At 56.5% G+C, this 57671-nt stretch carries 52 protein-coding genes (2 of these 52 running past the window's edge); 27 read left to right on the top strand and 25 right to left on the bottom strand.

The window, feature by feature from the left end:
- The 3 genes in view from xdhB to RMR21_RS10765 are tightly spaced (at most 23 nt apart) and all read right to left on the bottom strand, a layout consistent with a single transcriptional unit that may run on beyond the window.
- A protein-coding gene (gene xdhB, locus RMR21_RS10775) for a xanthine dehydrogenase molybdopterin binding subunit (RefSeq protein ID WP_498668016.1) crosses the window boundary here: on the bottom strand, positions 1-297 show its start. It extends 2043 nt beyond the left edge of the window; the window shows 297 of its 2340 coding nt (coding positions 1-297); the start codon lies at positions 295-297; its stop codon lies beyond the left edge, outside the window.
- A gap of 3 nt (positions 298-300) precedes the next feature.
- On the bottom strand, positions 301-1770 hold the full coding sequence (gene xdhA, locus RMR21_RS10770; RefSeq protein ID WP_498668015.1) for a xanthine dehydrogenase small subunit: 1470 nt from the start codon (positions 1768-1770) through the stop codon (positions 301-303).
- A 23-nt stretch (positions 1771-1793) separates the two neighbouring features.
- Positions 1794-2570, bottom strand: a complete 777-nt coding sequence (locus RMR21_RS10765) for a 3-hydroxybutyrate dehydrogenase (RefSeq protein ID WP_498668014.1) — start codon at positions 2568-2570, stop codon at positions 1794-1796.
- A gap of 159 nt (positions 2571-2729) precedes the next feature.
- Here RMR21_RS10765 and glpK point away from each other — a divergent pair, with 159 nt between their 5' ends.
- The 5 genes from glpK (at position 2730) to bacA (ending at position 8227) form a co-directional block, all read left to right on the top strand.
- Positions 2730-4223: a glycerol kinase GlpK gene (glpK, locus tag RMR21_RS10760; protein WP_498668013.1), complete on the top strand. Its 1494-nt coding sequence runs from the start codon at positions 2730-2732 to the stop codon at positions 4221-4223.
- A 67-nt stretch (positions 4224-4290) separates the two neighbouring features.
- Positions 4291-4758, top strand: a complete 468-nt coding sequence (locus tag RMR21_RS10755; RefSeq protein WP_498668012.1) for an SRPBCC family protein — start codon at positions 4291-4293, stop codon at positions 4756-4758.
- 173 nt (positions 4759-4931) lie between these two features.
- Entirely contained in the window at positions 4932-5993 is a 1062-nt protein-coding gene (locus RMR21_RS10750) for an LLM class flavin-dependent oxidoreductase (RefSeq protein WP_498668011.1), read from the top strand.
- 17 nt (positions 5994-6010) lie between these two features.
- Positions 6011-6763, top strand: a complete 753-nt coding sequence (map, locus tag RMR21_RS10745; protein WP_498668010.1) for a type I methionyl aminopeptidase — start codon at positions 6011-6013, stop codon at positions 6761-6763.
- Positions 6764-6949: 186 nt separating this feature from the next.
- On the top strand, positions 6950-8227 hold the full coding sequence (gene bacA / locus RMR21_RS10740) for a bacteroid development protein BacA (protein ID WP_498668009.1): 1278 nt from the start codon (positions 6950-6952) through the stop codon (positions 8225-8227).
- A gap of 55 nt (positions 8228-8282) precedes the next feature.
- Here bacA and RMR21_RS10735 read toward each other — a convergent pair whose 3' ends face one another.
- Entirely contained in the window at positions 8283-9263 is a 981-nt protein-coding gene (locus tag RMR21_RS10735; protein ID WP_498668008.1) for a polysaccharide deacetylase family protein, read from the bottom strand.
- Between the two features lie 211 nt (positions 9264-9474).
- Here RMR21_RS10735 and RMR21_RS10730 point away from each other — a divergent pair, with 211 nt between their 5' ends.
- The 4 genes from RMR21_RS10730 (at position 9475) to RMR21_RS10715 (ending at position 13269) form a co-directional block, all read left to right on the top strand.
- Positions 9475-10059, top strand: coding sequence for an NnrU family protein (locus RMR21_RS10730; RefSeq protein ID WP_498668007.1), 585 nt, complete (start codon positions 9475-9477; stop codon positions 10057-10059).
- A gap of 155 nt (positions 10060-10214) precedes the next feature.
- Positions 10215-10886, top strand: a complete 672-nt coding sequence (locus tag RMR21_RS10725; RefSeq protein ID WP_498668006.1) for a tetratricopeptide repeat protein — start codon at positions 10215-10217, stop codon at positions 10884-10886.
- A 175-nt stretch (positions 10887-11061) separates the two neighbouring features.
- Complete coding sequence (der, locus tag RMR21_RS10720) at positions 11062-12495, top strand: ribosome biogenesis GTPase Der (RefSeq protein WP_498668005.1); 1434 nt, start codon at positions 11062-11064, stop codon at positions 12493-12495.
- Between the two features lie 165 nt (positions 12496-12660).
- Positions 12661-13269, top strand: coding sequence for a DUF2026 family protein (locus RMR21_RS10715; RefSeq protein ID WP_498668004.1), 609 nt, complete (start codon positions 12661-12663; stop codon positions 13267-13269).
- Positions 13270-13439: 170 nt separating this feature from the next.
- Here the strand turns inward: RMR21_RS10715 and RMR21_RS10710 are convergent, their stop codons facing one another.
- Both RMR21_RS10710 and RMR21_RS10705 read right to left on the bottom strand, forming a co-directional pair.
- The gene (locus RMR21_RS10710) at positions 13440-14489 is read right to left on the bottom strand and encodes a bifunctional monoglucosyl/glucuronosyl diacylglycerol synthase (protein ID WP_498668003.1); all 1050 of its coding nucleotides are present in this window, start codon (positions 14487-14489) and stop codon (positions 13440-13442) included.
- Positions 14490-14571: 82 nt separating this feature from the next.
- Positions 14572-15489 carry a sugar kinase gene (locus RMR21_RS10705; protein ID WP_498668002.1) on the bottom strand — a complete coding sequence of 306 codons (918 nt, stop codon included), beginning with the start codon at positions 15487-15489 and terminating at the stop codon, positions 14572-14574.
- Positions 15490-15644: 155 nt separating this feature from the next.
- Between RMR21_RS10705 and bglA the strand changes: the two genes are divergently transcribed.
- Positions 15645-17318 (top strand): beta-galactosidase BglA, encoded by a 1674-nt coding sequence (bglA, locus tag RMR21_RS10700; RefSeq protein WP_498668001.1) that lies wholly within the window; start codon positions 15645-15647, stop codon positions 17316-17318.
- 9 nt (positions 17319-17327) lie between these two features.
- Here the strand turns inward: bglA and RMR21_RS10695 are convergent, their stop codons facing one another.
- The 3 genes from RMR21_RS10695 to RMR21_RS10685 all read right to left on the bottom strand — a co-directional run bounded on the left by RMR21_RS10695 (position 17328) and on the right by RMR21_RS10685 (position 21353).
- Complete coding sequence (locus tag RMR21_RS10695) at positions 17328-18233, bottom strand: HD-GYP domain-containing protein (RefSeq protein WP_498668000.1); 906 nt, start codon at positions 18231-18233, stop codon at positions 17328-17330.
- A 142-nt stretch (positions 18234-18375) separates the two neighbouring features.
- Positions 18376-20085 carry an adenine deaminase gene (gene ade / locus RMR21_RS10690; protein WP_498667999.1) on the bottom strand — a complete coding sequence of 570 codons (1710 nt, stop codon included), beginning with the start codon at positions 20083-20085 and terminating at the stop codon, positions 18376-18378.
- A gap of 161 nt (positions 20086-20246) precedes the next feature.
- Positions 20247-21353 carry a branched-chain amino acid ABC transporter substrate-binding protein gene (locus tag RMR21_RS10685; protein ID WP_498667998.1) on the bottom strand — a complete coding sequence of 369 codons (1107 nt, stop codon included), beginning with the start codon at positions 21351-21353 and terminating at the stop codon, positions 20247-20249.
- Between the two features lie 308 nt (positions 21354-21661).
- Between RMR21_RS10685 and RMR21_RS10680 the strand changes: the two genes are divergently transcribed.
- Positions 21662-22831: a DUF3095 domain-containing protein gene (locus tag RMR21_RS10680; protein WP_498667997.1), complete on the top strand. Its 1170-nt coding sequence runs from the start codon at positions 21662-21664 to the stop codon at positions 22829-22831.
- 100 nt (positions 22832-22931) lie between these two features.
- Here RMR21_RS10680 and RMR21_RS10675 read toward each other — a convergent pair whose 3' ends face one another.
- The 4 genes from RMR21_RS10675 to RMR21_RS10660 form a co-directional block, all read right to left on the bottom strand.
- Positions 22932-23252, bottom strand: coding sequence for an ArsR/SmtB family transcription factor (locus tag RMR21_RS10675; protein ID WP_174153684.1), 321 nt, complete (start codon positions 23250-23252; stop codon positions 22932-22934).
- A 520-nt stretch (positions 23253-23772) separates the two neighbouring features.
- Positions 23773-24819, bottom strand: coding sequence for a choline ABC transporter ATP-binding protein (choV, locus tag RMR21_RS10670; RefSeq protein WP_498667996.1), 1047 nt, complete (start codon positions 24817-24819; stop codon positions 23773-23775).
- Positions 24816-25667, bottom strand: a complete 852-nt coding sequence (gene choW / locus RMR21_RS10665) for a choline ABC transporter permease subunit (RefSeq protein ID WP_498667995.1) — start codon at positions 25665-25667, stop codon at positions 24816-24818. Before choW ends, choV begins: the two co-directional genes overlap by 4 nt.
- A gap of 89 nt (positions 25668-25756) precedes the next feature.
- A complete protein-coding gene (locus RMR21_RS10660; RefSeq protein WP_498670137.1) occupies positions 25757-26665 on the bottom strand; it encodes a choline ABC transporter substrate-binding protein in 909 nt (302 codons plus the stop codon).
- A 274-nt stretch (positions 26666-26939) separates the two neighbouring features.
- Here RMR21_RS10660 and RMR21_RS10655 point away from each other — a divergent pair, with 274 nt between their 5' ends.
- The 3 genes from RMR21_RS10655 (at position 26940) to RMR21_RS10645 (ending at position 30018) form a co-directional block, all read left to right on the top strand.
- Positions 26940-27521, top strand: a complete 582-nt coding sequence (locus RMR21_RS10655; RefSeq protein ID WP_498667994.1) for a thymidine kinase — start codon at positions 26940-26942, stop codon at positions 27519-27521.
- Positions 27522-27623: 102 nt separating this feature from the next.
- Entirely contained in the window at positions 27624-28640 is a 1017-nt protein-coding gene (locus RMR21_RS10650; RefSeq protein WP_498667993.1) for a hypothetical protein, read from the top strand.
- Between the two features lie 223 nt (positions 28641-28863).
- Positions 28864-30018, top strand: a complete 1155-nt coding sequence (locus RMR21_RS10645) for a DUF2333 family protein (RefSeq protein ID WP_498667992.1) — start codon at positions 28864-28866, stop codon at positions 30016-30018.
- Between the two features lie 44 nt (positions 30019-30062).
- On the opposite strand, the gene RMR21_RS10640 is transcribed toward RMR21_RS10645, so the two are convergent.
- Positions 30063-30779 (bottom strand): helix-turn-helix transcriptional regulator, encoded by a 717-nt coding sequence (locus RMR21_RS10640; RefSeq protein ID WP_498667991.1) that lies wholly within the window; start codon positions 30777-30779, stop codon positions 30063-30065.
- Positions 30780-31288: 509 nt separating this feature from the next.
- On the opposite strand from RMR21_RS10640, the gene RMR21_RS10635 reads away from it, so the two are divergent.
- On the top strand, positions 31289-33535 hold the full coding sequence (locus RMR21_RS10635; RefSeq protein WP_498667990.1) for a TonB-dependent hemoglobin/transferrin/lactoferrin family receptor: 2247 nt from the start codon (positions 31289-31291) through the stop codon (positions 33533-33535).
- A 54-nt stretch (positions 33536-33589) separates the two neighbouring features.
- Here the strand turns inward: RMR21_RS10635 and RMR21_RS10630 are convergent, their stop codons facing one another.
- On the bottom strand, positions 33590-34438 hold the full coding sequence (locus RMR21_RS10630; RefSeq protein WP_498667989.1) for an extensin-like domain-containing protein: 849 nt from the start codon (positions 34436-34438) through the stop codon (positions 33590-33592).
- A 265-nt stretch (positions 34439-34703) separates the two neighbouring features.
- On the opposite strand from RMR21_RS10630, the gene RMR21_RS10625 reads away from it, so the two are divergent.
- The 5 genes from RMR21_RS10625 to queF all read left to right on the top strand — a co-directional run bounded on the left by RMR21_RS10625 (position 34704) and on the right by queF (position 39909).
- Entirely contained in the window at positions 34704-36893 is a 2190-nt protein-coding gene (locus tag RMR21_RS10625) for an anthranilate synthase (RefSeq protein WP_498667988.1), read from the top strand.
- A 60-nt stretch (positions 36894-36953) separates the two neighbouring features.
- The gene (locus tag RMR21_RS10620; RefSeq protein ID WP_498670136.1) at positions 36954-37664 is read left to right on the top strand and encodes a TIGR02117 family protein; all 711 of its coding nucleotides are present in this window, start codon (positions 36954-36956) and stop codon (positions 37662-37664) included.
- A gap of 89 nt (positions 37665-37753) precedes the next feature.
- The gene (locus RMR21_RS10615) at positions 37754-38389 is read left to right on the top strand and encodes a LysE family translocator (protein ID WP_498667987.1); all 636 of its coding nucleotides are present in this window, start codon (positions 37754-37756) and stop codon (positions 38387-38389) included.
- A 134-nt stretch (positions 38390-38523) separates the two neighbouring features.
- Positions 38524-39441: a cation diffusion facilitator family transporter gene (locus tag RMR21_RS10610; protein WP_498667986.1), complete on the top strand. Its 918-nt coding sequence runs from the start codon at positions 38524-38526 to the stop codon at positions 39439-39441.
- A gap of 3 nt (positions 39442-39444) precedes the next feature.
- Positions 39445-39909, top strand: coding sequence for a preQ(1) synthase (gene queF, locus RMR21_RS10605; RefSeq protein WP_498667985.1), 465 nt, complete (start codon positions 39445-39447; stop codon positions 39907-39909).
- 17 nt (positions 39910-39926) lie between these two features.
- On the opposite strand, the gene RMR21_RS10600 is transcribed toward queF, so the two are convergent.
- Together RMR21_RS10600 and RMR21_RS10595 are read right to left on the bottom strand one after the other, a co-directional pair.
- Complete coding sequence (locus RMR21_RS10600) at positions 39927-40688, bottom strand: DUF2076 domain-containing protein (protein WP_498667984.1); 762 nt, start codon at positions 40686-40688, stop codon at positions 39927-39929.
- A gap of 107 nt (positions 40689-40795) precedes the next feature.
- Complete coding sequence (locus RMR21_RS10595) at positions 40796-41386, bottom strand: HupE/UreJ family protein (protein ID WP_498667983.1); 591 nt, start codon at positions 41384-41386, stop codon at positions 40796-40798.
- A gap of 220 nt (positions 41387-41606) precedes the next feature.
- Here RMR21_RS10595 and RMR21_RS10590 point away from each other — a divergent pair, with 220 nt between their 5' ends.
- Entirely contained in the window at positions 41607-42188 is a 582-nt protein-coding gene (locus tag RMR21_RS10590; protein ID WP_498667982.1) for an ATP-dependent Clp protease proteolytic subunit, read from the top strand.
- 60 nt (positions 42189-42248) lie between these two features.
- Here RMR21_RS10590 and RMR21_RS10585 read toward each other — a convergent pair whose 3' ends face one another.
- Entirely contained in the window at positions 42249-43808 is a 1560-nt protein-coding gene (locus RMR21_RS10585) for a B12-binding domain-containing radical SAM protein (RefSeq protein ID WP_498667981.1), read from the bottom strand.
- Positions 43809-43984: 176 nt separating this feature from the next.
- Positions 43985-45046: an SDR family oxidoreductase gene (locus RMR21_RS10580; protein ID WP_498667980.1), complete on the bottom strand. Its 1062-nt coding sequence runs from the start codon at positions 45044-45046 to the stop codon at positions 43985-43987.
- A 97-nt stretch (positions 45047-45143) separates the two neighbouring features.
- On the opposite strand from RMR21_RS10580, the gene RMR21_RS10575 reads away from it, so the two are divergent.
- Positions 45144-45521: a winged helix-turn-helix transcriptional regulator gene (locus tag RMR21_RS10575; protein ID WP_498667979.1), complete on the top strand. Its 378-nt coding sequence runs from the start codon at positions 45144-45146 to the stop codon at positions 45519-45521.
- A gap of 8 nt (positions 45522-45529) precedes the next feature.
- Here the strand turns inward: RMR21_RS10575 and RMR21_RS10570 are convergent, their stop codons facing one another.
- A complete protein-coding gene (locus tag RMR21_RS10570) occupies positions 45530-46204 on the bottom strand; it encodes a spermine/spermidine synthase domain-containing protein (RefSeq protein WP_498667978.1) in 675 nt (224 codons plus the stop codon).
- 218 nt (positions 46205-46422) lie between these two features.
- Here RMR21_RS10570 and RMR21_RS10565 point away from each other — a divergent pair, with 218 nt between their 5' ends.
- The 3 genes from RMR21_RS10565 to RMR21_RS10555 all read left to right on the top strand — a co-directional run bounded on the left by RMR21_RS10565 (position 46423) and on the right by RMR21_RS10555 (position 50054).
- Positions 46423-47607, top strand: coding sequence for a benzoate/H(+) symporter BenE family transporter (locus tag RMR21_RS10565; RefSeq protein ID WP_498670135.1), 1185 nt, complete (start codon positions 46423-46425; stop codon positions 47605-47607).
- 301 nt (positions 47608-47908) lie between these two features.
- The gene (leuA, locus tag RMR21_RS10560; protein ID WP_498667977.1) at positions 47909-49624 is read left to right on the top strand and encodes a 2-isopropylmalate synthase; all 1716 of its coding nucleotides are present in this window, start codon (positions 47909-47911) and stop codon (positions 49622-49624) included.
- A gap of 139 nt (positions 49625-49763) precedes the next feature.
- The gene (locus RMR21_RS10555) at positions 49764-50054 is read left to right on the top strand and encodes a GIY-YIG nuclease family protein (RefSeq protein WP_498670134.1); all 291 of its coding nucleotides are present in this window, start codon (positions 49764-49766) and stop codon (positions 50052-50054) included.
- A 136-nt stretch (positions 50055-50190) separates the two neighbouring features.
- On the opposite strand, the gene RMR21_RS10550 is transcribed toward RMR21_RS10555, so the two are convergent.
- Positions 50191-51156, bottom strand: coding sequence for a metallophosphoesterase family protein (locus tag RMR21_RS10550; RefSeq protein WP_498670133.1), 966 nt, complete (start codon positions 51154-51156; stop codon positions 50191-50193).
- Positions 51157-51384: 228 nt separating this feature from the next.
- Between RMR21_RS10550 and RMR21_RS10545 the strand changes: the two genes are divergently transcribed.
- Positions 51385-51783 (top strand): NUDIX domain-containing protein, encoded by a 399-nt coding sequence (locus RMR21_RS10545; RefSeq protein ID WP_498667976.1) that lies wholly within the window; start codon positions 51385-51387, stop codon positions 51781-51783.
- A 1-nt stretch (position 51784) separates the two neighbouring features.
- Here the strand turns inward: RMR21_RS10545 and RMR21_RS10540 are convergent, their stop codons facing one another.
- Positions 51785-52777, bottom strand: coding sequence for a glutathione S-transferase family protein (locus RMR21_RS10540; RefSeq protein ID WP_498667975.1), 993 nt, complete (start codon positions 52775-52777; stop codon positions 51785-51787).
- A gap of 294 nt (positions 52778-53071) precedes the next feature.
- Between RMR21_RS10540 and RMR21_RS10535 the strand changes: the two genes are divergently transcribed.
- The gene (locus RMR21_RS10535; protein WP_498667974.1) at positions 53072-53629 is read left to right on the top strand and encodes a GNAT family N-acetyltransferase; all 558 of its coding nucleotides are present in this window, start codon (positions 53072-53074) and stop codon (positions 53627-53629) included.
- Positions 53630-53787: 158 nt separating this feature from the next.
- On the opposite strand, the gene RMR21_RS10530 is transcribed toward RMR21_RS10535, so the two are convergent.
- The 3 genes in view from RMR21_RS10530 to RMR21_RS10520 are tightly spaced (at most 1 nt apart) and all read right to left on the bottom strand, a layout consistent with a single transcriptional unit that may run on beyond the window.
- Entirely contained in the window at positions 53788-54210 is a 423-nt protein-coding gene (locus tag RMR21_RS10530) for a GNAT family N-acetyltransferase (protein WP_498667973.1), read from the bottom strand.
- Complete coding sequence (locus RMR21_RS10525) at positions 54210-56291, bottom strand: hypothetical protein (RefSeq protein ID WP_498667972.1); 2082 nt, start codon at positions 56289-56291, stop codon at positions 54210-54212. Before RMR21_RS10525 ends, RMR21_RS10530 begins: the two co-directional genes overlap by 1 nt.
- Before the next feature lies 1 nt (position 56292).
- Positions 56293-57671 carry the final stretch of a DUF4159 domain-containing protein gene (locus RMR21_RS10520; RefSeq protein ID WP_498667971.1) on the bottom strand. 1435 nt of this gene lie beyond the right edge of the window, so only the last 1379 of its 2814 coding nucleotides appear in the window; its start codon lies beyond the right edge, outside the window — the gene reads right to left on this strand; its stop codon occupies positions 56293-56295.

Genomic DNA, 57671 nt, shown 5'->3' with positions numbered 1-57671 from the left:
CGGCTCATCGTGACGCCCGCCGGAGGAGACATCGTTCTCGCCGGGCACATCCTTGCCCGTCATCACCCAGAGAACGCCGGGCGTGGCTTCCACCTCGGACAGATCCATGGCGATGATTTCGGCGTGCGCTCGCTCCGCCATGCCTATGGCGCCATGGATCATGCCCGCTGGTTCGGGAATATCATCGATATATTCGGCACTTCCCGTGACATGCTTGTGCGCTGAATCATGTCGCAGCGATCCATGCATCTTGCCCTCGATGACGGTTTTGGTGCGTTCGAACGTGTTGGTGTCCATGACTCAGGCCTCCGCCAGCTCGAAGCGCTGCAATTCCTGGCGCTCGCCGGATGTTTCGAGGAAAAACCGCGTCAGCAGGTTCTTCGCCGTCAGTGTTCGATACTCTGCGGTCGCGCGCCAATCCGTCAGCGGTTGGAAATCCTCATCGATCGCATCACGCGCGGCGTCTATGGTTTCCATGTTCCAAGGCTTGCCCCGCAGCGCTTCTTCCAGCTTTGCCGCCCGCTTCGGTGTTGCCGCCATGCCGCCGAAGGCGATGCGGATGTCTTCGATTGCGCCTGTGGGGTCGAGCTTCAGATGATAGGCCGCACACAGTGCCGAGATGTCCTCGTCGCGGCGCTTGGAAATTTTGTAAATCGCATAATGTGTATCTGGCGCCGGGACGGGCACGAAAACTTTCTCCACGAATTCGCCCGCGAAACGGTCCTGCTTGCCGTAGTCGATGAAGTATTTTTCGAGTGGTATCGTCCGGCTGCCAGAGGAGGATCGCAGGGTGAGTGTCGCGTTCAGCGCAATCAGTGCCGGCGGCGTGTCGCCGATAGGAGAGCCGTTGGCGATGTTGCCACCGATCGTTCCCATGTTGCGCACCTGCTGGCCGCCGATACGGTCGATCAGCCGGGCGAAGGGCGGAATATGCTTCGCCAGAACGGTAAAGGCATGGGCGTAAGTCACACCAGCGCCTATCGAAATTCCGTCATTCTCAATCTGGATAGATTGCAGCTCGCTCAAGTGATTGATGAAGATGACTGGGGTCAAAGACCGCATCTGCTTCGTCACCCACAGGCCGACATCGGTCGAACCCGCCACGATGGTGGCCTTGGGTTCGGTGGCATAAGTGGTCGCAAATTCTGAGAGGTTTGAGGGAATGATCGCGCGACAGTCCCCTTTACTGACGGTGATCGTCTCGTTCATCGGAATAGCCCAGAGGCGGGACATGATGCTGGACCGGTCCCGCTCTATCGGGTCGAACAGCGTGCTGGGCTTGGCAGCCGTCACGCTTTCGGCAGCGCGAATGATCGGCTCGTAACCGGTGCAGCGACAGAGATTGCCCTGCAAGGCTTTCTCGATGTCTCCACGCGATGGCTTGTCGCTGGTCAGCCACAGGCCATAAAGCGACATGACGAAACCGGGTGTGCAAAAGCCGCATTGCGAGCCATGATAATCCACCATCGCTTGTTGTACGGGGTGGAGCACGCCATCTTTGCCGGACAGGTGCTCGATGGTCACGATATGGGTGCCGTGCAGGGAACCCATGAAGCGAATGCAGGCATTGACGGTCTCATAGCGCAACGATCCGTCCATCAGCCGTCCGACCAGCACTGTGCATGCGCCGCAATCGCCTTCGGCGCAGCCTTCCTTTGTGCCGGTCAGCCGTTTTTGCAGCCTCAGATAATCGAGCAGCGTTTCCGTTGGTCCGAAATCTCCAAGGGAAACGGTCTCGTTGTTGAGGATGAAGCTGATTGCGTCTTTCATGCGATGCCTTCGTATGCTTGTCGTTATTGGGCGGTCCAGCCGCCATCGATGGATATGTGCGTACCGTTGATCTGCTTGGCTGCGTCGCTGGCCAGGAAAATCGCCGTTGCGGCGACATCCGCTGCTTTGACGAACTCCTTGGTCGCTTGCAGCCGCAACAGAACGTCGTTCTTGACTTCGTCTTCGCTGATGCCGCGTGCCTTGGCCGTATCGGGTATTTGCTTTTCCACCAACGACGTCAGCACGTAGCCGGGACATATGGCGTTTACGGTAATGCCGGTTTCTGCAAGCTCCAACGCTGCGGATTTCGTCAGGCCGATAATACCGTGTTTCGCCGCCACATAGGCAGATTTATAGGGCGACGCGACCAGACCATGAACTGAGGCGATGTTGATGATGCGGCCTTTTCCCGCCGCTTTCATCAAAGGAATGACAGCGCGCATCGTGTGGAAGGAACTCGTCAGATTGATGGCAATGATCTGGTCCCATTGCTCCGGCGGAAAATCCTCTACCTGCGCGACGTGCTGGACACCGGCATTGTTGATGAGGATGTCCACGGAGCCGAGTTTCTCATTCGCCGTCTTTATCAGATCGGCAATTTCATCCGGCTTGGTCATGTCGGCCGGGTGGTAGAGAACACGCGTACCGCTCTCTGCCTCCATGAGAAGGCGGGTGTCTTCAATCTCATGCTCAAGGCCAAAGCCGTTCAGCATGATGTTGCAGCCATCATTGGCGAAGGCGCGTGCTATGGCCAGGCCAATGCCACTGGTCGAGCCTGTTACGATCACGGTCCGATGCATGCGTTCCCCTTTTTATCCAACGTTGCAACGATTTACATCAGGTTATGCTTAAAGCGGGGGAGCTGGCAATCGGATTTCACATGGGGATGCGCAGACCGTGGCTTGACATTGGGGGCTGCGCATATTGTGTTGCGCCACATTGATTTCCGGGAGGCATGCATGGGCGGTTATATCCTCGCCATCGACCAAGGTACGACATCCACACGCGCCATCGTTTTCGATGGCTCCATGCAGGTAGCTGGAACGGGGCAAAAGGAGTTTCGGCAGATATTTCCTGATTCCGGCTGGGTGGAGCATGACCCGGAAGAAATTTGGGAAAGCGTCGTCTGGTCGATCAGGCAAGCGCTTGAAAAAGCCAAGCTGAAAGCCTCCGACATTGCCGCTATCGGCATCACCAACCAGCGCGAAACCACGCTGCTGTGGGAGCGAGACACTGGCAAACCGTTGCACAACGCCATCGTCTGGCAGGACCGGCGGACTGCGAAGCTGTGCGAAAAGCTGAAAAAGGAAGGACACGAGAAGGTTTTCGTCAAGAAAACCGGCTTGCTGCTCGATCCATATTTCTCCGGCACCAAGCTGTCATGGCTGCTGTCCAAGATCAAAGGCGCGCGCAAGCGGGCCGAAAAGGGTGAGCTTTGCTTCGGCACTGTCGACACCTTCCTGATCTGGCGGCTGACCGGTGGCAAGTCCTTTGTGACGGATGCCACCAACGCGTCGCGCACGCTGATGTTCAATATCGAGAAGAATGTGTGGGACAAGCAACTCCTCGACATTCTCGATGTGCCGCCGTCTGTTTTGCCTGAGGTCCTGGATTGTGCCGCGGAGTTCGGCGTGGCGGATGAAGAGCTCTTCGGTGCGCCGATTCCCATCCTTGGTGTGGCGGGCGACCAGCATGCTGCCGTCATAGGGCAGGCGTGTTTCGAACCCGGCATGCTGAAATCCACTTATGGCACTGGCTGCTTTGCGCTTCTCAACACCGGGAAGGATATGGTTCGTTCCAAGAACCGGCTGTTGACGACGATTGCCTACCGTCTGGATGGCAAAACGACCTATGCACTGGAAGGCTCGATCTTCGTGGCCGGTGCCGCCGTGCAATGGCTGCGCGACGGGTTGAAGGTCATTGGCTCGGCATCGGAAACCGGTGCACTTGCCGAGAAGGCCGATCCCTCGCAGGATGTGTATCTGGTTCCGGCCTTCGTTGGCCTTGGCGCGCCTTGGTGGGATGCCGACGCTCGTGGAGCCATGTTCGGGTTGACGCGTGGAACCGGTCCTGCCGAATTTGCGCGTGCCGCGCTCGAGGCCGTCTGCTATCAAACCGGCGATCTCCTGGATGCCATGCACAAGGACTGGAAGAATGCCAATGGCGACACGGTTTTGCGTGTCGATGGCGGCATGGTGGCCTCGGACTGGACGATGCAGCGTTTGTCCGACCTCATCGATGCGCCGGTGGACCGCCCGGTTATTCTGGAAACAACGGCACTTGGTGCCGCATGGCTCGCGGGCAGCAAAGCGGGCGTATGGCCCGACATGAAAGCGTTTTCCGACGCCTGGTCACGGGACAGACGCTTCGAGCCGAAGATGGAAGATGAGACCCGCGAGCGCAAGATCAAGGGCTGGCGCAGTGCCGTTCGACGCACGCTTAACCAGGGTTGATCATCTCAGTTATAGTTATTGCTAAAATGCGCTATGGTATTCGCGTTTCAAGGGAGAGGGACAGCGGATGTCAAACACATCACAGCATGAATTGTCACTGAGCCGCATTATCAAAGCACCGGCGGAGCGGGTTTTTCAGGCATGGACGGACCCGGAATTGCTCGTTCAATGGTGGGCACCGGTGCCATACCGCACCTCGCAGGCCGTGATAGACCTGCGGCCGGGCGGCGCCTTCAACACCACCATGCATGCACCGACGGGAGAGGTGTATGAGAATTTCGGCGTTTTTCTGGATATCGTTGCCAACAAGCGGCTGATTTTTACCGATGCGTTTCGCGAGGGCTGGGTGCCGGGAGACCGTCCCTTCATGACGGGCCACATCACATTCGAGGACGCCGGTGGCGGGACGACCAAATACACGGCGCGCGCGCTGCACTGGACAGCGGAAGACAAGAAAACGCATGAGGAGATGGGTTTCAACGAAGGTTGGAACGCGGCTGCTGAGCAAATGGAAGCCCTGTTGCAGCGCTCGTAAAATCCATCAGATCGCTCTGCATTGAAATCAACCGTTGCCGCCAAACGGTTGATTTCTGATTCTCTTTCGAGGCCGTTCATAGCGATTTTATCGAACGGTTCGTTCCAGATTTTAGATTTGCCTCTGTGCTGTTCTGACCCTATCTCTCAACAAACATCATTGAGGGATATTGCATGGAGCTGGGGCTTTACACATTCGCGGATGTCGATCCGAACGCCGTTGGCGGCAAGGGTGCGGAAGGTGCGCGCCGGTTGAAAGACCTTCTGGAAGAGATCGAGCTTGCCGATCAGGTGGGGCTGGATGTCTTCGGACTTGGCGAACATCACCGCCCGGATTACGCGATTTCCTCACCCTCCACAGTGCTGGCTGCTGCTGCCGTTAAAACCAAAAACATCCGGCTGACCAGCGCGGTTTCCGTGCTGAGCTCCGATGATCCGATCCGCGTCTTTCAGCAATTTGCGACCGTCGATCTTCTGTCCAATGGTCGCGCCGAAATCATGGCGGGTCGTGGCTCCTTCATCGAGTCCTATCCTTTGTTCGGCTATAACCTTGAGGACTACGACGAACTGTTCAGCGAAAAACTGGATCTGCTTCTAGCGCTTCGGGAAAAGGAAATCGTTACGTGGTCTGGCACAAAGCACCCGCCCATCAATGGACGTGGCGTTTACCCGCGGCCTTTGCAGGAGCACCTGCCGGTCTGGATCGCCGTTGGCGGCACCCCGCAATCGGTTGCGAGGGCAGGGGCGATGGGCTTGCCCGTTGCTCTGGCGATCATCGGCGGCGAATACAGGCGTTACGCGCCGCTGTTCGATCTCTACCGCGAAGCCGCCCGGCGCGCAGGTCAGGATGCCGCGAAACAAAAAACCAGCATCAACGTGCATGGCTTCATCGCCGATACGACAGACAAGGCCGCCGACCAGTTCTACGGTCCGCAGGCTGAGGTCATGAACCGCATCGGTCGCGAACGCGGCTGGGGCCCGACCAATCGCGGACAGTATGATGTCGCGCGTGGGCCAGAGGGCAATCTGTTTTTGGGTGAGCCTGAACTGGTGGCGGAAAAAATCATCAAGGCGCACAGTGTTTTTAAAAACGATCGGTTTCTGTTGCAGATGGCGATTGGCCTGATGCCACACGACCAGATCATGCGCGGTATCGAGCTTTACGGTACTAAAGTCGCGCCAATCGTCAGAAAAGAATTGACTGGTCGTGCCGATAGCGCGAAAGCCACGGCCTGAAAAACGACGGAACGATCATGGTTATTTCCACCGAAGAAGAACTGGCGAAGCTGAAAGATATCGGCCGCATTTGCGGATTGGCGATGCAGACCATGGCCGATGCGATGGAGCCGGGCATGACGACGTTGGAGATGGATGCCATCGGCCGCAAGGTTCTGGAAGACAATGGCGCGCTATCCGCGCCGGAGTTCTGTTACCAGTTTCCCGGCGCCACCTGCATCAGCGTCAATGAAGAGGTGGCGCATGGCATTCCCGGCCCCCGTATCATCAAGGCGGGCGATCTGGTCAATATAGACGTGTCGGCGGTGAAGGACGGATTTTTCGGCGATACCGGCTCCTCCTTTGCCGTTCCGCCCGTCAAGAAAGAGATCGAGCGACTGTGCCGCGATGGCAAACGTGCCATGTGGACGGGCTTGCAGCAGATCAAGTCCGGTCGTCCACTGGCCGATATCGGCAACGCCATCGGAGCATTCGCCAAGAAAAATCGCTATACGCTGATTACCAACCTGGCCAGCCACGGCATTGGCCGCTCGCTGCACGAGGAGCCGACCGAACTGGCCACCTGGCCCGACAAGGATGAAACCCGCATCATGACCGAAGGCATGGTGTTTACGGTGGAGCCGTTCCTGTCTATGGGTGCCTATTGGGCCGAAGACGGCGACGACGATCCATGGACCTTGTTCAGTGATCCGAGCGCGCCCACCGTGCAGTTTGAGCATACGGTCGTCGCAACCAAAAATGGCCCGCTGATCCTCACGCTTGCCGAGTAAAAGTCAGCGATTGCATGCTGGCGTTAAGTAAAGGCTTTGTCATGTATGACAGCAAAATCTATGATCTACCTTACATCTTCGTAAGTTAGTGCTTGCCGCATTGCTGTGCACAAAATTCTAGCCTAGTTTCCCGCCAAACTGCTTCGCCAATAATGGCTGACCTCCCAACTCGCGAGAGTTTGTACCGTGTTTCATTCCTTCTTCCCAAAACCCAAACTGTTTTTCACTTCGGCTGTGATTTGGTCTCTCCTTATGATCGGTCTGTGGTATGCTGGAGCAAGAGATTGGGGCAATTCGATAGGGTTGCCAGCTTTGCCGGAGGGGCAACAGCCCCCGACCGGCGTTTCCGTTTTCTGGTCAACGCCGTTTCTCTGGTTCTATTTATATTACGCCGTTGCTGTCGGATTGTTTTCAGCGTTTTGGTTTGCTTACAGCCCGCACAGATGGCAAAACTGGTCCGTTTTAGGATCCGCGCTGATCATTTTCACGACGTATTTTTCCGTGCAGGTCAGTGTTGCCATGAACGCGTGGTACGGCCCTTATTACGACCTTGTCCAGCAGGCATTGGCGAAGACGGCTCCAGTGACCGCTGAACAGCTTTATATGGGGCTTGTCGGCGTTAGCGGCATTCTGTTTTTCGCCATCACCATCGGTGTCCTCAACCTTTTCTTCGTCAGCCACTATATCTTCCGTTGGCGCACCGCGATGAACGAGTTCTACATGGCGAACTGGGATCGTTTGCGTCACATTGAAGGTGCCTCGCAGCGTGTTCAGGAAGACACGATGCGTTTTTCCAGCACCGTCGAAGGTCTGGGCGTCGGTCTGGTGCGGGCTATCATGACCCTCATCGCATTTCTGCCAGTCCTGTTCACCTTTTCGGAAACGATCACAGAATTGCCCATCATTGGCGAGATACCTCACGCCTTGGTTTGGGCTGCTATTGTCTGGTCGCTTTTCGGTACGGGTTTTCTGGCGCTCGTCGGCATCAAGCTTCCAGGGCTAGAATTCCGAAATCAGCGTGTTGAAGCCGCCTACCGAAAAGAACTCGTTTATGGCGAAGACCATGAAGATCGTGCTCGTCCGGCGACGGTGGCGGAACTGTTCTCCAACGTTCGGAAGAACTATTTCCGTCTGTATTTCCACTATATGTACTTCAATGTGGCGCGTATTTTTTATCTTCAGGCCGATAACCTCTACAGCCTCATCGTCCTCATTCCGTCCATCGCCGCCGGTAAAATCACGCTTGGTGTGTTCACGCAGATTGGGAATGTTTTTGATCAGGTGCGCGGCTCTTTCCAGTATCTCATCAATTCATGGACGACGATTGTTGAACTCCTATCCATCTACAAACGTCTGAGAGCCTTTGAAGCGGCCATCGACGACAAGCCCCTACCGGAGATCGACCAGCGCTATCTCAAGCGTGAAGCGGAAGATGGTGAGTTGGCGGCGAACAAGCCGACTTGAATTAAAAAAGGGTGGCCAAGCGCCACCCTTTTTTATTCGAGGATAAGATTGATACTCACCCCTCAGACTTCTGCGCGCGCCGCGCCTCGATCATCGGCATGGCCTGCGCGTAACTCACGCACGCCACATCGTCCTTCTTGCAGACGTCTCGCAGCAGCCGCTCAAAAGCGTTCCAATAGGCGCCGCCATTCATTTTCACGAAGTGAAACCCGAGCTGTAGAGGCACTCGTTCGCCGTCATACTGCTTGTCGAATGCAGCGCGGAAGGCCTGGTAGGCGCGTTCTTCGAACTCTGCTGATTTAGCCCGGTTTTCGATGGCCATGGAATGGCGCACGAAGAGATTATAGTCCATGGCGATGATCGGTCTGTCACTGGGACCTTCGGGAATGAGCGGAAGACCGAAATGTTCGATGCCGTCTTTCTGGATTGGCCATGCCGGTCCCTTGGTGATGCTGGTCGCGTCATAGACGAAGCCATGCTTTTTCTGCGCTGTCGTCAGTGCATCGCTCTGCGACAGATAGGGTGCCCTAAAGCCGTTGATGCCGCGGACGAGATCACGCCAGCCCTGCGGTTCCTCGTCCTTCTTGCCGATCATCTGCCAGGCATTTTCCATCGTGCTGGTGAAGGCCGTGAACTCGGCGTCCCATTGTTCCGCTGTCCAGTTGCCACCATCGAAATGACCGCAGGTATGGTTGGCAATCTCGTGGCCTTCCTGCTTTGCGGCCCAGATGTTGCGCAAGCGGGCTTCCACCTCCTCGATGGATTGTCCGAAACCGACATTGGATCGTCCGGTTTTCTGGCCGGGTCCCTGATAGCTCTTGGCGCTGGTCTTGCGGTCCATGACCAGTGTGCAGGCAAGAAAATAGGTGAAATGTGCACCCACATCCTTGGCTGTCGTGCGGCTGCGTTCCCACAGCGAATTGTCGCCCGCGCCATCGAAGGAGACAATCAGCAGCTGTTTTGGTCGTTCTGCCGTTTGTGCAAGCGCTGGAATGGCCGCAGAAAACGACAGGAGGAGTGCAAGGGTACGAAGCATGAAGAACCATTTTTTGAAAAGAAGCATGGCCTTTTGAGATGGTAATAAGGCGAAGCTTTGATTTGGCCGGTAATTTCGGCGGTTTCAACAGCAAGGCCACAGCGGCAGGCCACATCAGCGCAAATCGCCGTTGGGATTTAGCCCCGTTTGTTCTAAGCATGTGCAGACCGCAATTCATATCCATCCTGCGCCACGCTTTAAGGGGCTTTTCATGCTGCTGCTTGTTTTTTCCATTCTGTTTCTTTTGGTCACGCATTCCCTGAGTGTCGTGGCACCGGATTTTCGCGCACGCATGATTTCGCGTCTGGGTGAGGGGCCTTGGAAAGTTCTCTATTCCTTCGTCAGCATCGCTGCGCTGGCGCTGGTCGCCTATGCTTTCGGACAGGCGCGGCAGGTCACGGGTGTTCTCTATTCTCCGCCCGTATGGACAAGCCATCTCGCCATCACGTTGATGCTGTTTTCGATGATCTGTCTTGCCGCCAGCCTTTTGCCGGCTGGCCACATCGTTGCCAAGACCAAGCATCCGCTGGTGCTTGCCGTTAAGATCTGGGCGCTATCGCACCTTCTGGCCAATGGCGAAACGTCGTCCGTCATCCTGTTTGCAGCCGTTCTGGCTTGGGGCGTGATCATGCGCATTTCCCTGAAGCGGCGCGCGCGGGCTGGCGAAGTCGTGACCCGTCCGTTCGTTTCGGCGCGCTACGATATCCTGGCGGTGGTGCTGGGCATCGTGTTGTGGGCCGCCTTCATCTGGAAGCTGCACGAATGGTTGATCGGCGTCCAGCCACTCGCAATGTAAGAAAGTGACGTTTTCCCCTTACATATCAGGGAAAATAGGCTAGAAGGCCGACCAATGATCGTGGTTGGCCTTTTGCTTGCCACGACAAAGCGCTTTGGCATGTCCGCAGACCGAAAGAACGGCAAACGGTTTCGGTGCGGGTAACGGAGAATTCAATGGCGAACGAGAATGATACCTTCATCCGCGAAGTCAACGAGCAGATTCGCTCGGAGCAGATGAGCAATTTCTGGGGACGGTACGGAATTGTCGTTATCGGCGCTGCCGTGCTGATCGTGCTGAGCGCTGCCGGTGTCGGTATTTACGAGTACTGGAACACCAACCGTGCTTCCGCGTCAGGCGACCAGTTTGCAAGCGCGCTGAAGTTGGCATCCGAAGGCAAGAACGATGAGGCGCTGAAGGCGTTTTCTGATCTGGAAACTGCCGGTCACGGTTCCTATCCCGTGCTGGCCAAGTTCCGTTCGGCGACGCTTTTGGCGCAAAAGGGCGATGCGGCGGGTGCCATTGCAGCGTTCTCTGCAATTGGTAACGATAACAGTGCGCCACAGGTTTTCCGCGATACGGCCAAGGTTCGCGCAGCCTGGCTTTTGGTGGATACCGGAACCTATGAGCAGGTTTCCGCGCAGGCTGAAGTGTTGACGGGTGAGGGGCAGGCCATGCGCAACTCCGCGCGCGAGGCTCTCGGTCTTTCGGCCTACAAGGCTGGCGATTTCGTTAAGGCGAAGCAGTGGTTCGAGCAGATCACTGCAGACGTGCAGGCACCGCGCAACGTGACCAGCCGCGCCCAGATCATGCTCGACAACATTGCCGCTTCCGGCAAGGCAGCGTAACAGTCTATCCAATAATCGCCGCTGGCCGGCTGCAAATGGCATTTTCTGCGCTTCCGGTGCTCACGTACTTTGAGTACGCTCCGCTCCGGTTCTCGAAATCACCATTTTCGCCAGACCAGCAGCAATTCTTGAATAGACTGTGCATCCACGCCAAAGTTCAGGTTAGGGTTTCCCCATGAGTTTCACCGTCGCCATAGTCGGGCGTCCCAATGTCGGCAAGTCCACTCTGTTCAACCGCCTGGTTGGCAAGAAGCTGGCGCTTGTGGACGATACGCCGGGCGTGACCCGCGACCGCCGCCCTGGCGACGCGAAGCTGGTGGATTTGCGCTTTACCATCATCGACACAGCCGGTCTGGAGCAATCCGGGCCGGAAACGCTTCAAGGCCGCATGTGGGCGCAGACGGAAGAAGCCATCGATGAGGCCGACATCACACTGTTTGTGGTCGATGCAAAGTTCGGCCTCACGCCTGCCGACAAGACGCTGGCAGAAATGCTGCGCCGTGGCGGAAAGCCCGTGATCCTCGTGGCCAACAAATCCGAAGCGCGTGGATCAGACGGCGGCTTTTACGACGCTTACACTCTGGGCCTTGGCGAACCGTGCCCAATTTCGGCTGAACATGGTCAAGGCATGATCGACCTGCGCGACGCCATCGTTGCGGCCGTGGGCGAAGATGTCGCCTTTCCGAAAGACGATTTCGACGAAGCTGAAACCGATATCGTTTTGCCACGAGGCGAGCCGGGTGAGGACGACGACGAAGACGAAGAGCCCGTTTACGATGAGACCAAGCCACTCCGTGTGGCCATCATCGGTCGCCCGAATGCCGGCAAGTCGACGCTCATAAACCGCTTTCTCGGTGAAGACCGCCTGTTGACTGGGCCTGAAGCCGGGATTACCCGCGACAGTATCTCAGTTGAATGGGACTGGCGCGGCCGCACCATCAAAATGTTCGACACTGCGGGCATGCGCCGCAAGGCGCGCGTGATCGAAAAGCTGGAAAAGCTTTCGGTTGCCGATTCCCTGCGTTCCATTCGCTTTGCCGAAACCGTTGTTATCGTGTTCGATTCAACCATTCCCTTCGAAAAGCAGGATTTGCAGCTCGTCGATCTGGTTATCCGCGAAGGACGCGCAGCCGTGCTCGCCTTCAACAAATGGGACCTTGTGGAAGATCCGCAGGCGTTTCTGGCCGAATTACGCGAAAAGACCGAGCGTCTTTTGCCACAGGCACGCGGTATTCGCGCGGTGCCGATGTCTGGACAAACCGGTTACGGCCTTGACCGGTTGATGCAGAACATCATCGATACGGACAAAATCTGGAACCGTCGCGTGTCGACGGCCAAGCTCAACAAATGGCTGGACGCACAGGTCACCCAGCATCCGCCACCAGCGGTATCGGGTCGCCGCCTACGGCTGAAATACATGACGCAGGTGAAGGCCCGCCCACCGGCCTTCATGATCTCCTGCACACGCCCCGAGGCCATCCCGGAGTCCTATACGCGCTACCTCGTCAACAACCTGCGAAAGGATTTTGACATGCCGGGTGTTCCCATCCGGGTGCATTACCGCGGTTCGGACAACCCGTTCGAGAGCAAGGCGAAGAAGAAGCGTTGAGCTTGCGCCTGTCGGGCTGACCTACCACAGCACTCAACGTTATCCTCGGGTCAGGCAAGAGGATGACGGTCGAGGGTGTATCTGACGCTGTCGGCAACTTCGTCGCTTTATCCCGACTTTTTGAACGATGTTCATTTGAATCGTGAAATTCTCAGGTGAGACCCAATGCTGATCAAGCAGACCGATTATCATCGCATCTACCGAGTCATCAACAGTTTGCTGATCAACGAGAATGCCGATCCGGCGACGGCTTCGATGTATTTCAGTACCTTTGGCGCGTTTATTCTGGAGCACCATTACAAGATCAAGGCCAAGCCGAAGGGCGGTTTGGCTGCTTATAATCTCGATGGCAAACTCATTCTGTTTGCGGATCATCGCGACGACGGGCATGTGACCGGAGCAGGCGAAAATTTTCACTGCTGGGTGGAGGCGGACGGCTGGGTTATCGATTTCATGGCGCCCGCTTTTTCGCAGGCTGCCAAAGAGCTTTCGGTCCCATCGAAAATGTTTCAGCGCCCCCTATCGGCAATGGTGCCATCCATCAACGATCTCGAAACATCGGGCGATTTTTTCTACAAGTCCGAGCCGGAAGCCACCGCCCGGCGCTTTGCCGACTGGCGCAAGCAGGCGATGATCGGCGATCTCGCATCGATTGCCGCTGGCTGGTTTCGCAAATCGCCCAAGCAAATGCAGGCATCCATTTCCACCAGCGACAGCACCGGCAAGAGCAGCCTCATCCCGCTTTCGGGCAATGCGTTGACCGGTGCATGGTGACAATGGTGTGAAAAAAGGACGGCCAGCGTAATCTCGCGGCAGCCACCTGACGTCAATCAGCAGCCCGACCCCGCTCTAAAGATAGCGGCGGTCGCATCCCGCTTGCCTTGTGACAGCACAAAGGCTTTTCGTCTACAGTTTCGGGACGAAAAACTCGGAATTACGAGACCTCAAGCGGTCGATGTCGCGTAGAAATTCTGCAATCCGTTGCTGGCGGCTGAAGTGACATTGTCGAGAAATTGGCGGGAGGCTTTTTCCCAGGAGTAGGTTCTGGAGAGTGCGAGGGCTGCTTCCGACGAGCAGTCGAGCGCCTTAAGGCAGGCTTGATGCAGGTCGTTGTCAAGGGCACCGGCTTTCGGGTAGTCGCCGAGGATGTCGATGGGGCCCATGACGGGGAAGGCAGCCACTGGCACGCCGCTTGCCAGGGCTTCGAGGATGGTGTTGCCAAAGGTGTCGGTCTTGGACGGGAAGACGAAGACGTCTGCTTCGGCATAAGCATGTGCCAGGTCCTCGCCGGTTTTGATGCCGGTGAAGAGAACATTGGGATATTTGTCCTGCAACTCGGCGCGCGCGGGCCCATCACCCACTACGACTTTCGAGCCCGGCAAATCGAGGCCGAGGAATTCCGGCAGGTTTTTCTCGACTGAGACGCGGCCGACTGTCATGAAGATCGGGCGTGGCAGATCGAAAGGGCGCTCGGTTTTTTCGCGCGGGTGGAACAGTCCCGCATCGATGCCACGGCTCCAGCGTTTGAGGTTCTTGACGCCGCGCGTGTTGAGTTCCTTCTGAAGGCTGGGCGTCGCAACCATGCAGGTGCTGCCGCCATTGTGGAACCATCGCACAAAGGCGTAGAGCCAGCTTTCCGGGACGGGAAAGCGCGCAGCGACATATTCTGGAAAGCGCGTATGGTAGCTGGTGGAAAAGCGCATGCCATGCTTGATGCACCAGCGCCGCGCCATAAAGCCAAGCGGTCCTTCAGTTGCGATATGCACGTAAGATGGCTGACTTTTCTCAATTTCGCGAGACACGCGGCGGTAACCGGCAACGGACAAGCGGATTTCCGGGTAAGTCGGGCAGGGCACCGAATGGAAGCTCTGGGGCGTGACCATGCAGACTTCGACACCCATGCGTTCCAGTTCTGCATTGGTGTTTTCGATGGAGCGAACGACGCCGTTGACCTGCGGATGCCATGCATCGGTGACGATTGTTATTCTGGTCATGCCTGGCCGACCTCCGCGCTTGCGAATCCCGGTTACTTTCCGGGTCTTCGGCTATATGCGGCAGGCGTGTTACAGCATCATGTCAGCCCTTGGGCAGCAGATCATGATCGATGAGCGCACCGTGGTGGCCAATCACCGTTGCCGCTGCCTTGGCCGCAAACATAGCAGCATCCTGCGGCGTGCTGCCGCCGAGCCATTTTGCCAGGAACGCACCGTTGAAGCTATCGCCTGCGCTGGTCGTATCAACGACATCGGCTGCATGGACGGCAGGTGCATGGCTTTGTTGCCCGTCAAAGTCCAGAGTCGCACCCTTCGCGCCGTCTTTGACGACGATGTTGGCCACTCCGAGATCGCGATAGCGCTTGATGGTCGCGGCAACGTCGGCATCTCCGAAATTTCCTGCCTCGTCGTCAAAGCTTGGCATCACCATCGTTGCGGCTCGCGCGCCGTCGGTGATGGTCTTTAGCATCATCTGTTTGTCGCTCCAAAGGCGTGGGCGAATATTGGGATCGAACACGACCTGTTTGCCAAAGGCCTTGGCACGACGCAGTTCCGCCAGAAATGTATCGACAGCCAACGGTGTTGCCAAAATGGCAAGCGTTATGCCGGAGAAGTAAATGAGGTCCGATACCTCGATCGTACCGCGCAGATGGTCGGCATCGGTCGCCAGTTGGCGGGCTGCTGCCGTGCTGCGCCAGTAGCTGAACGTGCGCTCGCCGTTTTTGAGATTGATGAGATAAAGTCCCGGCGTGCCACCCTTGATCCGGGCTACATTTCCGGTTGCGATGTCTGCCCCGTCAATAAAATCCAGCATTTCCTGCGAAAGCGGATCGTCACCCAGCGCGGTAAAGTATTCGACGGTCCATTCCGCAGGCAGGCAGGCACGGGCGTACCAGGCAGTGTTGAGCGTGTCTCCGGCAAAACCTTTCCGCAGCAAGCCGTCTCCCGCCTGCGAAAGTTCCACCATGCATTCCCCGATAGAAAGAAACCGTCCACCCACTGCGTGTTCACTCCTCTTGTGACACGTCGGAACTACGATGCATGGCGCGAACTGGCAAGGGCATGTCAAGTTCGCTGTGATGTTACGCCGAACCCCATGATTGACGTTTACGAACGGAGCCGGGCTTTATATGCTTTGGCGAACTAAACTGGAGAATGCCCATGCCGCACCCCAATCCCGCCGCCACGACCGCAGCAGATTATGCAGACTGGTGGAGGGGAGCGGTGATTTATCAGGTCTATCCGCGCTCGTTTCAGGATACGACAGGGGATGGCTATGGTGATCTGGCCGGGGTCACGCAGCGCCTGCCTTACATCGCGTCTCTGGGTGTGGATGGCATCTGGCTCTCGCCGTTCTTCACCTCGCCTATGGCGGATATGGGTTACGATGTCTCTGATTATTGCAATGTCGACCCCATGTTCGGGACACTTGCCGATTTCGATGCCTTGATTGCCGAGGCGCATCGGCTGGGACTGAAGGTGATCATCGATCAGGTGATTTCCCACACATCCGACCAGCATCCCTGGTTCAAGGACAGCCGCGCAAGCCGCACCAATTCCAAGAATGACTGGTATGTCTGGGCAAATCCAAAACCGGACGGAACAGCGCCCAACAACTGGCTCTCGGTTTTCGGCGGGCCTGCCTGGGAGTGGGATGGCGTTCGCAAGCAATACTATATGCACAATTTCCTCACCTCGCAGCCCGATCTCAATTTCCACAATGCCGAGGTTCAGGACGCGCTTTTGGAAACGGTGCGGTTCTGGCTTGAACGTGGCGTGGACGGGTTTCGGCTCGATACCGTGAACTACTATTTCCACGACAAGTTGCTGCGCGATAACCCGCCACATGCCCCCGACAGCGACAGTGCCGGTCTCGATGCGCCGGATGTGAACCCCTATGGCATGCAGAGCCATATTCACGACAAGACGCAGGTCGAAAACATTGCGTTTCTCCAGCGCTTCAGGGCACTGCTCAATGATTATGAGGGGCGCATGACTGTCGGCGAGGTGGGCGATGGCGCACGGTCGCTCGAAACCGTTGCGGCCTATACATCTGACGGTGACAAGCTCAACATGTGCTACACCTTCGACCTCCTGGGGCCGGAGTTTACCGCAAAGCACATTCGCGATGCCGTCGATGGTTTCGATAGGGCCGTCACCGATGGCTGGGTGTGCTGGGCGTTCTCCAACCACGATGTCGTACGTCATCTTACCCGTTTTTCGGAGGGCGTGGAAGAACAGGCGCGTGTGGCCAAGCTGGCCTTCAGCGTTCTGGCGACATTGCGCGGTTCCATCTGCCTTTACCAGGGCGAGGAACTGGCACTGACGGAAGCCGATCTGGCTTTCGAGGATCTGCGCGATCCCTACGGTATCCGCTTCTGGCCTGCCTTCAAGGGCCGGGACGGGTGCCGCACGCCAATGGTTTGGGAAACAGGAAGCGCGAGCGCAGCTTTCACCACCGCTGAGAAGCCTTGGCTACCCGTTCCCTATGCTCATGCGATGCTGGCGGCAGACGGGCAGGAGCGTAAGCCGGACTCGGTTCTGAACCACTACAAGGCCGTTCTGGAATTTCGCAGGCAGCATGCCGTGTTGCGTGATGGCGATATGGCATTTCTGGATACCCAGCAGGACCTCCTTGCCTTCACCCGGACCAAGAACGATCAGACCTTGCTTTTCGTCTTCAATCTTACCCGCGAGCCTGTGGAGTATCTGATCCCCAGCGGCATGAGTGTCGGCAATGTGCTGGTCATGCCAAGCTTCAAGCCGGTCTTTGAGGGCGGGGTCGTCAGGCTGGATGCGCTTGATGTGTTTTGCGCGCGTCTGGCCTGATGTACGGGTTTAAAGAATGCCCTTCGTCATCTCGGGATCGAGACTGAGGATGAAGTGCCATAGAAGGGCTTTGTCGAACTGATCTTCGCGCGTCATCATCCAGCTCAAAGCCTGTTGCGAAGACCAGCCCTTTTTGTAGGGCCGGGCCGAGGTCAACGCGTCGAAAACATCGCAGATGGTGCTCATACGAACCTCTGGACCGAGTTGTTCGGCGACGAGTTTATCGGGGTATCCTTTGCCATCCAGTCGCTCGTGATGAGACCGGCAGATATCCAGGACGAGACGTGGCAGGTTCACATGGGTTGAGAGCAGTTCGTAACCCCGTTCGGGGTGCTGTTCGATGAGGCGCCGTTCAGTAGTGGTCAATGGCCCTTGTTTGTTCAGAATTTCGACAGGAATGGTCAGCTTGCCGATGTCGTGCAAAATTCCGGCCATGCAGAGTAATTGGACGGTTTCGTCGTCCATCTGCATGGATCTTCCGAAGTGCAGGAGAAGTGCTGCAACAGCGAGGGAGTGAACGAAGGTCGCGCTATCGCGAAAGCGCAGGCGGGACATGCCGATATAGAGGGATGGGTTTTCTTCCATTGTGCGCGCCACATCGCTGACGAGCGGTGTGAAGGATTCCACCGTAATGGTGCGGCCGTGGCAGACGTCTTCGATAAGGGATTTTGCTTCGGCGGCATGTCCCTGTATTTTGCGCGCGGTTTCCCACTTCTCCAGTTTCGTCGCCGTGGTGATGTTTTTGCCGTTGGGAGAGTATGCTTTGGCGTTATCGCGCCCGAGTGCAGTATTAATGAAAATACCGCTGACATTGCTGTTCTGGATGATCTCGATTTCCTGGCCCGATCTGACGGTAAAACGTCTGCCAAGCGTCGGGCTATCCTGCCAGGCACCCTCGACGGCCTCGACAAACATGCCAATCTTTAGCTGCGATTTGTCTATTCTCGTTACGACCACGGATTGCCTCGTCAGCGGTACTCCATTCTTGATCCAGTTATTTATCGTAACTGTCTTAATTTACGATGAGTATAACTTCTATATTTCACGCAGTTTCTTTCTATTCCCGTTTCGAGCTTATGAGCGCAAAACGATCCACATCCACCATGCCCATATCTGAAATCTTCAAATGAGGAATGACGGGTAGCGGAAGGAATGCGACCTGTAAAAACGGTTCTTCCAGCGTCGTGCCGAGCGCATAGGCGGCCTTGCGCAGGTGGTGCAGCGTATCGCGCACTGTTTCATAAGGCTCAAGGCTCATCAGACCGGCGACGGGCAGGGCGATCTCGCCGGTAACTTCGCCATTTTCGACAACCACGAACCCGCCCTTGATCTCGCCAAGCCGGTTGGCGGCCTGCGCCATGTCGTCTTCGCTGACGCCGACAACGCAGATATTGTGGCTATCATGGCCGACGGTCGAGGCGATCGCGCCCTTCTTCAAGCCGAAGCCCTGCACGAAGCCGTTGGCGTGATTGCCGTTCTTGCCATGCCTCTCGATGACGGCGACCTTGATGATGTCGTTGTCGAGATCGACGCTGGTCTGATTGCCATCTGTCGGCAGCGTGTAACGACGGTGCTCCGTTATGATCTTGCCGGGCATAACGCCGATAACAGGCGTTTCACCTTCGGTGGCGGGAACGCCGAAATGCGAGGCCTGCACGGGGCGTGCTTTGACGCTGTCCAGGCCGACGGCTGCAACCGGCTTACGGGTTTCGAAAAGCTCTGTCGTCACACGGCGACCTGCAGAAAACACCATGCTGGCCTTGCAGTTCTGCAACGTATCGATCACCACGAGATCGGCCCGCCAGCCCGGAGCAACGAGACCGCGATCCCTGAGCCCGAAGGCCTTCGCTGCGGAAATCGACGCGGCGCGGTAGATTGCCAGAGGTTCTACACCACTGGCGATGGCCGAGCGGATCATGTAGTCGAGATGGCCTTGTTCAGCGATATCGAGCGGGTTGCGGTCGTCTGTGCACAGCGCCAGATAAGGCGAAAGACGCTCGGTGATGATCGGCAGCAAAGCGTGCAGGTCCTTCGATACCGAACCTTCGCGCACCAGAATATGCATGCCCTTGCGGATCTTTTCCAGCGCTTCCTTGGCCGTTGTGCACTCATGTTCTGTGCGAATGCCAGCGGAAAGATAGCCATTCAGCGCCGTGCCGGACAACAAAGGTGCGTGGCCATCGATATGCTGACCCTGAAAGGCTTCCAGCTTGGCCATGCAGATGGGGTTTTTATGGATGACGCCTGGGAAGTTCATGAACTCGGCAAGACCGATGACCTTGGGATGGTCTCGAAACGGCAGGAGCTTTTCGATTGGCAGATCTGCGCCTGAGGTCTCCAGATGCGTTGCCGGAACGCAGGAGGAAAGCTGCACACGAATATCCATGATGGTTTCCAGCGCCGAATCCAGAAAGAACTCGATACCCTCGGATCCCAGAACATTGGCGATCTCGTGCGGGTCGCAGATGACGGTCGTAACGCCGTAAGGCAGGACGCACCGGTCGAATTCATGCGGTGTGACCAGCGAGGATTCGATGTGCAGATGGGTGTCGATAAAACCGGGGACGACGATCTTGCCGGTGATGTCGATGACCTCTACGCCCTCATATGCCTCGCATGTGCCGACGATGGTATCACCGCATATCGCGATATCGGAGGCGATGAGATCGCCGGTCACGAGATCGTAGAAGCGCCCGCCTTTGAGCACGATATCGGCCTTTTCGCGGCCCGTTCCCTGATCGATTTTCCGCTCGAGTGCAGACGCCATGTTTCACCTCGTTCCGATTTGCTTGCCAGACGGAGTAAGCCAGACACGCCCATGGCTTGTCCAGCATTGCCGTCTTCAATGATACGCCGTCTTCTATGATGACAAAAAAGAAAACCGGGCGCGATTGCCGCACCCGGTCCTGATGACAGCGTTTTCAGTGCTTACTCGGCAGAAACGATCTTGCCGTCTTCCCACCTGTAGAGTGCGAATGCCTGCGAGGTCAGGTCGCCGGTCTGGCCATAGGTCAGTTTGCCAATCGCCGTTGCCACGGGTTCACCAGCCTTGAGAGCGGTAGCGACGGCTTCTGCATCTTCCGCGCTCCCGGCCTTTTCGATGCCGGCCTTCAGCACTTCAACGGCTGCGTAGGCGTTCAACGTAAAAGCCTCTGCCGGAACGTTGGCAGCGTTCAGCGCGGCTGCCGCAGCCTTGGAGTCGGCACTCTTGGTTGCGTCGGCTGCATTGGTGAAGATGGTGCCTGCAGCAGCCGTGCCGCCGATGCTCCAGAATTCCGTGTTGGACAGGCCATCGCCTCCGATCACGGTTGCCTTTGCGCCGGAATCCTTCAACTGGCGAACCAGCAGACCTGCTTCAGGGTGGTAGCCACCGAAGTAAACGACATCGACGTTTTCGGACTTCAGGCGTGTGGTCAGCGCGCTCAAATCCTTTTCGCCGGGTGTAAGCGCGTCATAGAAGACTTCGGTTACGCCGCCTTCGTTCAACGTTTTTTTGAAGGAATCTGCCAGACCCTTGCCGTAAGCGCCCTTGTCGTGGATGACGGCGATGCGGCGGTCTTTCAGCTGCGACAGTACGAGCTTGGCGGCAACCTGCGCCTGCTGGTCGTCACGACCGCAGGTGCGCAGCACGTTCCACAACTCGCGGTTTGTAAGATCGGGTGCGGTGGCGGTCGGGGTTACCATCAACACGCCGTTTTCGGCGAAAACGTCCGAGGCCGGAATGGCAACGCCAGAGGTAACGGGACCGACGACGAAGCGAATGCCTTCGGCAACCAGCTGGTTGGCGGCAGACACACCCTGCTTGGGCTCGCCGCCATCATCGGCCAGTTTTAGCACGACCTGTTCGCCCAGAATGCCGCCATTCTTGTTGATGACCTCGACGGCGGTCTGAGCGCCTTTCTTGACCTGATCGCCATAGGCTGCGACCGGACCGGTCAATGGCGCGATCAGGCCGATGACGATTTCTGCATGGGCCAGCGGCGCGAACACTACGGAAGCGGCAAGCGTCAAGCCGGATAGGATCTTGATGTTCATTCTACTCTCTCCTTGGATTGGGTCGCATCCCCGATAAATCGCCGGGGCCGGGGCGCTGAAATGCCACGCAGATCAACCCTTCCACCAGACGAGAGGCGTCGCATCATCTTTGATTTACAACGTCCTAATGTGGTTCATACTCGCCAGAACCGATTTCGCAAGCCATGTTTGATCCAAAGGTGGTGCTGTAACGTAAATCATCTGTGAAGACTTTCATCGGCGGTTGTATGTCGCGAGACGGGAAGGCCGCCAAGCGGCGGGATCTGTGCGAGAAAGGCCGGATCTGCGCGAGAAAGGATGGTGCCGTCATGATGTCGCCCGACGAAGAGTTCCTGAGTGAGCTACCGTTGTTCCTCGAGTTCGAGGATGTCGCCAATCCGACGCTTTACCGCGCGCTGCCAGACGGTTGGGCGCTCGCACTTGCAGATATCAACGATTCGACCGGCGCCATCGATGCGGGCCGTTACAAGGCGGTCAACATGGCGGGTGCCGGTGTCATTTCCGGAGTTTTAAACGCTCTGAAGCGGCATGACTTGCCGTTCATTTTTGGAGGTGACGGTGCAGCCATCGCCGTCCCGCCCTTGCAGGTGGAGGCGGCGCGTGAAGCCTTGTCCAAGGTACAGAGCTGGGTGGCGGATGACATTGGTCTTTCGCTTCGCGCCGCCATCGTGCCGGTGGCGGCAATACGCGAGAACGGTTTAGATGTGCGCATTGCCCGGTTTCAAGCGAGCGACGATGTGTCCTATGCCATGTTTACAGGTGGGGGCAACCACTGGGCTGACGAGCAGATGAAGCAGGGACTATATTTGGTCGAGCCTGCCGAAAGTGGTTCGCGGCCCGATCTTACGGGTTTGTCTTGTCGCTGGAACCCGATTCCCGCCACACATGGCACGGTGGTGTCAATCATCGCCGTGCCGGGAGTGACACAGGACACGGTCGCGTTCCGGCACCTCGTGTCGCAGATTGTAGCGCTTGCTAACGAGGATGGCCGTGGTGGCCATCCAGTTCCAGCAGAAGGGCCACCACTCGGCTTCATTCGCGAAGGGCTCGCAATGGAGGCGCGCGCGCTATCGGCTTACAGGGACAGACTGTCCCAAGTCCGCAAAGGTGCATGGGTGCTGTTTCAAACGGTCCTCATCGCTGTGCTCTACAAGCTCAGAAAGCCTGTCGGTCGGTTTGACCCCATCGAGTACAAGCGCTCGGTTGCCAGCAATACGGACTTTCGCAAGTTCGACGATGGGCTGAAGATGACGGTGGATGTCGATCCGGAGCGACTAGCCGGCATCAAGGCAAAGCTGGATGAGGCGGCGCGTGACGGTGTCTGCTATTACGGCCTTCACGAGCAGGATACGGCGCTGATGACCTGTATCGTGCCGTCACCGCTGTCGAAAGACCATATGCATTTTGTAGATGGCGGCGATGGCGGCTATTCGAAGGCCGCCACCAGTCTCAAGGCCCAGATGCAGGCCATCATATAATCAGTGTTTCCACGCCAATGGCCGGGGCGGCCGGTTACCTGTAGATCAAAACGCGCAGCGCCAGTCGTTGGAATGTCCAGCGACGATGGTGCGCCATTCTTCAGGCAGCAGATTTTTCCGAGCTTGGGGAGGCGCAGTAGATGCCTTCAAGCGTGGAAAGGATTTTTTTGACGGATTCAGATGTGCTGGAATAGTAGATCGTCTGAGCATCGCGACGGGTCTTGACCAAACGCTGCGCACGCAGCTTGGAAAGATGCTGCGACAAAGCAGATTGGCTAAGACCAACCTGCGTAGCGAGCACGCCGACCGGTACTTCGCCTTCAACCAGGCTGCACAGGATCATCAGGCGCTTTGGGTTCGCCATGGCGGACAAAAGGCCTGCGGCGACTGTCGATTGTTCAGAAAGAGATTCAGTGTTCATATTCTTACTTCTCCCGAGTAAAGCCCGCCCCGGACTGTCTCATTGGCAAACCATTTTTGGTATGCGTAAAGTGTACCAATTCGGTCTGATCGTTGTATATACCTAAATCTAAGGTATGGCGTAGCGTATATTAGTTATAGTTTAAACTCGTTTATTTTTCCTATTAATCCAAAAAAATAGCGATAAATTCTCATTTTTATACATTATTTCTGTTTTATTGGTATTTTTTATTAAATTTCAATCTATTAAAGTATTTTATTTCGTTTCTCTGAATTGCGGCGATAGGTGAACAAATTACCAGATTTTGGGGTCGCCTCCAAAATGGGCATTTCAAATGTCACTCGTTTAATCAGCTGCTTCACGATTGCAGCCTGAGCCGTGAAGGGCAGGGGGGCGATGTTGGCGTGTAGTTAGAGCGTTTCCATTGAACAAGAAAGCGCTCTAGGGTGCTTTTCGACCTCAGTCACCTCAAAGGAGAGGCCGGGCTGCGATGCAGACCTTGCGCACCGCAGCCAGCTTTCTATCGTCGTCTGTGAGTGGTCAGCCCGCGAATGATATCGTCTGCGGAAATGGTTCCGACGATCGATCCGTGATCGACGATCCCGATTTCGCCGGGCTGCTTTGCCATGGCATCCAGAATATCAACCAGAGGGGAGGTGGGCCGCGCTGTGCCGGATACGGGGAGACCCGCCTTGTGTGCGCTGACGCCCGGTCGCATCACGTCGGCCGCCGTCAGCATGGATATCGGGTTCATGTTTTGCACGAAATCCGAAACATACTGGTTTGATGGGTTCTTAACGATTTCCCTTGGCGTGCCGCACTGGATGATATGGCCACCATCCATCATGGCAATGCGATTGCCGATGCGGAATGCTTCATCCAGATCGTGGCTAACGAACAGAATGGTTTTCTTCAATCGACTTTGGAATTCCAGCAGTTCGTCCTGGAGGCGGCTGCGGATGAGTGGGTCGAGCGCGGAAAACGGCTCATCCATCAACAGGATGGGTGCACCGGTAGCAAAGGCTCTGGCAAGACCCACACGCTGTTGCATGCCGCCGGAGAGTTCACCCACCTTGCGGTTTGCCCATTCGGATAGATTGACGAGCTCCAACTGTTCCAGCACGCGTTGCTTTCGCTCTTTCTCCGAAACGCCCGCCAGCTCAAGGCCGAACCCGACATTGTCCGCGACATTGCGCCACGGTAACAGCCCGAACTGCTGAAACACCATCGATACCGTGTTGGTGCGAAGTTCCCGCAATGCCTTCGTCGATGCTTTGTAAGGGTCGAGATATCCGGACGGCGTTTTCACGCTGACATTGCCCCGCACGACAGGCGCAAGCCGGTTGACCGCACGGAGGAGCGTCGATTTTCCGGAGCCTGAAAGTCCCATCAGAACCAGAATTTCTCCCTCCTTCACGGTCAGGGACGCATTGGCCACGCCAAGCACATGGCCTGTCTCCTCCTTGATCTCCGTGCGGGTTTTGCCAGCGTCGATCAGGGGCAGGGCTTCTGATGGACTGTCGCCGAAGATGATATCGACGTTTTCGAATATAATCGCGTCACTCATACTTCATCCTCCGAGCCCGGCAGACGGAACAGTCGGTCGAGAATGATCGCCACAACGACGATACAAAGTCCGGCCTCAAACCCCATGGCGATATTGACGGTGTTGAGTGCGCGCACCACCGGAACACCCAAGCCGTTTGCGCCGACCAGTGCGGATATGACGACCATGGATAGTGCCAACATGATCGTCTGGGTTAGACCCGCCATGATCTGTGGTGTGGCATATGGCAGCTCCACTTTGCGCAGTACCTGACTTGGCGTCGCACCAAAGGCAACCGCAGCTTCGACCAATGCTGGTGGCGTGGAGATGATGCCGAGCCGGGTCAGGCGGATCGGTGCGGGCAGGGCGAAAATCACCGTTGCAATCAATCCCGGCACCATTCCAAGACCGAACAGGACAAGGGCCGGGATGAGATAGACGAATGTCGGAATTGTCTGCATGAGGTCGAGTGCTGGACGCATGAAGGCGTAGACCCATTTGCGCCGTGCAGCGACGATTCCAAGCGGAATGCCGACGATCATACAGACGATGCTGGCAGCAATAACGAGCGCGAGTGTCTCTGTTGTCGCTTTCCAGTAGCCCAGATTGATGATCAGCAGCAGCCCGAGTGCCGTAAACAACGGCATTCCGATGGAGCGGCGCATCCACGCAGACAGTGCCGTCAGCACGGCGACGATAATGAGAGGATGCGGTGCCTGAAGCACGAAAAGAAAAGCGTCGATGACGCTCTCGAAAATGAAGGATAACCAATCAAAGAAAAAAGAAAGATTTCCGGTCAGCCAATCGACTGCTTCCTTGGCATATCGACCGATCGGTAAACGGTTTTGAGAAGCGCTGAGCCATTCCACGGTAAGATGGGACCTTTCGTGAACGGAGTCATGATTGTCTTCCGACCGTGATCAGGTCGGAAGACAGGTTCAAATGCGAGATAAAGCCCCTAGAGGCCGATCGTTTTCTTCGCGGCAGTCAGGGCATCCTCGCTGCCATCTTTTGTCTTTACGCCTGCAAGCCATGGCTCAATAGCGGTCGGGTTGGCCTTCAGCCAATCCGTCGCGGCAGCTTCCGCTTCCATACCGTCATTAAGGATCTTGCCCATGATCTCGTTTTCCATGGGAAGCGTGAATTGCAGGTTTTTCAAGAGAGCGCCAATATTGGGGCATTCCTGAACGTAACCCGCGCGCGTGTTGGTGTAGATCGTCGCGCCACCGAGATTCGGGCCGAACACGTCGTCACCGCCGGTCAAATAGGTCAACTTGAAATTGGAGTTCATCGGGTGGGGTTCCCAACCGAGGAAGACGATGGGCTCGCCGGATTTTTCAGCGCGCGCCACCTGCGACAGCATGCCCTGTTCAGAGGATTCAACGACCTGAAAATCTTTGAGGCCGAAGGTATCCTTTTCGACCATGCCGAGGATGAGGCGATTGCCATCATTGCCGGGCTCAATACCGTAGATCTTGCCACTCAACTCGTCGCTATGGGCGGCGACATCCTTGAAATCCTTGATGCCGAGTTCGGCACCCTTGGTGTTGGTTGCAAGCGTGTATTTGGCACCGGTCAGGTTCTCGCGAACGGTTTCCACCGACTTGTCGTCACGGTAAGCCTTGATGTCGCCTTCCATTGTCGGCATCCAGTTGCCGAGGAAAACGTCGATATCCTTGTTTTTCATCGAGGTGTAGGTCACGGGCACGGAAAGGATTTTGACGTCTGTCTCATAGCCGAGGCTTTTGAGAATGACCGAGGCGGTTGCCGTCGTCGCCGTGATGTCCGTCCAGCCCACATCCGAGAAGCGGACAGTGCCGCAGCTTGCCGGTTCGGCGGCAGAGGCGGCGGTGGTGAAGAGTGCCATTGCAGAAACTGCTGCGGCGCGTGCCAGACAGCGGCGATTTTTTGCAAGCATTGCTTACTCCCTCTTTTTTAAACTTCGCGCCCATTATGAATATCTAGCGCAGACAATCAACTCATGCGCGTTTGCGTGCATTGCACAACGGTTTGCGACACCTCTTCGATTTCTAGAATGGTTGAAGACTTTCGACCAAGGAAAGCTGTGTTTTTTGTCATGCGGCTCTTGCCCTTGGCCCGGCCCAAGCTGCAAAAGACGCCAGAACCGACCGGAGGGCATGATGGCCAAGCTCTATTTCAATTATGCGGCAATGAATGCTGGCAAGTCGACGATGCTTTTGCAGGCATCCTATAATTACCGCGAGCGTGGTATGCGCACGCTGATCTTTACCGCAGCTTTCGATAATCGCGCCGGTGTTGGTAAGGTCGCCTCACGTATTGGCCTCTCTTCCGACGCTCTCGTTTTTGATGATAGCACCGACATTCTTGCGCAGGTCACGCAGTTGCATGCTCAAGAGCCGGTCGCCTGCGTCTTTGTCGATGAGGCTAATTTTCTGTCGGAACACCACGTTTGGCAACTGGCCACGATTGCTGATACGCTAGGCGTTCCGGTTATGGCTTACGGCCTGCGGACCGATTTCCAGGGCAAGCTGTTTCCCGCCTCCAGAGAGCTGTTGGCCATTGCCGACGAGTTGCGAGAAATTCGCACGATCTGCCACTGTGGACGCAAAGCATCCATGGTGGCGCGTTTCGATTCCGATGGCAAGGTGGTCAAGGAAGGCGCGCAGATCGATGTTGGCGGCAATGAGAAATACGTTTCCTTCTGTCGTCGCCACTGGGTCGAAGCAGTCAAGGGCGGGTAACCCTTTCAGTGCACGCGATCTCTTCTGCTGCTTTGAGAAAAGGCTACGCATATTTATATGTGTGGCCTTTTCGCTACCAATCGATTCGGGGGACAATTTCGCATGGCGAAAACGCCGTCTTTTACCGCTAGAACCGAAAGGCTGCGTGCCAAGGCGCAGACGGTGCAGGAACTCTGTGCGCAACTGGCAAACGCGCTCGGTATTCCCTTCGATGAAACGCCGAAAACTGCTTTCGAAGCTGAAACGCAGGAGCTTGCCGAGCTTCGAGACTTGGTACGAGCGCTTGACGCTGATCTTCTGGAGGTCGTCTCCGGTTTGGGAGCGTCCACTCAAGCGGCTTACACAGCTTTTGATAAAGTGGATGAAGTTTCATGGCGTAACCGAGTTTTTGGTTTTTTCACCAAGCGCAACCCCACGTCGTTCAAAGTCCTGCGCTTGAAAAAGCTCATCGTTGCGGAGACGGTGAAGACTATTCTTCTTCAGGCTGCTGCTATCCATGATGTGCTTCAGGGCGGTAAGGATGCCGCAGCATCAGTGGTGGTAAGCGTTGAACCGGAACTCGTTGCCAGCATGGAAACGCGGCGCGTCATCGCGTCCAAGATGGATGATGCGCGCCAGCGCGACAAAAGTCTGGTGGCATCGCTTGCGACGCTGAACCGAAAGATCCAAGATGCCAGTGACGTGACGCGGATTTCGCAGTTGAGAGATGAAGAGGCGAGGGTTTCTGCAGAGCGCGAGACGGTGTTGGAGCAACGCGACACGCTGCGCAAAATGCACGATGTTCTGGATCGGCAGGCAGTTCTTCTCGGAGATATGATTGATCTCCAAAATAACGCGATTGCTCTGCATACGCTGTTGCTCAACAAGGTCAATGTCGAGGCTGAGCGGTGCATACAGCTTTATAACGCAGCCTTTGGATCGCTCGACCCGCTTCTGGTAGAGGCAAAACCGTCTGTTCAGGCGGATGTTTCCACACCGATGTCATTTGCTGTCTTTCAGGACCTGCTGACACTGCATTCCCAAGGCGCCGTTACGATGCAGGATATTGATCGGCGAAAGGGACGGGTTGATGAAGCGCTTGCGCAGCGCGCTGGAAGCGTCTCCGCCGCCGACGTGTAGGCTCGTCTTCGTAAAAACGTGGCCCATCCGTTGTATCGTCTGCAACGGCAACCATATGTGAGTGACATCAGGTCTCGAAGGGGATCCGAAAATCCTGTTTCGGGTGAAGCGGTCTGGTCCGTAAAGATGCAGAACGACGGCGATACAGATCTGTTATTTTGAGGCAAAGTGCCAGAAAGATCGAAGCCGGTCTTCCGGTCGTTGCGCTAGGGAGATTTGAACGATGCTCGATCCGATTATCGCGTTTTTCAAGCGCGCGTTCACAGCGTTCGGAAGAGGTGTCTCCATCGTGATCGCCGGGCTTTTGTGGCCTTTTCGTGCGGCCAATGGCTGGTACTCTGACCGGGCACTGATGGTGAAGGCACCGATTGCAGCTGCGCTGGTCATTCTGGTTGGTCTTTACGGCTACTTCTTCTGGCAGACTCAGGTCTGGACGAACTTCAATCCTGATTACGTAGCGAATTACAAATTTGGCGAACGCAAGGAAAGCGCCGGTCAGGAATTACCAGCGCAGACCCCCGAGGCTCCGGCTGCAGGCGCCACAGCAGCAGCTGTTCCTGCCAAGAGCTGCCAACGCTCGGCCATCGTCGATGTCGCGGCAGATCTGATTGACTACAATGTCGATCAGAACGCCTGGATCTCATCCATGCTGCTCTATCGTGTCGGGCTGTTCGGGATGGATTGGGACAGTACGCCGTTTCTGGACAACAAGGCTTCCTTCCAGCGGGGTGTCAATCAGGCCGTGCGTCGCACCTCCGTGGAACTGGTGGATTCGCTTGGTCGCGTTCGCGGAACATCGGGTGTCGATGGCGATTTGCAAAGCGCACGAGGCAATCTCCAGTTCGATGAGTATTCCTGGTATTTCGGCTTGAACCCCTTCGGCCCGAAAACCCCAAGTCCAAGTTACTACCGTTCCGCCGCCGAGAGCTTGAGAAAGTTCAACGCCAATCTGTCGCTGTGCAATTCCGTTTTCGACGGTCGTGCTGACAACCTCATCCAGTTTGTCGATCGCATTGCCAACGATATCGGTGGCACATCTGCTATTCTGCGGGAACGCTCGGAAAACTATAATGGCGGCTGGTTCGATACGCGTGCTGATGACCGCTTCTGGTTCGCATATGGGCAGCTCTACGGCTACTACGGCATTTTGTCTGCTGCTGGTGCAGACTTCTCACAGGTCATTCGCGAGCGGAACCTGACAAGTTTGTGGAACGACACATTGCTGCAAACCCGCGCTGCTCTGCGCATTCAGCCGATGATTATTTCCAACGGTGATGAGAGCGGCTGGATCATGCCTTCGCATCTGGCAACTATGGGCTTTTACGTGCTGAGAGTGCGTTCCAACTTGGTAGAACTCCGGTCTGTTCTGGACCGATAATCGCCTTGATACGACTGGCGCCTCAAACGAGGGGCGCCAGTTGATCAGTTGATGAGTTTCAGGCGAATGGCTTTCGCGACGAGCTGTGTTCGGTTCACGCAATCCAGTTTGCGGATGGCATTGTTCAAATAGGCGTTGATCGTATGGTCGGAGAGCGACAGGATCTGGCCAATCTCGGCGGATGTCTTGCCCTGCGAAGTCCAGCGGATGACTTCGAGTTCGCGCTTGGTCAAACTGCGCGGTGCAACCATTTCGGCACGGCGCATCCGGTCGTAGACGTCGAAAGCATGAAGCGCAATCATGCCGATCTCGTTGAATGTTCCCTGGTCGGGTTCAGACCGATCTCCATCGAATCGTAGAATGTGACGATCGCCGCTGAACGCGTTGATTGGTATCATCACACCGTTCACGATGCCGAACTGGCGCATCAGATCGCTCATGGGCTTTGGGTAACACTCGCTACTGGAATCGTCATCCAAAGACCAGTATTGTGGCATCAGAGAGTCTGCAACCCTCAGTAAAACCGGGCAATATTGCAGAAATACGTGCTGATCGAACTCACGCACGAAGCGCACGGGTATCGTGCTTTCGATCACGACGCCAGCAAGCAGAATTTCATCAGGCTTCGGAACTCGCATCAATGTAGCGTGTGTGTACCCGAATTCCACCGCAACGGTCTGAAGGACCTGGAGCCACTGGGGTCGGCTTTCCGCAGCAGATATCTGTTTGCTCAGCAAAGGCTGCCGTTCGATTGTGATCATAAGCATTTTCGTTCGAGGACACAAGATATGTTAACGGTAACAAATATACGAAAAACCTTCAAATGCCACTCTTAATATTTGGTTTTATTCCTGTTTCCTAACTTTTATTTTAAATATTTCAATTCAAATGGTTGCATGTGATTTCAAGAAATTTATCAGCGGGCATAAAAATCGCCAAAATAGCTCTGTGACGGCCAGTTGGATCATGGTTTTTCAGATATTTCTCGCAGCTTCGTGTGGTTTTTCCAGAAATGCAGGTGAGAAACAGGAAATCCATTTTTATCCATGGTGTAAAAGCTTAACAAGACATTGTAACATTTTTGCAACTAAGCGCCTTGAGCACAAAGATGAGTCATTGAATCATATTTTAATTGTTGACACTAAAACTCATGTTTCATATTGCTCGATTGCGGCAGAGCCGTAAAAATTAGGGGTATTTTATCGGGTCACTTCGCGACAGCGCGTCACGCTGCCGCGTGCTTTCGTGTGCCCGAATTCAGGGGTGAATGATGACGAATGGGCTTTCCAAATCCGCTTTGCTTCTCAGCACGGCGATGGTTCTTCTTTCCGTTAGTTCGGTCAATGCACAGCAGGCCTCGGATCAGAGCGATGCCAATGGCGCGACAGTGCTGGAGCGAATTGTTGTCAAGGGCAAGCGGGTTAAGGCAGGAGATGCCGCTGGCGACACGCCATTGGCAAGCACGACAGGCGCCACCGAAATCCGTCAGAAAGACATCGGCAGCCTGAAGGATCTTGGCAAGACGACCGAAGCGGGTGTCGACTTCGTCAATTCCAAGCCTGGCAAGCCTGGCGGCCTTTTCATTCGAGGATTGGGTGGCGCGCGTGTCACGACGCTGATCGACGGCATCCCCGTTCCGTTTTTCGAGAACTTCGCCCGTCAAGGGCAGGCAACGACAACGCTGAGCAACACCAGTTCCAGCTTCGATTTCTCGTCGCTGTCGTCCATCGATGTGGTTCGCGGTGCCGATTCCAGCCGGGTTGGTTCTGGCGCTTTGGGTGGCGCGCTGGTGCTGCGCACCCTGGAGGCTGACGATCTCATGACTGGCGACAAGGACTGGGGCGGGGTTGCCAAAACAACCTATGACGGTGAGGACAAAAGCATCGGCGGTTCGGTCGCTGTTGCCAAGAAGATAGAGAACACGTCCGTTCTGTTCCAGGGATCTTACAAACGCGGGAACGAAGCGGATAATCGCGGAAGCGCCGATATTTACGGCACCCGTCGCACGACACCCAATCCGGCCGATACCTACGAGAGCAACCTCATGTTCAAGGTCAGGCAGGATTTGGAAGGCGGACACAGCATCGGGTTGACGGCAGAGCGGTTTTCACTGCGCACGAGAACCGACCTCAAAACCCTGCAGGGCACCAGTGTTTCCGGCTCCACTTACCGGATCGACGATTATGATGGCCATGAGGACACTGAACGCGACCGCGTATCTCTTGATTACAAGTACGAAGCACCATCGACGGATAGCGTCATCGACGCGGCCGATCTGTCCCTTTACTGGACGCGTCTCGACAAGGTGTCCGGCGCTGGCGACCGTTTGACCAACAACTCGCTCTATATCCGTGAAGACAATATGAGAGATAGTCGCTTCGGGCTCGTTGGAGGTCTTGAATCCGGGTTCGACCTCGGTGGCATCAACCACACCGTTCGGTTTGGCGGTAACGCCTGGACGTCTGATTTCACCGACTCCGTTTACATCAATACGGGCGGATCATCTTCCGCGTCCCAGTCCGATATGCCGGATGTCAGCGGGCAAAGTCTCGGCCTTTATTTCGAAGATGAGCTAGCGTTCGGTAGCAGCGGCTTCAAGCTGACGCCCGGCATACGGTTCGATGCCTATGATTACGATCCGGATGGATCTGTTTCGACCAACAGCGGATACAATACGTTCGGTTTGCCCTCGGGCAACAATGGCTCCCGCTTTTCTCCGAAGCTTCTGGCCACCTATGACCTGACGCCAGAGGTTCAGCTCTTTGCCCAATGGGCCATGGCGTACCGCGCACCGACCGTCAACGAACTCTATCTGAACTTCTCCAACATCAGCTCCGGCTATGCTGTTATCGGCAATTCGTCTCTAGACCCTGAAACCAGTAACGGCTTTGAAATCGGTGGCCGATACGACGATGGCGATCTTTCGAGCAGCGTGACGCTGTTTCATAACAAATATAAAAACTTCATCGAACAGGTCACGACGACGACAACTCTTTTCCCCGGTTTTGGTGGTCGAGGCAATGGTTCGCTCTTCACCTATCAAAATCGGGAGAACGTTGAGATATCTGGCGTAGAAGCAAAGGTCCGCAAGGATTTGGCGAATGGCTTTTTCGCGCATGCCTCGCTTGCTTACGCATATGGCAAAGACACGGATACCAACGAATTCATCCGCACGGTTGCACCGTTCAAATCCATCGTTGGCGTTGGCTACGCTCAGGAAACCTGGGGGTCGGAGTTTACCGGCATCTTTTCGTCGCACATGCGTGATGACGCAACTGCGAGCACCTTCGATGCGCCGGGTTATGGCATCTTCAACCTGACCGGCTGGTGGGAGCCAGAACAGACAAAGGGTCTGCGTATTCAAGCCGGTGTTTATAATCTCTTCGATCGCAAATATTGGAATGCAGTCGGCGTTAGAGACATCAACCCGAACACGGTTTCTAGCGTAAACCAGCCCGCCGATTTCTATTCCGAGCCGGGTCGTTCGTTCAAGATTTCTCTTACGCAGACATTCTGATCGGACTTTTAATAAAGAAACAAAAGGCGGGGCTGTGGCTCCGCTTTTTGACGTTTATCGGCAATACAGATAGCCGCCCTTGCGCTCCAGAACGTCCAGATGCAGGTGGTCCTGGTGGGTGGCGTCGCTGCCGGGGGAAAGCACGGTACGGAAGAACAGGCAGGCCGCAGTGGTAATGGTGCGCTGAAAAGCACCTTCCATGGTGCCGTCTTCTCCGCGCGGTTTCATCACGAGCGGTTCGCCCTTGTCAAAGGTCATAGTCGCAATGTCGACGGCGCTGCCTTTGGCGTGTTCGGAAATCTTGCCTTTTTCGGCACTGTTGCGGTTTCGGCAAACGTAGGTGGATGCGTTGCCGAAAGCGGTGACGCTCTTGCCTGGGAGCGCGATTTTTGCAGTTGGCACCACAACGTTCTTGGTCCAGCGCGAGAGTGCAAGGGCCGCTTCGCAACGCATCGTGCCCTCTGGCTCCAGCTTGATGCCGGGAATGACGGTGGACAGTTCCAATGGAGATGCGATGCCACATCCGTCCTCTTCACCCTTGATCGGCGCGAGTTCCTTGAACTCGGCACCGAGCTCTTTCAATTCCGCGAGGCAGGCTTTCAGCTCTTCGGGATTTTCTGCCTTTACCGGATCGCGAGGAGGCTCTTCCGGCTTTTTCTCCTCCTCTTTCTTGCTGTCGTCAGGTTTTGCGACTGGTTCAGGTTTTTCCTCTGGTTTTGGCACCGCATTTTCTGCAGAAGGAGGAGCGGGTTTCTCTTCTTCTTTTTTCTTGTCTGCCGACTGAGGTGCGGGCGTCGTGTCCTGCTGCGCGGGCTTAGGCTGAGGTACCGGCACATCTTGCGGCGGTTGTGCGGCGGAGATCAGCAGCGCGCTGGCTGCGAGTATCATGAGACGATGAAGCATGTGACCGGTCGTTCCCCATTGCGGCTCACCCACAACGTTTCAACATGCTTTCGGTTCAAATCCCCTTGCCAATAGGCGCGGTTGACGCTAACAATTTTTGTCATGAACACACGGTCGAAGAACATTGCAATCTGGTGGTGGGGCAGCTTAACGCGGCCTTGAGCACCCATGTCCTTAGACTAAGTCCAAGCCGCCCGAATTTTCAGGCGGCTTTTTTGTTGTTATGCCGCCTGTCATCGGGCTTTAGAAACGGGAAGCAGAATAGATGGTAACGATTATTCAGGATGACGGGTCTGAAACATACGAGACCAGAGGCGGTGTTAAAGTCACGCGCCAGCGTCGCGCTGCCGATTATGCAACGGCCATCGATAGCTACGTGGCCGGTCTCGATGAACGTCGTGGCGCCGTGTTTTCGTCCAACTACGAATATCCCGGCCGTTACACCCGTTGGGACACGGCCATTATTGATCCGCCGCTCGGCATTTCCTGTTTCGGCCGTACGATGTGGATCGAAGCCTACAACGGTCGTGGTGAGGCGCTGCTCTCGCTCATTACGGAGAAGCTGAAGGCTACGCCGGATCTGACGCTTGGGTCGTCCACATCGAGGCGTCTGGACCTCGTCGTCAATGAGCCGGACCGTGTCTTCACCGAGGAAGAACGCTCTAAAATCCCGACGGTTTTTACGGCTCTGCGGGCAATCGTCGATCTCTTCCACTCCAGCGCGGATGCGGCCATCGGCCTATTTGGTGCTTTCGGTTATGACTTGGCCTTCCAGTTTGACGCCATCAAGCTCTCGCTGGAGCGCCCGGAAGACCAGCGCGATATGGTGCTGTTTCTGCCGGACGAAATCCTTGTCGTCGATCACCATCAGGCAAAGGCTTGGATCGACCGTTATGATTTCGAAAAGGATGGCGTGACCACGCATGGCCAATCGCAGGACATCGTGCCGGAGCCGTTCGTCAAGACCGACACCATCCCGCCGCGCGGTGATCATCACCCTGGCGAATATTCGCAGTTGGTGACGAAAGCCAAGGAAAGCTTTCGCCGCGGTGATCTGTTTGAAGTCGTGCCTGGTCAGAAGTTCATGGAACGCTGCGACAGCAATCCATCGGCCATTTCGCGTCGGCTGAAAGCCATCAATCCATCGCCTTACTCCTTCTTCATCAATCTCGGCCATCAGGAGTATCTGGTAGGTGCATCGCCGGAAATGTTCGTGCGCGTGTCCGGTCGTCGCATCGAGACGTGCCCGATTTCCGGCACCATCAAGCGTGGCGAAGACCCGATCGCCGATAGCGAGCAGATCCTCAAACTGCTGAATTCCAAGAAGGACGAGTCCGAACTGACCATGTGTTCGGATGTGGACCGCAACGACAAGAGCCGCGTGTGCGAGCCTGGCTCGGTCAAGGTCATCGGTCGTCGCCAGATCGAGATGTATTCGCGGCTCATTCACACCGTCGACCACATTGAGGGCCGCCTGCGTGACGACATGGATGCGTTCGACGGCTTTCTGTCCCACGCATGGGCCGTGACCGTGACAGGCGCGCCGAAACTGTGGGCCATGCGTTTTATCGAGGCTCACGAAAAAAGCTCTCGCGTCTGGTATGGCGGTGCCATCGGTATGGTTGGTTTCAACGGCGACATGAACACCGGCATGACGTTGCGCACCATCCGCATCAAGGATGGTATTGCGGAGGTGCGGGCAGGGGCAACGTTGCTCAATGATTCCAACCCGCAGGAAGAGGAAGCCGAAACCGAACTGAAGGCATCTGCCATGATTGCAGCCATCCGTGACGCGAAAGCCCAGAACTCTGCGGCAACGCAGCGGGATTCTGCCAAGGTCGGGACCGGCGTGAATATCCTGCTGGTCGATCACGAAGACAGCTTCGTGCACACGCTCGCCAACTATTTCCGCCAGACCGGTGCCACGGTTTCGACCGTGCGTTCGCCGGTCGCTGCCGAAGTGTTCGACCGTTTGCAGCCGGATCTCGTGGTTCTGTCTCCAGGTCCGGGCAACCCCAGCGATTTCGATTGCAAGGCAACAATCAAGGCCGCGCGTTCGCGTGATCTGCCGATCTTCGGCGTCTGCCTTGGGCTGCAGGCGCTGGCGGAAGCCTACGGCGGCGAGCTTCGCCATCTCGCCATCCCGATGCATGGCAAACCATCGCGCATTCGCGTGCTGGAACCCGGCCTCGTCTTCTCTGGATTGGGCAAAGAAGTCACCGTTGGCCGTTACCACTCGATCTTTGCCGATCCGACGACGCTTCACCGCGATTTCATCATCACGGCGGAAAGCGAAGATGGCACGATCATGGGCATCGAACATTCCAAGGATCCTGTGGCTGCCGTACAGTTCCACCCGGAATCGATCATGACACTGGGCGGCGACGCGGGTATGCGGATGATCGAAAACGTGGTCACGCATTTGGTGCGCAAGGCGAAAACCAAAGCGGCCTAACGTGCGTAAAGACTAACAGCGGCGTCACAGGATGCCGCTGTTTTCCAGACCGCGTGGATGATGCTGTTGAAATTCTTCAAATATCTTTGCATCGCCACGGCTCTGATCCTGATCAGCATTGTTGCTGGCACCGCGTTGCCTCGCCCTCTCATCGGCGAACATTCGACAAATGCGGAAGGCACGTCCCACCGTGTCCTGATTCTCAGCAATCCCATCCACACCGATATCGCCCTGCCTGTGGATGCGGAGCTGCTGATGCAATTCGGGTTTCTGCGTGATGGAAACCTGGAAATCGATTATCCCGGTGTTCGATATCTTGTCTTCGGCTGGGGTGGGCGGGCTTTCTACACGCAGACGCCGACATGGGCCGATCTGAAGCCGCTTCCGTTGTTGAAAGGCCTGACGCTTGATAATTCGGTCATGCATGTCGCGCTTGCCGGTGATATCCCAGTGACAGATGCGAGTGTCACGTCGCTTGATCTTTCGGGCGACGAATATCGGAAGCTGGTCGATTTCATCGTTGGCAGCTTCACCTATGCGCAGGAAAAACCAATCCCGCTGCTTGGACAATCCTATGGCAGGGACGATGCCTTTTTCGAAGCCAAGGGATATTTCAATGCCCTGCTCGGCTGCAACACGTGGACTGCGGCGGCGTTGCGATATGCAGGTCTGCAAACCGGATGGTGGACGCCGCTACCGCCGCTTCTCACCACGTCGCTGCGGCTTCACAATGATCAATCTGCTTTTTCCGACCTGACTTCAGCGCCGTGAATACACGCGTTTTTGCAGTTGACAAGATGATCATGCTTGTCCCAATTGTCTGATTATCTTCAGCTTTTCAATTGCGGACACGCGCTACGATGATCGACTTCCATCAGCTTTTACTGGTCTATATTGCATACATCATCGCCGTCGCCAGCCCAGGCCCCAGCAACATGACCATCATGGGTGTTGCTATGAGCCGTGGCCGCGCGCCTGCGATCGTTCTGGCAATCGGCGTCATCACGGGTTCGCTGTTCTGGGCAACACTCACGGCCACCGGCCTCTCCGCCGTTCTGGCGACCTATGCCAATGCACTGTTCTTCATCAAGATCGCAGGCGGCTTTTATCTGTTGTATCTTGCTTACAAATCGGCTCGATCGGCTTTTGAGCCTGCCGCAGCACAAGCGTTTCTAGTGACGCCCGTTGTTGGCCGCGCCGAATATCTGCAAATCTACCGTCGCGGATTGCTGTTGCATTTGACCAACCCCAAAGCCATTCTCGGCTGGATAGCCATCATGTCGCTTGGTCTGAAGCCCGGCGCGGGAGCATCCACCCTCGCGGCCATCATCGGCGGCTGCGGGCTGTTGGGCATCACCATTTTCTGTGGCTACGCCCTGCTGTTTTCAACCGCACCCGCAATCCGCATCTATCAACGCGCCAGGCGGTATATCGAAACCGTGCTGGCGTTGTTTTTCGGTTTTGCTGGCATAAAGCTGTTGATGGCAAGGATATGAGCCCCTTGACCTAGCCGTCACTTTAAATCATAGAAGCCGCACAAATGAACCGCCTGCACGAACCTCCGTGCGGGCGGTTCATGCGTTTTGGGATCCATTTCTGCAATTCATTCGCATCCGCACGGGGTTAGATCATGAACGAACAGGGGAACACGCTCGTCAGGAAACTGGCGTTCTGGGGCATACCGTTTTCCATCACCGTGCTCGGCCTCAAGCTTTTGGCATGGTGGGTCACGGGATCAGTGGCGCTGCTGTCGGATGGTCTGGAATCGACCGTCAACGTCGTTGCGGCGTTCATCGCCTATTTCGTTATTCGCTATGCACAAAAGCCTGCCGATGACGATCATCAGTTCGGGCACCACAAAGCGGAATATCTGTCGGCTGTGGTCGAGGGGGTGCTGATCGTCTTGGCAGCCCTCCTGATCGTGAAGGAGGCGTGGGGCGGCTTGATGGCGCCCCATTTGCCAGAAGCACCGGCACTTGGTCTTGCCATCAATGCCTTTGCCGCCATTCTCAACGGTATCTGGGCAACGGTGTTGATCCGTGTCGGCAAGAAGCATTCCTCGCCGGCGCTTCTGGCGGATGGTCACCACATCATGTCGGATGTCGTCACATCCGCCGGTGTTCTGATCGGTCTCGTTCTGGCGATTGCAACCGGCTACGCCATTCTCGATCCTGTGCTTGCCATCGTCGTTGCTATCAACATCCTGTTTCAAGGTTCCAAGGTCATCCTGTATTCGCTTGGCGGTCTCATGGACCGGGCGGTGGAGCCGGATGAAGATGAGGTCATCAAAAGGGCGATTGCGGAGAATTCCGCTGGCCTTCTTGGTGTGCACGATCTGAAGACCCGCAGGGCAGGGGCGGTCGCCTTCATCGACTTTCATGTCGTTGTTCCCTCGGCCATGTCTGTTGGCGCAGCACATGATATTTGCGACCGGCTGGAAGATGCCATAAAGGAGGCGGTGCCCGGCGCCGTGCTGGCCATTCATGTGGAGCCCGAGAGCGAACAGGCGCATGGCGTTCGGGTAGAGTTTCAAGAGCTAGGAGTTTGAACCATGTCAGTCACGGATGTATCCGGCCTGTCGCAACTGGGCGCACAAGTCGCTTCCCCTGAAAGCCCTGAAAAGGCTGTTCTGGAAAAAGTGCCAAACGGCAATGCGGGGACCGATTACGTCGTGCGCTTCACGGCGCCGGAATTCACGTCGCTGTGCCCGATGACCGGACAGCCGGATTTCGCCCATATCGTCATCGACTATATTCCGGGTGAATTTCTCGTTGAATCCAAATCGCTGAAGCTTTTTCTGCATGCCTTCCGCAACCATGGCGCCTTCCACGAAGACTGCTCGGTCTATATCGCCAAGCGACTGGTCGATCTTCTCCAGCCGAAATGGCTGCGCATCGGCGCTTACTGGTATCCGCGCGGCGGCATCCCCATCGATGTGTTCTGGCAGACGGGTGCGCCACCGGACGGCGTTTGGCTGCCGGAGCAGGGCGTCGCGACCTATCGCGGTCGCGGCTGAACCCGGTCCCTAGGCGGTTACACGAACGAACCGCCGTCGCCTGAATCGAAGTCCGTGTCGTCGCTACCGTTGTCGTAATCTGCCTGTTGTACGCCAGCGTCGTCGTCATTGCTGGCTACATCCTGCTGTGGCTTGTCGTCATCGCCATAGTAGTTGTTGATGACGGTTTCTTCGACCGGCGCCGTGCCGGTCCCGGCTCCGCCCACCGAAGAACCCCAGCCTGTTGATGCGACATGGTTGGAGAAAATACCACTCAGCGAATTGGCAAGCAGCATGCCGCCAGCCACGCCGGCGGCTGCGCCGAGGGCGCCTTGCAGGAAGCCACCACCACCACCGGGGCGACCACCGAATGCTGATGGCTGTTGGCCGCTCCAGGGGCCAGTCGGCTGGGGTGCGTCATTATTGTTTCGTCCCCATGGCCCCTGTGTTTGACCTGAGGTATCGTTTCGGTAGTTAGGTGGGGGCGCTGGTGAGGGTGCCTGTTGCTGGCCACCGCCGAAAATCGAGCTGAGGAAACCGCCCTGCTGTGCCTGCTGGGGTGCAGCGTTGCCGCTTTCCAATTGATGGATGCGGTCTTCAAGCTGGCGAATTTGCGCTGCCGCAGCTTCCAATCCCTTTTCCTGCACGATCACGGCTTGAGCAAGATAATAGGGGGAGGCGGGCTGATCCCGCACGGCTTGATTGATGAGCGCCTCAGCTTCCGCCTCGCGCGGCGTGGAGGACGCGGTCTTGACCCTGTCGAACAGGGATTTGAGCAGTTGGGTTTCTTCTGGGGACATCGGTAGCCTCCTTGGCATGTCGAGAAACGCACACCAAGGAGTTAGGGTTCAATTTCGGCTTTTAAAAGCTGCCCGATCCTTACATTTTTGTAAGGTTGATCTCGCGCTTATCCGCCGAAAACCAGCGAAAGCCCGGCAAGCGCGGTCAGGCCGCCAACGATGCGGGCTGCAACCGGACCAAGCCTTGCGATGGCAAGTCCAAGTACGATGCCGGCAAGATGCAGAAACGCCGTTGCGATCACGAATCCGACGCCGAATTGAAACGCACCAGCGCTACCCAACTCGCCGCCATGTGCGTGACCATGGAACAAGGCAAATACGCCGACAATCGTAGCTGCAACGCTGACGGGGACGCGTGTTGCCATGGCCACCAAAAGGCCCAGTGCAATGACGGAGGCTAGAATGGCCGGTTCGACCAAAGGCAGCTGGATACCACCCAGCGCCAGCAGGAAGCCGATGGCCATGGTGCCGACGAAAGCAGCGGGGATAATGAGGAGTGCAGCGTCCTTGCCCTTCGACATGGCGATCTGCGATGCCCATATGCCCACGGCGACCATGACCAGAATATGATCTGCACCAAAAAGCGGGTGGGAGAGACCGGCCATGAAAGAGCCGTGCTCTTCCGGATTTAGATGGGCAAACGCTGGCAATGCGGTAAGGCCAAGCGTTGCGGCGGCGAGTGAAAGTCTTTTGAACATCGTTCCCTCTCGAATATTTTACAGATGGAGCAAGCGGCGCTTGGGTCGCCAGTCAAAACCCCACAAAGAACGATATCGCAGTAACAAAGAGCCTGTCCATGCGTCATTTGACGGTGCCCTGTTTATTAAGCAGTTCCGCGCCTTGTCTTTTTCGCTCATTGTTTTACGAAACAAATCACACTATGTCCGGTAGGTAATGAAATACGTTGGAGACCTCCACATGAACGAAGACGAAGACGACAAGAGCAAGGAACTGCCGATCGGCAAGGAAACGGAAGCGAATCTTTTCAAGTCGCGTTCGATCTTCATCTATGGCGGCATCACGCAGGAATTGGCGCAGAAAGTTTGCACGCAGCTTGTAGCCCTTGCCGCGGCCAGCGATGAAGATATTCGCGTTTACGTGAATTCGCCCGGCGGTCACGTCGAGTCCGGCGACAGCATTCACGACATGATCAAGTTCATCAAGCCAAAGGTTTACATCATCGGTACGGGCTGGGTCGCGTCTGCCGGTGCTCTGATCTATGTCAGCGTTCCCAAGGAGCGTCGTCTCTGCTTGCCCAACACCCGCTTCCTGCTTCACCAACCATCCGGCGGCACGCGCGGTATGGCGTCAGATATCGAAATCCAGGCCCGCGAAATCATCAAGATGAACAAGCGCCTGATCAAGATTTTCTCCAAGGCAACAGGCCAGACGGAAGAAAAGATCGCCAAGGATATCGACCGCGATTACTGGCTGGGTGGTGAAGAAGCCAAGGAATACGGTCTGGTTGGTCGTATCGTTGAGAGCCAGTCTGAACTCTGAGAGTTCACAGTCGAATTTCCAAGCCCGCGTTGGTCTAGAGCCAGCGCGGGCTTTTTGTTTTTATGAGACGCCGGCCTGCTTCCTGTCGGCTGGCGTTGTCTCGATAACCTTGGTCCCGCGATGTGTGTCATTGGCACCTTCAGCGTGCTTGGGCGCGACCGGTGCCTTGCCAAACCACTCGGCCAGAGTCATCCGGCCGGTCTTCGGTGGTGGCTGGCGAATGAACTCCGCGATTTCCGCCCGCCATACTCTGAAGCTGAAACGGAAGCTCCAGCGCATGTGTTTGCGCAGTTCCCGGTCGCGGTGAAAGAGGATGCGCAACAGCGCACGTGGACGACAGTGAACGGCGACCTCCAGCAGTTTGACCATCGCAAAGATCATGGCCGGTGACAGGTGGCGTGACGACAGCAACTGGTGCCGGTAATCCCACTTGCTGCGGTCGGTTTCGATGACACGGCGCTCGCCGTTCTCTGCCGTCCAGTCGGACCAGCTGTGCGGCGTCAGATACATGGCATTCAGCAAATCCGGGTCGTAGAGGCTGATCTGGCGTAGGGCACGCAGGTAATCAGCGAACCTTTCTTCTTCGAAGCCGACGATGTGGCCGAGCATCGACAGAATGCCATGCTGCCTGAGAAGCGCGACCGCCTGCTGGTCTTCCCTTGTGGTTGAGCCCTTGCGGATGGCTGCAAGCGTCGTCGGATCCGTGGTCTCGATGCCCATCAGCACGCAGATCATACCGGCCTTCTTCATCAGGGGCAGAAGATCGGCATCCCGTACAATGTCTGTGGCGCGTATCGTTGCAAACAAACGCACCGGCACGTCTTCCTCGACAAGTGCCTCCAGAAATTCGCGCCAAAGCCGTTTTGAGGATGTCGGGTTTTCATCGGCGAGGTCTACAAAGCAAACGCCGTGGGTGCGATGCAGCCAGGCGATTTCGGCGGCAACCGCTTTGGGGGATCGATATCGCCAGCGGCTCCAGAACTGGTATTGGCCGCAATAGTTGCAGCGGTGAGGACAGCCACGCGAAAACTGGATAATGGCCGCGCGACCAAGGCCAAAGCATTGATAGAGGTCCCAGTTTTCGATCAGCTCCCACCCGATCCGCCAGTCATTAAGGTCCTTGATCGTGGCGGCAGGTCTGGTTTCGACATGACAGCCTTCTTGCCTGTGGACAATGCCTGGAACGGTGTCGGGTGACACGCCGTCTGAAAGTGCCTGCACCAGCGCTAGCGTGGTCGCTTCGCCTTCACCCTTGATGATGATGTCCACAGATGGTTCGCCAGCCATGATGGCCGAAGCGTGGTAGGTGGGATAAACGCCGCCGTAGACCGTCAACGCTTGTGGACAGGCGCGCTTGGCGGCATCGAGAACGAGGATGCAGGCGGGGTGGGCAGGGGTCGAGCCGGCGTGCCCTGTCATGACCATATCCGGCGCGAAATCGGCTATGGCATCTTCGATCTCATTCGCGTTCATATGATGGCGTTCCGCGTCGATCAGGCGGCATTCATGCCCGGCATCAATCAAAGGTCCGGCGACGCAGAGAAGGCCGAATGGGATCTGATGGCCAACGCCACGGGAGGTGAGAGAGATATAGGGTGGATTGACGAAGAGTATACGCATGACGGTTCCCTTCAGTGCTCGTCCGCCGGCACCATTGGTTCAGCGGCTACACCTTATTTACAACCATAAATAAATTTTTCTACCGGGCGTTTATGTCGTGGTGTCGACTCAGCGTCAAATAAAAAACCGCATTGGCTAGGCCAATGCGGTTGGGGTCGATGTAGATTGAAGTTAGTTCAAGGAATGAGACGGCTTTCCCGCAAGGATTTAAACAGAGCGAAAAACGCGTCGTCCGTCGGCTGATATTCCTTGAAACCCAAACGGCGGCTTTTGCCCATGTCGGTGACGACCTCGATGGGACGACCGAGATCGGCATCCGTGTGCCATGGCGATGCCAAGCGGTTGAGGTCGGGTTCGGCCAGATTTTCGCGCAGGGCGATTTCATTCCAGATGGGAGCGTCATTGGCCATTTGCTCGTCAAGCGGCATGACCGTGCCATCGAAAGGTGCGGCTTCGAGGCCGAACCAGTCGGCGATACGGCCCCACATCCAGCTCCAGCGGAAAACATCGCCGTTGACGACGTTGAAGGCTTCGTTTCTCGCCTCTGGCGTTTCAGCCGCCCATAGCAATTGCTTGGCCAGAAGATTGGCATCCGTCATGTCCGTGAGGCTGTTCCATTGCGCAGGAGAGCCCGGGAAGCGGAAGGGGCGGCCGGTTTCTTTGCACAAGGTTGCATAGACCGCCAGTGTCGTGCCCATATTCATCGCGTTGCCAACGGCCTGCCCGATTACCGTGTGGGGACGATGAACGCTCCACGAAAAGCCGTCGCGCTTTGCTGCGGCAAAGACCTCGTCTTCCTGGGCATAGTAGAAGTTTTCCACATCGAGACGGCCCTGTTCTTCGCGGAATGGCGTCTGTGGCAGCGTGCCTTTGCCATAGGCCTCGAATGGGCCCAGATAATGCTTCAGGCCGGTGACCAGCGCCACGTGACGTGTTGATTTGCCTGGGCTCAAGCCATCCAGCAGATTGCGGACCATGGCGGAATTGACGCGGATGTTTTCCGCCTCACTATCCTGACGCGCCCATGTGGAAATGAACACGGCGTCCGGGCGCACATTTTCCAGCGCCTTTGCCGTATCAACGGCATCCTGCAAATTGGCTGCAACGGGCGTTATTCCTTCCTGCTGGGTCGGCCTGCGAGACAACCCATGGACATTCCAGCCTTCCTTCAACAAAAGATTTGCCGTGGCGCTACCCACGATACCGCTTGCGCCCACAACCAGTGCTGATTTCACCATGATCTCTCTCCTTTTTTGTTGAGACATAACTAGGCATTCTCTGCACCGGCGTGTAGACGGCACTGATTGGGGATATGGATACCAAGAGGTGACCACGATGAAACCGGGAAGCCACGAAGCGGAATGGCGTGAGGATTGCGCGCCCCGACGCGTACTTGAACTTTTTTCCACCAAATGGACGAGCATGATTCTCCACACGCTGCACACCATTCACGAGGGTACGGCGCGCACCGGCGTGCTGGAGCGAAGCCTGCCGGGTATTTCCAAAAAAATGCTGACGCAGACGTTGAAGGAAATGGAGCGCACCGGGCTGGTGTCTCGCCATGTCTTCGAGACGAGACCGCCTGCCGTCGAATATCGGCTTACCGCACTGGGCAACCGTTTTGTCGAGCCGGTCGAAATGCTCTATGCCTGGGGCAGGGATAATGCCGATGCGCTGGACGCTTTGGGAGATCGCTCGACCTCCCGGCGCTGATAAGAGTGTCAGGCTTTGCTGGCCAGCCAGAGCGTATGGCGCGCACCGCCGCGCTTGCCATTGGCGCGAACACTGACCTCATCTGTCGCGAAGCCCGCCTGACGCAAGCGGCGCGTAAACGCAGCGTCCGGCCCTGAAGACCACACTGCCAGCACGCCTTTCGGTCGTAAGGAGGCTCTCGCGGACTGGAGACCCTCGCTATCATAGAGGCTATCGTTGGACGGACGCGACAGGCCATCGGGACCATTATCCACATCCAGCAGAATGGCATCGTAGGCGGCTTTTTTCGAGCGGATGAGAGCGCCGACATCTCCGACATGGATATCGACGCGGCCATCATCCAGCGTGCCCTTGTGCAGATCGGCCATCGGCCCACGCGCCCACTCGACAACGGCTGGCACCAGTTCGGCCACGGTGACGCTGGCGTCGGCTGGCAACACACCAAGCGCTGCACGCAAGGTGAAGCCCATGCCCAGTCCACCGATGAGGATGCTCTGGTTGGGACGACCCGAAATGCGCTCGCAGGACAGGGTTGCCAAAGCCTCTTCGGAACCGCTGAGACGGCTGTTCATCAGCTCGTTTGACCCGAGCATGATGGAAAATTCCTGGCCGCGCTGTTTCAGGCGCAGTTCGGTGCCATCACCGGGAATGGCTGCGCGGTCCAGTTCTATCCAAGGAAGCATCGGCGTTTCTCATCGTCTCGTTTGCAGGCGTCCTAACATGGGCTTGATGGTCAGAACAACATGGTACGGTCAAACCTGTTGTACTCAGCATCAAATCAAACGGTCCTGCCTTTGTGTTCTTGGATGCGTAACCGAACGGCGCGGCATCGTCTTGCCAGCGTGGTTGTTTTTTGATCTGGGGTAGGGATCTTTTGATGATCAATCTCCAGAGTCCCGTCATGCTGAAAGACTTCTCCGTTCAAAGCCTTTTTATGGGGTGCCTGACTGCTTTCGTCGGCTTCGCCAGCTCCTTCGCTGTTGTCCTTCAAGGGCTGAAAGGCGTGGGCGCGACTGATTTCGAGGCGGCGTCCGGTTTGATGGCGCTTTCGGTGTCGATGGGCATATGCGCCATTGTGCTGTCCTCCATAACCCGCCTGCCGGTCAGCATCGCTTGGTCCACACCGGGGGCGGCACTTCTGGCAACGACAGGCGTGGTCGAAGCCGGGTTTCCAGCCGCTGTCGGGGCGTTTATCCTTTGTGCGGCGCTGATCATTGTCGCTGGACTTTTCCGACCGCTGGGAAAAGCGGTGGCATCCATTCCCGCACCGCTCGCCAATGCCATGCTATCCGGCGTCATCATCGGGCTGTGTTTTGCGCCCGTCAAAGCTATCGGTTTCAATGCGGCGCTTGGTCTTCCGATCATTCTGGCATGGATCGTGGTTGGTGCTTTCAAGCGGCTCTGGGCGGTCCCGGCAGCACTGGCTGCCTTCGTGCTGGTGATGATTTTTGGCGTCGAGATACCGTCTGGCGCACTCGACAATGTCGTCCAGTCACTCACGCCACCGATGGAATTCGTCCTGCCGGTGTTCAACCTTCAGGCGTTGGTGTCCATCGCGTTGCCGCTGTTCATCGTGACCATGGCATCGCAAAATATTCCGGGCATCGCGGTCCTGAAGGTCAATCATTACGACCCCAAGCCGGGCCAACTCTTCGCCGTCACGGGTTTTTTCTCGCTGCTGTCAGCGCCATTTGGTGGACATGCCGTCAACCTTGCAGCCATAACGGCGGCCATGTGTGCGGGTGAGGACGCCCATGCCGATCCGAGGCGACGCTACTGGGCCTCACTGATCGGTGGCGTCGGTTATGTCATTCTGGGTCTTCTGGCGGGCGTGGTGACGGCATTCGTGGCCTTGGCTCCGCCCATTCTCATTCAGGCGGTCGCCGGGCTTGCCCTTGTCGGAGCCTTCTCCGGTTCAGCCGTCGCCGCCTTCAAGGAGCCCGAAACCCGCGAAGCCGCCGCGATCACTTTCCTCATCACCGCGTCGGGCCTGTCCTTCGGCGGCATTTCCGGTGCGTTCTGGGGACTGCTGGGCGGTGGATTGATGATGGCTTTGACCAGTTTCGTCAAACGCGCGAAAAACTAAAGATGCGCTTGCAACTGAATATTTCGCCCCCTATAAGATTCTTATGACCAACCGCATCGCAACCATTTTCGGCATGAGCACGCAGATTTCTGCGAAGCCTTCGCCGTGCGGTGCACTCTCGCTTCTTAGCCTCGACCTTACACGCGGTTGCCGGGTCCAGTGAGGAGCGCCCGGCGGCCGAAAGCCCGCTGGCACGAACGCTCCTCAACTCGAAATCTCATTTCATACTGGATTTAAGGCCCGTTTGGGCGCGCATTGGCGAAAGGCTTTTCAGCCCGCGATGCGTGGAAGGAGCAAGATTATGGACGCCAAGACCTCTCAGATTTCCAAGGGCATGCCGGATGCGAACGTGAAGTATCGCCCTTACCCGGTCATCGACATCAAGGACCGCACCTGGCCATCGAAAACCATCGACAAGGCACCGATCTGGTGTTCGGTCGATTTGCGTGACGGCAACCAGTCGCTGGTCAACCCGATGGGGCATGATCGCAAGGCGCGCATGTTCAAGCTGCTGCTGGAAATGGGCTTCAAGGAAATCGAAATTGGATTTCCTTCTGCCTCGCAGACGGATTTCGACTTTGCCCGTTGGTGCGTGGAGCAGGGCGGTGTGCCGGAAGATGTCTCCTTGCAGGTGCTGGTACAGTGCCGCCCGGAACTGATTACCCGCACGTTCGAATCACTGGAAGGTGCCAAGAACCCGATCATTCACTTCTACAACTCCACCTCCGAGTTGCAGCGTCGTGTGGTATTTGCCAAGGATGTACCTGGTATCAAGCAGATTGCTGTCGATGCAGCCAAGATGATTACCGATATGGCGGCCAAGGCCGGTGGCGGGTTCCGTTTCGAATATTCACCGGAAAGCTTCACCGGCACCGAGCTGGATGTGGCGTTGGAGATCTGCAACGCGGTCGTTGAAGTCGTGAAGCCGACGGCGGACAACAAGCTGATCCTGAACCTGCCATCGACCGTTGAAATGGCGACACCGAACATCTATGCCGACCAGATCGAGTGGATGTGCCGCAACATCGACAACCGCGAAAACGTCATCATTTCGCTGCATCCGCACAATGACCGTGGCACAGGCATCGCCGCCACCGAACTGGGCCTGATGGCGGGTGCTGACCGTGTGGAAGGCACGCTGTTCGGCAATGGCGAACGCACCGGCAACGTCGATGTAGTGACGCTGGCCTTGAACATGTACACGCAGGGCGTCGATCCTGAACTCAATTGCCGCGATATCGAGCACATCAAGTCGGTCTATGAGTATTCCAACGAGATGACGATCCCCGAGCGCCATCCCTATGTGGGTGAACTGGTCTATACGGCTTTTTCCGGCTCGCACCAGGATGCGATCAACAAGGGAATGAAGGCCATCAAGATTGCCAACCATCCCGTGTGGGAAGTGCCATATCTGCCGATCGATCCCAAAGACGTTGGTCGCTCCTACGAGGCGATCATTCGTATCAACTCGCAGTCCGGCAAGGGCGGCATCGCCTATATTCTGCAGCAGGATTACGGCATCAACCTGCCACGCAATCTGCAGGTGGAGTTCCGTGAGGAAATCCAGCGCATCACCGATGAGGAAGGCGTGGAATTGCCAGCCAAGCGCATCCATGAACGCTTCATCGAGCAATATGTAACGCAGCCGAATGCCCGCATCAAGTTCGTGGACCACCACACCTATCCGGCTGGTGACTACAAGGGCGTGCGCGTGGTGGCCGCCGAGATTACCGACAATGGCGAGATCAAGCGTATCGAAGGAAAGGGAACCGGTCCGATCGATGGCTTCATCAACGCGTTGTCCACTTACCTCGGCATCGACCTGTCTGTGAATGATTACTCCGAACATTCGCTGCAACACGGTTCCAACGCGTCGGCCATTGCCTATGTCGAGATGGAGCATCCCGATGGAAAGCTCTTCGGTGCGGGCGTCAACACCAACATCGTCGCCGCTTCGCTCGAAGCCATTGTTTCAGCCGCCAACCGGGTGTTGGATGAGCGTGCGCCGAAGGCGTAAGCACCCTCATTCCTGTGCTTGTCACAGGGATCCAGTTGCCGCGCGTCTGCGCGGCAGAGAGATGTTCCGCCCAGCGGTTATGGGCGGAAGTCTCAGCAGTTTTATTGAAATGCAATCATTAATTGTGCATTGTCGATGTATGAAAGGTTACGTCTATATCCTTGCATCGAAAAGAAATGGCACGCTTTACACCGGCGTGACAAAGAATTTATCCCATAGGCTTTTTGAGCATCAAAACGAACTGACTCCAGGCTTTAGCTCGAGATACGGTGTTAAAACACTCGTTTGGTTTGAAGAATATGACTTATTGACGAGCGCTATCACGCGCGAAAAAACGATCAAGAAGTGGCCCCGCCAGTGGAAAATGAACCTTATCGAAAATACCAACCCTGATTGGCAGGACATTTCCCACTATCTGCACGGTTTATGAGTTCGCCATGAATGGTTCGATGGGGAAAGATAAATTCGTAAATATGCTGATAAAAACCTTTCTTCCGTCATGCAGACGCATGGCCGCTGGATTCCTGTGACAAGCACAGGAATGAGGGAGTTCTTATCAACACCCCTTACTCCTCTTCCCCCTGTTCCACCGGATTGCTGAATCCAAGAGGTTTGCCGTTGGTGTAGAATACCCGCACGTCCTCCAGCTCCACGCCGGTACCTTTTTCATTCAGGCCAAAGCGCTCGCACGTCACGTTCCAGGTGCCGGGGCCACCGTCTATGTGGAAAAGATTGTACCCTGCGCGAGGCTTCTTGCCGCCGGGCCCTTGGCTCGTAGATGCGATGCCGACCACCGGCGTATGGTCGCGTCCCCGATGCGTGGTCAGCCAGTTGACAGTGTTGAGATGGGTGTGGCCGTGAAGCACGAGTTCCGCACCGCCCGTGCTTATAGCTGCGGCAAAGCGGCGAATGCCGATCATACGCTTATGCGCGGCCGCCGCGCCGCGAATGGGTGGATGGTGGATCATCACGACGCGAAACAGACCCTGTTCCGCGGCTTTTTTCAGCAGCTCCGCCGTGGCACGCGCTTGTCTTCGGCCGAAATACCCGGTGGCGGAAAAGGGTGGTGTAGCGATGGATGTCGAACACCCAATCATCGCTACCGGTCCGCGCACGCGCATGTAGGGGAAGATTTTGCGATCTTCGTCCCAGTTTTCCGGATCGCCGTCGCCGCGTACGAAGGGGTACCAGGCGGCCATGGCTTTGTCATGTGCGCCCGGGACGTAGGCATCGTGGTTGCCTGGGACGACGGAGACCTTCAGCGGATCGCCGATTTCCTCGAGCCAATCGGCTGCGGCACGGATTTCTATGCCGGTTGCCAGATTGACCAGGTCGCCGGTGATGGCAACATGGTCCGGCGCCTTGCTTTCCATATCGTCCACCACCTTTTCCAGCGTATCGCTGAAAAGGTGCTTGCGGCGGTTGAGCCGCCAGTTCACAAAGCCAAGGATACGCTTTGACGCAAGCTCACGGAAAGTGAGTTTGGGCAGCGGTCCGAGATGGATGTCGGAAATATGAGCGAGTTTGAACATGCGTTCAGACATAATCTATCCATGTTGGCGCGTACAATGCCAAGCCTCTATATTTCAAAGGGATAAGCGCTGAACGTCGAAGTGTGAAGCAGTATCTGGTTTATCTTCTACCAGTTGACGGAGAGTTGAGACGTGAATGAAAACCTTGGGCGTGGCGAAGGGTTCCGACGGTTGCTTCGAAATGTCGCCAAACGCTTGCTGCACACGTTTTTCTTTTTGAGTCGGGGAATGACGCTTGGTGTTCGTGGTGCCTGTTTCGATGCGCAGGGCCGGGTTTTTCTGGTGCGGCACACGTACATCTCGGGCTGGCATATGCCCGGCGGTGGCGTAGAGCGCGGCGAGACGTCACTGCAAGCGTTGCATAAGGAAATCCGCGAGGAGGGCAACCTCGTCGCGACAGCTACGCCGCAGCTTGTCCATGTCTATTTCAACAATCGCACAAGCAACCGCGACCACGTGCTGTTTTATCGCCTTGAGGTGGCGCAGACCGAAGCAAAGGTGCCAGACCGGGAAATCAGCGAGAGCGGATTTTTTCCGCTGGATGCGTTACCGGTGGGTACGACGCCCGCTACCCGCAGGCGCCTTGCGGAACTGACGTGCAACGGTGCACCGGATCATTGGTGGTAGCTTAATCCAGCCGTTGCCGATCATGCGCTCTGTCCAGATCAAGCTCCGGGCCGATGGGCACAATGCCGGTTGGGTTGATGGTTTTGTGGCTGCGGTAATAATGTTCTTTGATGTGTCGGAGATTAACCGTCTCGGGCACGCCTGATGTCTGGTAGAGATCGCGTAGATAACCTGTCAGGTTGGGATAGTCATGGATGCGGCGGATGTTGCATTTGAAATGACCGACATACACCGGATCGAACCGCACCAGTGTCGTGAACAGCCGCCAGTCAGCTTCCGTCTGTTGCGAACCCAGCAGGAAGCGCTTGTTGTCCAGTTGATTTTCCAAAACGTCCAGCGTTTCAAAAAGCTTGGTCGCGCTTTCCTCGTAGGCTTCCTGGGTGGTCGCGAAGCCTGCCTTATAGACGCCGTTGTTGACGGCGTCATAGATGCGATCATTCAACGTATCGATCTCCGCGCGAAGCGGTTCGGGATAATAATTTGCTTTTGATCCTGTCAGAGCGTCGAAAGCGCTATTGAACATGCGGATGATATCAGCCGATTCATTCGAGACGATCGTGTCCTTTTGCTTGTCCCAGAGGACCGGCACGGTAACACGGCCGGAATAGTGTGGGTCGGCTTTCGTGTAAACCTGCCACATGGCGGAAAAGCCGAAAAGATGGTCTTCCGTCGCGCCCGGGGTGCGTGCGTCATTCGCCTTGAATTCCCAGCCGTTTTCCAGCATCAGCGGATCAACCACAGAGATGGAAATAAGGTCTTCGAGCTTTTTCAATTTGCGGAAGATCAGTGTGCGGTGCGCCCACGGGCAGGCGAGGGATACATACAGGTGATAGCGATCTTTCTCAGCCTTGAAACCGCCCTCGCCGGAAGGGCCGGGCTCGCCATCTGATGTTACCCAGTTGCGAAATTGCGAGGCGCTGCGTTTGAAGTGGCCCTTGGTTTCCTTCGTGTCATACCAGACGTCATTCCAGACACCTTCCACCAGCATACCCATACGCTTATCTCCTTTACCTGTTAAACCGCACTCTAGGACATGGGCGCTCCTGGGCGAACCCCAAAAGGCGGTGAACAGTGCGTTTCGTTTTGTGCGATCAAGACGTCAATGACATGAGGGGCGGATTTGTTCTGGACGGACCGGAATATTCCTGATATCCGCCTTAATCACAATTCTGAGGGAATTTTGATTTATGACCGCAACACGGATGCTCCGACGACGCTGACGCTCCAAACGCCTTAACCGGCGCAGCCGTCACATCGTCCTATCCGTATCTAACGTTCCGGTCCCTTCATGTCCAAGCACGAACTGGTCTATCTTACCGAAGACGCGTCTCATGACGCCATTATCGAACTCATCAATGCAGAAGCTTTTGGCCCTGGCCGTCATACCCGTGCTGCTGCCCGCATCCGCGAGCAGGGACCACACGACCGTTCGATTTCCTATATCTGTGCAGATGATGGAGAGACGATTGCGTCTGTTCGCATGACACCAGTTCTGGCGGGTGGCGTCAAAGGGCACATGCTCGGACCTCTCGCCGTTCGTCCTTCTCACAAGTGCCTCGGCATCGGGCGCGAGCTTGTCCGGATCGCGATTGCCGCCGCCAAGCGCAAGGGGTCGGAAGGCGTCATCCTGATCGGCGATCCGCCATACTACATGCCGCTCGGTTTCGAGAAGGTGGCCTATGGCGCGCTGGATTTCCCCGGTCCCGTTGATCTGAACCGGGTCCTCGTCGTGCCCTTGGCGGGTGATGCGCATGAGCGTTTACAGGGCAAGATTGCGTGGCGGAATTGCGAAGAAGCGACAGTCGTGGAGCCGGTTCTTCCTGCGCTTCTCCTCGCAACGGGATGATAGCTTTGCTTTAAAGTCGAGTGAATGCAATAAAAGCCGTCGTCACTTCCGGCAGCTTTTATTCTGAGTCATAAGCCTTGAACCAACACGTTCGATTCCCACAATGTGACTAGAAAAAGGCGCAAACGGATGCTGGCAGACACAACAAGCGAGCGTGATTAGATAAACAGTTTCTTCAAATAACTCAGTGAGTCTGTGTCGCTGAAGTTCTCGATCTGGCCAAAGACCTCGTAACCGCATTTTTGATACACGACCAGCGCATCCAGGCTCATCGTATCGATCCAGGCGCCTTTGCAGCCGCGCTTGCGGGCTTCGTCTTCGGCCATGGCGAGCAATCTGGCGCCAAGGCCTTGGCCGCGCATGTCTTCCGGTACGAACAGCAGACGGGTGTAAAGCCAGCTGCGGGCGGTGTGGCCGCAAAGGCCGCCGATGACTTTGCCGTCTTCGTCGCGTAGCGAGATGACCAGTTCCTGCCAGTCGCTGGGGCCGAAACGAGCGAGGTTGTAGGCTTTCAGTGCCGTGAATACGGCTGCTTCGCTATCCTTGTCGGCAGCGTTACTGATGGTGATAACCGGTTCCATTATCGGCCTTCACGCCACCAAAGCGCCGAAAACGCCATGAGCAGTGCGGCAAGACCTGCAAAACCGGCAAAGAGCGGCAGCGTGTTGACGCCCTTCAAGACGGTCTCATCCGTCAAACGAATGAGCATCCGGTCATTATCCGCCACCCGCACATCGCCGCGCACGGGCAGGATGTCGGGCAGAACGACGCGGCCATCGTCATTGACGACACGATGAATGCTGCCCTTGGTCGCGTCAACGACGGGCTTCAATGGTTCGGTGGTGGAGATCATCGCCTTGAATTCTGGTGCATCGACTGCACCGACATGCACCAGAGTGGTGAAATCGCCATTGGTGATTTCGTAAAGGCCGGTTTCATCCATACGGCGTTCGATTTTGTATAGACCTGGCTCCGTTTGCGTGAACGCCATGGTTTCGGTCTTGCCAGTGGGAAACTTGACGATCGCATTACCGGGGTTGTCACCAATGGTCTGTCGCGTGATTTCCAGTGTACGACCGTTGGCCCGGGCTGTCAGCGCTTCCTCTTCGAGCTCGGGTTCCTTCATCAACCAATGAGCGATGCGGCGGTAAAGGCCCACATGTGGACCACCACCTTCAAAGCCACGCGCCCAAAGCCAGCCCTGGTCGGAGAGCAGCATGGCTACGCGGCCTTCACCCTGACGGTTCAGAACCAGCAGTGGGTCCTGTCCGTCGCCCAGCATCACGGTCTGGCCCTGCGGTTGCTCAACGCCGACAGTTCGGAACCAACGACCCCATTTCGGGGGCTCTTCGCCAGAACCCTCAAGGCCGCGTGTGACAGGGTGCTTCTTGCCTGCTTCGGAAAGGCGCGGATAAAAGGCTGCCTGATGCATCTCGCCCGTCGGCTGCGCTGGCAGAACGGATGCGAGCGGCGTCATGGCAATCGAGTCTTGTCCCGCATGTTCGGGGCCGGCGGCAATCAGAAGCGCCCCGCCTTTTTCGACATATTGGGCGATGTAATCATAATACAGGATCGGCAGCACGCCGCGATGCTGGTAACGATCAAAGATGATGAGATCGAAGTCCTCGATCTTGTCCACGAATAGCTCACGCGTCGGGAAAGCGATTAGCGACAGCTCGTTGATCGGCGTGCCATCCTGCTTTTCGGGTGGGCGTAAGATGGTGAAATGCACAAGGTCCACAGACGTGTCGGATTTCAGCAGGTTGCGCCATGCGCGCTCTCCCGCATGCGGCTCGCCTGACACCAGAAGAACACGCAGGTTCTGGCGAATGCCTTCGATGACGTGAACAGCGCGATTGTTGCTGGCGGTGACTTCACCTGATAGCTCAGCCACTGAAAATTCCATGACGTTGTTGCCGCCGCGAGGAACCTTGAAGCTGAAGGGAAGCGGCTGGCCGGGCGTGGCCTCGAGCCTCGCGATTTCCTCGCCATTCATTTTGACCGTGACTTCCGCTTGACCGCCTTGAGAGCGACCATCATCGAAGACGCGCAATGTCAGTTCTTGCTGCTCGTTGACGATGCCGAAGCGCGGTGCGCGGACCACTTCAATGCGCCGGTCGAATTCATCCGCACGCCCGGTAATCAGGCCGTGTATGGGCGCCTTGAAGCCCAGTGTTTGCTCAATATTGGGGGCGACGTTCGGAATATCGTGGATTTGTCCGTCGCTCAGGAAAATGGCCCCACCGACGCGCGATGGCGAAACATCCGAAACGGCTGCTGCCAGCGATGAGAACAGATTGGTAGCCGGGGCATCGCTGTTGGCGTCGTTCTCTACTTCCACGATACGTGGTTCGATGCGCGGGAAGCGGGCAAGGCGCTCCTTTAATGTCGCCAGTGCCTGATCGGTCTGCGCCGTGCGTTGTTGCACATCCTGGCTCTGCGAGCGGTCGACGATCACAGGAACAATGGTGGAAAGCGGGTCGCGTTCCTCATTCGTCAGAAGCGGATTGGAGATTGCGAGCAGAAGGGCAGCCAGTGCCAGACCACGCAACCAAGCCCCACGCACACCGCGCCAAAGACCGATAATGGCAAGGACGAAAGCGGCGGCAGCGAGAATGCCGATCGCGATCCACGGCAGGAAGGGAGCGAAGGTCAGTGTCATGCTATTGCCCCAACCGCTGGAGGATATCGGGCACATGCACCTGATCGGCTTTATAGTTGCCAGTCAGCATATACATCATGATGTTGACGCCGGTGCGGAAGGCATGTTCGCGCTGCACCTCATCGGGCGGCACGGTCGGCAGCACCGGCGCTCCATTGGCATCGACTGCCCATGCGCCTGCAAAATCATTGCCGGTGATAATGATGGGCGATACGCCATCGCCGGACGATGAAATACCTGAGGTCGTCTTTGCGGCATCCTGTCGAGATTCCACCCAAAGCGGACTGCCCGCGTAGCGGCCTGGAAAATTGTTCATCAGATAAAAGGAGCGCGTGAGGACATGATCCTTCGGCACGGGTTCCAGTGGTGGAATATCGACATTGGCCAGGATTTCCTGAAGACGTTTACCACTGGCGCTGGTGCCGCCCATGTTTTCGGCAGACGAGAACTGGTCGCGTGTATCGAAGAGCACTGTCCCGCCTGCGCGCATGTAAGCGTCGATACGGGAGATGGCAGCAGTTGAGGGCATGGGGGCAGTTGCCGAGATCGGCCAGTAGATGATCGGGTAGAAGGATAGCTCATCCTTCGAGATATCCAGACCCACCGGCTGGCCTGGCTCTAGGGTGGTGCGCCATGTCATGAATTCGGTGAGACCCTGCAAACCCTGCTCAGAGACGCGGTCGACATCGTCCTCACCGGTGCGGACATAGGCAAGATGTGTCGTATCAAGCCGCTCGAAAATAGCGTCGTCACCCGGCTTCGGATCGTCGGCCCGGGCTGTATTGGGCGAGAGGACCGTCAGGCCTGCCGCAAAGGCGAGCAGGATCCCCGCAGCGAATGAACGGCCACGTGGCAGGCGCGAAAAGACGCCATTCATGAAGAGAATGATGAGCGTATCGGCAAACAGCATCAGAAGGGCCGCAATGAAGAGGGCAGGACGGAGCGATCTCGCGGCCTCGCCAACGAGACCTTCCCGCGTGGTGGCCGTGCCCGCCAGCGCGGTGTCCATCGGGCGGAGCGTGGCATTCGGAGGCAACAGGTTGAGCGCGACGAAACCGGATTCAGTGCCGTAAAGACCGGGAGGATTGTCGAAGCTGGCGCGTGGGGCTTGGCCGGGTTTCGTCTCCAGCGGGCGGGCGGTGCCGATTTCTGGCGACAACGAACCTGTCGCCGTCAGCAGGCGATAGGGCGATAAGGCGGCGGCCGGTGCACTGGCAGACGCTGATGAGCCGCCGACTTGCGAAAGCTGAACGATGCGGCGCAACATTTCTACGAAGTGACCGGAGATCGGCAAATCCGACCAACTGGCTTCTGCGCTGACGTGGAACAGGACAATGCGGCCTGCATCGACGTTGCGGGTGGTGACCAGAGGCGTGCCAT

Origin of the sequence: Agrobacterium sp. rho-8.1 (assembly GCF_033957725.1) — a bacterium.
In the GTDB taxonomy this organism is placed as follows: Bacteria; Pseudomonadota; Alphaproteobacteria; order Rhizobiales; family Rhizobiaceae; genus Agrobacterium.
The sequence above is the reverse complement of the archived record's forward strand: the minus strand, read 5'-3'. Positions and strand labels throughout refer to the sequence as shown.

Coding starts and splice junctions, on each gene's coding strand:
- xdhA (WP_498668015.1), bottom strand. CDS start 1,770: ATGAAAGACGCAATCAGCTTCATCCTCAACAACGAGACCGTTTCCCTT.
- RMR21_RS10765 (WP_498668014.1), bottom strand. CDS start 2,570: ATGCATCGGACCGTGATCGTAACAGGCTCGACCAGTGGCATTGGCCTG.
- glpK (WP_498668013.1), top strand. CDS start 2,730: ATGGGCGGTTATATCCTCGCCATCGACCAAGGTACGACATCCACACGC.
- RMR21_RS10755 (WP_498668012.1), top strand. CDS start 4,291: ATGTCAAACACATCACAGCATGAATTGTCACTGAGCCGCATTATCAAA.
- RMR21_RS10750 (WP_498668011.1), top strand. CDS start 4,932: ATGGAGCTGGGGCTTTACACATTCGCGGATGTCGATCCGAACGCCGTT.
- map (WP_498668010.1), top strand. CDS start 6,011: ATGGTTATTTCCACCGAAGAAGAACTGGCGAAGCTGAAAGATATCGGC.
- RMR21_RS10735 (WP_498668008.1), bottom strand. CDS start 9,263: ATGCTTCGTACCCTTGCACTCCTCCTGTCGTTTTCTGCGGCCATTCCA.
- RMR21_RS10730 (WP_498668007.1), top strand. CDS start 9,475: ATGCTGCTGCTTGTTTTTTCCATTCTGTTTCTTTTGGTCACGCATTCC.
- RMR21_RS10725 (WP_498668006.1), top strand. CDS start 10,215: ATGGCGAACGAGAATGATACCTTCATCCGCGAAGTCAACGAGCAGATT.
- der (WP_498668005.1), top strand. CDS start 11,062: ATGAGTTTCACCGTCGCCATAGTCGGGCGTCCCAATGTCGGCAAGTCC.
- RMR21_RS10715 (WP_498668004.1), top strand. CDS start 12,661: ATGCTGATCAAGCAGACCGATTATCATCGCATCTACCGAGTCATCAAC.
- RMR21_RS10710 (WP_498668003.1), bottom strand. CDS start 14,489: ATGACCAGAATAACAATCGTCACCGATGCATGGCATCCGCAGGTCAAC.
- bglA (WP_498668001.1), top strand. CDS start 15,645: ATGCCCATGCCGCACCCCAATCCCGCCGCCACGACCGCAGCAGATTAT.
- RMR21_RS10695 (WP_498668000.1), bottom strand. CDS start 18,233: ATGTTTGTCGAGGCCGTCGAGGGTGCCTGGCAGGATAGCCCGACGCTT.
- ade (WP_498667999.1), bottom strand. CDS start 20,085: ATGGCGTCTGCACTCGAGCGGAAAATCGATCAGGGAACGGGCCGCGAA.
- RMR21_RS10685 (WP_498667998.1), bottom strand. CDS start 21,353: ATGAACATCAAGATCCTATCCGGCTTGACGCTTGCCGCTTCCGTAGTG.
- RMR21_RS10680 (WP_498667997.1), top strand. CDS start 21,662: ATGATGTCGCCCGACGAAGAGTTCCTGAGTGAGCTACCGTTGTTCCTC.
- RMR21_RS10675 (WP_174153684.1), bottom strand. CDS start 23,252: ATGAACACTGAATCTCTTTCTGAACAATCGACAGTCGCCGCAGGCCTT.
- choV (WP_498667996.1), bottom strand. CDS start 24,819: ATGAGTGACGCGATTATATTCGAAAACGTCGATATCATCTTCGGCGAC.
- RMR21_RS10660 (WP_498670137.1), bottom strand. CDS start 26,665: ATGGCACTCTTCACCACCGCCGCCTCTGCCGCCGAACCGGCAAGCTGC.
- RMR21_RS10655 (WP_498667994.1), top strand. CDS start 26,940: ATGGCCAAGCTCTATTTCAATTATGCGGCAATGAATGCTGGCAAGTCG.
- RMR21_RS10650 (WP_498667993.1), top strand. CDS start 27,624: ATGGCGAAAACGCCGTCTTTTACCGCTAGAACCGAAAGGCTGCGTGCC.
- RMR21_RS10645 (WP_498667992.1), top strand. CDS start 28,864: ATGCTCGATCCGATTATCGCGTTTTTCAAGCGCGCGTTCACAGCGTTC.
- RMR21_RS10640 (WP_498667991.1), bottom strand. CDS start 30,779: ATGATCACAATCGAACGGCAGCCTTTGCTGAGCAAACAGATATCTGCT.
- RMR21_RS10635 (WP_498667990.1), top strand. CDS start 31,289: ATGACGAATGGGCTTTCCAAATCCGCTTTGCTTCTCAGCACGGCGATG.
- RMR21_RS10630 (WP_498667989.1), bottom strand. CDS start 34,438: ATGCTTCATCGTCTCATGATACTCGCAGCCAGCGCGCTGCTGATCTCC.
- RMR21_RS10625 (WP_498667988.1), top strand. CDS start 34,704: ATGGTAACGATTATTCAGGATGACGGGTCTGAAACATACGAGACCAGA.
- RMR21_RS10620 (WP_498670136.1), top strand. CDS start 36,954: ATGCTGTTGAAATTCTTCAAATATCTTTGCATCGCCACGGCTCTGATC.
- RMR21_RS10615 (WP_498667987.1), top strand. CDS start 37,754: ATGATCGACTTCCATCAGCTTTTACTGGTCTATATTGCATACATCATC.
- RMR21_RS10610 (WP_498667986.1), top strand. CDS start 38,524: ATGAACGAACAGGGGAACACGCTCGTCAGGAAACTGGCGTTCTGGGGC.
- queF (WP_498667985.1), top strand. CDS start 39,445: ATGTCAGTCACGGATGTATCCGGCCTGTCGCAACTGGGCGCACAAGTC.
- RMR21_RS10600 (WP_498667984.1), bottom strand. CDS start 40,688: ATGTCCCCAGAAGAAACCCAACTGCTCAAATCCCTGTTCGACAGGGTC.
- RMR21_RS10595 (WP_498667983.1), bottom strand. CDS start 41,386: ATGTTCAAAAGACTTTCACTCGCCGCCGCAACGCTTGGCCTTACCGCA.
- RMR21_RS10590 (WP_498667982.1), top strand. CDS start 41,607: ATGAACGAAGACGAAGACGACAAGAGCAAGGAACTGCCGATCGGCAAG.
- RMR21_RS10585 (WP_498667981.1), bottom strand. CDS start 43,808: ATGCGTATACTCTTCGTCAATCCACCCTATATCTCTCTCACCTCCCGT.
- RMR21_RS10580 (WP_498667980.1), bottom strand. CDS start 45,046: ATGGTGAAATCAGCACTGGTTGTGGGCGCAAGCGGTATCGTGGGTAGC.
- RMR21_RS10575 (WP_498667979.1), top strand. CDS start 45,144: ATGAAACCGGGAAGCCACGAAGCGGAATGGCGTGAGGATTGCGCGCCC.
- RMR21_RS10570 (WP_498667978.1), bottom strand. CDS start 46,204: ATGCTTCCTTGGATAGAACTGGACCGCGCAGCCATTCCCGGTGATGGC.
- RMR21_RS10565 (WP_498670135.1), top strand. CDS start 46,423: ATGCTGAAAGACTTCTCCGTTCAAAGCCTTTTTATGGGGTGCCTGACT.
- leuA (WP_498667977.1), top strand. CDS start 47,909: ATGGACGCCAAGACCTCTCAGATTTCCAAGGGCATGCCGGATGCGAAC.
- RMR21_RS10555 (WP_498670134.1), top strand. CDS start 49,764: ATGAAAGGTTACGTCTATATCCTTGCATCGAAAAGAAATGGCACGCTT.
- RMR21_RS10550 (WP_498670133.1), bottom strand. CDS start 51,156: ATGTTCAAACTCGCTCATATTTCCGACATCCATCTCGGACCGCTGCCC.
- RMR21_RS10545 (WP_498667976.1), top strand. CDS start 51,385: ATGACGCTTGGTGTTCGTGGTGCCTGTTTCGATGCGCAGGGCCGGGTT.
- RMR21_RS10540 (WP_498667975.1), bottom strand. CDS start 52,777: ATGGGTATGCTGGTGGAAGGTGTCTGGAATGACGTCTGGTATGACACG.
- RMR21_RS10535 (WP_498667974.1), top strand. CDS start 53,072: ATGTCCAAGCACGAACTGGTCTATCTTACCGAAGACGCGTCTCATGAC.
- RMR21_RS10530 (WP_498667973.1), bottom strand. CDS start 54,210: ATGGAACCGGTTATCACCATCAGTAACGCTGCCGACAAGGATAGCGAA.
- RMR21_RS10525 (WP_498667972.1), bottom strand. CDS start 56,291: ATGACACTGACCTTCGCTCCCTTCCTGCCGTGGATCGCGATCGGCATT.